The organism is Stenotrophomonas aracearum, from assembly GCF_031834615.1.
Taxonomy (GTDB): Bacteria; Pseudomonadota; Gammaproteobacteria; order Xanthomonadales; family Xanthomonadaceae; genus Stenotrophomonas; species Stenotrophomonas aracearum.
In genome coordinates, this window is the sequence record NZ_CP115543.1 from 3,006,380 (window position 1) to 3,061,377 (window position 54,998).

Below are 54,998 nucleotides of genomic sequence, written 5' to 3' on the forward strand. Positions count from 1 at the left end.
AGCCAGTTGCTGACATGGAATTCGTAGTCGGCCTTGCGACCCACCGACATCAACCCGATCAGCGCCACCGCGTCGCGCGTGGCCGGATCCAGCTGGTTGATCGCCGCCGGCAGTACATCCGCGCCCTGCGAGAAGCCGACCAGCAGCAGGCGCTTGCGCTGCCACTGCCGACCGTAATGCTGCGCGATGCGTTCCAGGTCGCGGGCAAAGCCTTCGGGGGTGCGCGCGGTCCAGAAGTAGCGCAGCGAGTCCACGCCGACTACCGGGATGCCGCCCTCGCTCAGCGCGGCCGCCACGTCCTTGTCCAGACCGGCCCAGCCGCCATCGCCGGAGACGAAGATGGCCAGCGTGTCGCCCGGCGTGCGCGAGGGCACTTCCACCACCGGCAACCCCTTCAGGTCGTCCGGCGGCGGCGCCAGGCTGATGCCCTTCTGCGCACCGATCACCTGCACGGCGGCCTGCAGGCCCGGCAGGTCGGAGCCACTGGCGGTGCGCTGGAACTGACGCCCCATGTCCACGCGGCGCACGAACGCGGCGGCATCGCCGGCCGCGCAGTGGTGGTCGCCGGCGGCGTTCAACCACGGAAAACTCAATTCGGCCGGCTGCAGGCGGCCATGGCTGACACCGGCGCCACAGACCGCGCGTTCGCGCGCCTGGTCCGGGCAGAAGCCGGTGGTGACCAGGCCGGCGAAGATCTGGGTATCGGCCTGCGCGGCCACTGCATAGGCCAGCTCGGCGCCGCTGCCGTCGCCACCGATCAGCGGCAGATGGTAGCCGGGCACATGCAGGTAGGCCTGCACCCAGCGCGAGAAGTTTTCCACGTCGCCCGCACCGAACGCGCAGCTGCCGCCGCTTTCCGCCGCCAGTGCCTTGCGCAGGCGGGCTACATCCACCTGCGCGACCAGCGCGCCCTGCGCACGCAGCGTTTCCAGGCGCTGCTGCGAACGCGCGGCGTCGTGGCCGCCATCGAACCAGATCACCACGCGCTGCGGGTGGCCGTCCGGGGCATGGATCGTGATGTCCTGGAAGCGTCCGTGACTGACCTGCTGCGGTGCCGCCGAGGCCGGCAGCGCGCCCAACAACGAGGCCATGCCCATCACCACGCCCACTGCCCTGCCCACACTGGCTCGCCGCATCGTCACGCATCCTGGAAAAGTGGCCCCACGATACGCCTGTCCCCTGCGTAGGACATGTACACAGACTGGCTGCTGTATCAGTCCCTGCAGGCCGCAGCCACTGCGGTGCGTCGCGCCTGGCGCCACGACTGCAGCGCCGCCACGACCAGCCACAGCACCACCGCGGCGATCACCAGCTTCTGTCCGGCACCGCGCGGCGGTCCGCGCCACAGCACGTGCAGCCACAGCAGCGCGAAGCACAACCAGGCCCACCACCAGGCCGGGCCGGCCCAGCGACGCCACTGCGGATCGGCACGCAGGTACCAGCTCTGCAGCAGCATGGCCACGCTCACGCACAGGAAGGCCGTGTTGGCGGCAAGGCCATGCACCAGCGGCGCCAGCAGCGGCGCCTGCTCCGGCAGCCAGCTGTCGCCGATCGCCACGCCCATCAGGCCCAGTCCGGCCACGCAGAACAGCAGCGGTGCGGCCGCACTGCGGCGGGGCGAGCGGCTGGCCGCGTAAAGCGACCAGGCCAGCAGCATGATCGCCACCGCCAGCACGCAGTAGGCAGTGCGCAGCGCCAGGCCCCACGGCCCGTGCAGGTACAGGCTCAGGGTGGCCTGCACCCAGTCCAGGTCCTGGCGCGCCCATTGCGTCCACAGCGCGATGAGCACGAACCCGGCCAGCGCCAGCAGCGCGAGTTGCGCAACATGGGCATGCAGGGGCAGGCGTAAGCGCGGCGCGTCACTCACGACTCGGCCTCGGGGTGGCGCAGCCGCCACGCGGCCAGGGCGGTGCGGTAGCGCTGCAGTTCGTCGCTGTAGAGGTCGAGCACGCACAGCGGGCAACCGCTGCCGCAGCATTCGTTGGGGCCGGGCTCTTCCGGTGCGATCGGGCGCGGATCCGGGTCGGCGGCGGAGGTAGGCAGGGGCACGGGCATGCGCCCAGTGTAAGCGACCCGCTTCAGCGCCCGAGCCGACGGCGCAGGTTGGCGCGCGCGGCGGCGTCCAGCCGCTGGTGGAAAAAGTCGCTCAGGAAGATCCGCGGGCTGCGCAGCAGGTGGCTCAGGAAACGCCGCCGGTTGAGCCGGAACAGGAAGCCCGGGACATGCCCGGCATATTCCTCGGCGATGCCCCGGTCGTACGCGTCGAACACTTCGGCCGGGGCGCCCAGGATCGCCATGTCGCAGTCCAGGAACAGCGCCGCTTCCGCGTCCACGTCGCTGGCGCCGAGCGTACCGTGCTGCGCGGTCAGCAGGATCAGCTGCTCCACCCGCGGCCCGTCCACGCCCGCGCCGGGCAGCCAGCGTTCGATCTGCGCCAGCGCCAGCGCTGCCGAACGCGCTTCATTGTCCTTGCGCCCGGCATCGTAGATGGCGTCGTGATAGAGCGCGGCCAACTGCACTTCGCGGGGATGCTGCCAGCCGGGCCCATCAGCGACGGCCTGGCAGTGCTCCAGCACGGCGCGCACGTGCGCATACCCGTGATAGGCCCGTGGCGGTGCCGCGTAGGCGGCTTCCAGGTCGGCCTGCATGGCCGCCGGCAGGGAGAGCGGTGCGAAGGTCATGGCCGCATCATTGGCCGGGCCTGGGGCCGATGGCAAGCACGACCATGGGCGCAGCAGCCCGACGAGCGGCGCGCGGAGCGCCGCGACCGGGCCTAGACTGAATCCACGAATGCTCCGTCGCCGCTGCGAGGTGACCGCGATGAACGGCTGGAAATCGCTTGCCCTGCTGGCCCTGCTGGGATCGGCCGCCTGCCCTGCGCCTGCGGCGCCGCCGCCCGCCGCCGTGCCCACCGCCTTGCCCGAGACAGCGGTGCAGCCGGTCCCCTCCCCCGAGCAGATCGTGGCCATTCCGCCCGCATTGCGGGCGCTGCTCCAGCAACGCGTCATCGCTGCGGGCACCTCGCGCGAACAGCGGCTGGAGCGCCTGGTGCACCTGATCTTCGATGAAGACGGCATGCACCTGGAGTACGACCCCTACGCCACCAGCACCATTGCCGAAACCTGGCAGACCGGGCGCGCCAACTGCCTGTCGTTCACCCTGATGTTCGTGACCCTGGCGCGCGCCGCGGGGATCGACGCACGCGTGCAGGAGGTGGCGCAGGTGGTCACCTGGCACCAGGACGAAGGCGTGATCTACAACGTCGGCCACGTCAATGTCGGGCTGACCGTCAACGGGCGCACCGCCGTGGTCGACCTCGACCGCAACGTGCTGTACGACCGCTACGGACCGCGCCCGATCACCGAACAGCGTGCGCTGGCCCACTTCTACAACAATCGCGGGGCCGCGCAGATGGCCGACGGCAACACCGCGCAGGCGCGTGCGTACCTGGATGCCGCGATCGCGATGTCGGACGACTTCCCCGCCGGCTGGAACAACCTGGGCGTCCTCGATACCCGCCTGGGCCGGCTGGACCAGGCACGCCATGACTACGAAAAGGCGCTTGAGCTGCAACCCCGGCACGTGGCCGCGCTGACCAATGCCAGCGCGCTGTACCGGAAGCTGGGCGACACGCGCCGCGCCGACCGCCTGGCCGTGCGCCTGCAGCAGGTACAGAAAACCGACCCGTTCGCGCAGTTCCGGCTGGGCAACGAGGCCGAACAGCGCCATGACTATGCCAACGCCATCGACCACTACCAGCGCGCGATCCGCCTGTACGGCACGGCGCACCAGTTCCACTTCGGGCTGGCGCGCGCCTTGTTCCTGGCCGGCGACAGCCGCCGCGCGTCGCGCGAAATGACCCGCGCCCGCGACCTCTCCGGCGAGAACGCCGACACGCTGCGCGCAACCTACCAGGCCAAGCTGGACAGCCTCCAGCGATGGCGGCAGCGCACCGCCGCCAATTGAAGGTCAGGCCTTTTTCAGGAAGCAGGTCTTCAGGACCAACCCCTTGATCTTGTCCGAGTTGCCTTCGATGTGCTCGGCGTCGTCCTCGACCAGGCGGATGTTGCGGATCACGGTGCCCTGCTTCAGCGGGATCGACGAGCCCTTGACCTTGAGATCCTTGATCACCGTCACTGTGTCGCCAGCTTCCAGCACGTTGCCATTGCTGTCGCGCACCACCAGCACCTGGGTGCCCGCGTCGCCGGCCGCCCACTCGAAGCCGCAGTCGGCGCAGATCCACAGCGCGCCGTCGGCGTAGGTGTTTTCCAGGGTGCATTGCGGGCAGGCGGGTACGGCGGACATGATGAAGCCTTCAGGAACGGAACAGCCGCCATTGTAACCGCCCGGCCCGGACGGGCCTTGCACCGGCGGTCCGCTTGCCGCACAGTGCGCGCCCCCTGACCCTTCGGCCCGGCCCGCATGAAAATCGGCATCGACTTTGGTACCAGCAATTCCGCCGCCGCCGCCGTGGTCGAAGGCCGGGTCGTGCCGATCCGCTTCGGCGAGGCCGAACAGTTCCGCACCACGGTGTACTTCCCCGAGGTAATGCGCGACCCCAACGACTTCGCACTGACCCCGGCGCTGGAGCATGAGCTGGCGCGGTTGATCGACGCGGCCGCGCGGGATGCACGCGCGGCCGGGCAGGAACGCGCACCGGACGCGTTGCGCCGCGAAGCGCTGCGCGTGGTGCGCCGGCAGTGGATGGAGGAACAGATGCGGGCGCCGCTGACCTCGACCAAGCTGCTGCAGAACGCGGTGTACGGCGACGAAGCGCTGGAAGCCTACTTCGAGGAGAACGAAGGCAACCTGGTGCAGAGCCCGAAGTCGATGCTGGGCTACAACCTGCACCCGCGCGCGCGCCAGACCATCACCGGCATCGCCACCCACATCCTCGAACACATCCGGCTGACCGCGTCGCGGCAGCTGGACACCGCGGTGCGCACCGCCACCCTCGGCCGCCCGGTGCAGTTCCGCAGTTCGATCGGCGCGGCGGGCAATGACCAGGCGCTGGAGATCCTGCATACCGCGGCGATCGCCGCCGGTTTCGACAGCGTGGATTTCCTGGAAGAGCCGGCCGCAGCGGCCATGCACTACCACGCCGAGAGCGCGCAGGAACACGACACGGTGGTGGTGGATATCGGCGGTGGTACCACCGACGTGGCGCATGCCCGCGTGGGCGGCACGCAGGCGCCGAAGATCCACCGTGCATGGGGGATCGCGCGCGGCGGTACCGATATCGACCTGGCGCTGAGCCTGGGCGCGTACATGCCGCTGTTCGGCCGTGGCAGCAGCCGCGTGCCGGCGCACCACTATGTGGAAGCGGCGATGGTGCAGGACATGACCCGCCAGCGCGATTTCCGCCAGCACGCCTACCGCGACGTGGACGCGCCGTGGGGCAAGCGCCTGCAGGCGCTGCAGGAGACCGGCAACACTGCGCGCCTGTACCGCGAAGTGGAGCGCTGCAAGATTTCGCTGAGCAGCGAGGCGCAGCACGCCAGCGCACTGGATTTCATCGAGCGCGACCTTGGCGTGGCAGTCGAGCGCGCCCGCCTGGAGGGGGCCGCCGGGCAGTACCTGGGCGAGCTCACCGGCCTGCTGGAACAGGTCCGGGCGGACATCGGCCATGATCCGGCCGCGGTCTTCCTCACCGGCGGCATGTCGCGCGCCGGCTACCTGCAGCAGGCCGTGGCAGCGGCCTTCCCGGGGTCGACCCTGGTGCGGGGCAATCCCTCGTTCGGCGTGGTCCACGGGCTGGCCTGGGCGGCGGCAGGCAACGTCTGAAGCCCTTGCGCGGCAAGGGTTTCCAGCCGTGGAACCGCCGCATTAACAAAACGTTACGCCGAAAGCGCTATCATTTTTCGGCTTCGATGCGCAATGCGCATGTCGTCTCCAGCCTCGTAGAGGCCATCATCCCCGCCGATGTTGGTGCCATGGACCTGTCCGTGGCGTCGGGATCGTCTTTCGCCAGGAGAAACTGGATTGGGCGCATGCGCCGAGCCGGACACCATCGACTGCCGCCGCTGCGACGCGGTGTGCTGTCGGTTGTCGGTAACGGTGATGCCCGACGACGCGGTGCCGGCCTATCTGCTGGATACCGATGAAGCCGGCCGTACCGTGATGGCACGCAACGACGAAGGTTGGTGCGCTGCGATCGACCCCTATCACCTGCGCTGCACGATCTATTCGCAGCGCCCCGCGATCTGCCGCCAGTTTTCGATGGGCGGCGATGACTGCCGCACCGTGCGGCAGGACTACCGTCGACAGCAGCACGAGGCGTCGACGTTTTTTCCCACGTAGTACCCATGACAGGAGCATCCATGGCCCGTTCGCCAAAGACCTCCCCCAAGGCAGGCAACACCGTTCGCGTTGACCGCAAGCAGGGTTCCAACACCGCAATGAGCAGCGCCAGCATCGCCGCCGACCTGGCCGCGTTCCGCAAGAGCGGTGGCAAGATCGAAGTACTGGGCAATACCCTGGCGCTGAAAAAGGCCGGCTGATGCCGCAGCCGTCCGCACCGGCCCTGGGCCGGTGCGGGGGCCGCACTCAGCGGCCGCCGAGCGTGACTTTCACGCTGCCCGAGTGGGCATTGATCGAGATGTCCCCGTCGCCGCCTCCCAGGCGCGCGTCCAGGCTGCGGCCCGGACCGTAACGCGGCCTTTCCACCTGGCCCACGGGTGAGCTGATGCCACCGCTGAAGGTCTTCACCGCCAGGCGCGCCGACACCTGCGCCGGCAGGCTCAGGCTGATCGAACCACTCACCGTTTCCAAGGTCACCTTGCCGCCCGGCGCGAGCCCGGCTGCGCCGACCTTCAGGCTGCCCGACACCGCTTCGGCCGCCAGCCGCTGCACCTTCGCCGCATCCAGCGTGATGTTGCCCGACACGGTGCCTACCGACACGTCGCCTGCGCCGCCACCGGCCTGGATGGAGCCGCTCACCGCGCGCAGTTCAAGCCGCGGGGTCTGCACCTGCGAGCGGATGCTGCCACTCACCGAGGCCAGGTTGGTTTCGCCGCTGCGCCCGCTGGCGGCGACATCGCCGCTGACCGCGTTTGCCTGCAGCCGACGCAGGTCCACCTCGGCCACGTCGATGTCCGCACTGACCGTGCCCAGCTGCACTTCCACCGAACGCGGCACCCGCAGTTCCAGGGTGGCGCCGCCGCTGTTGCCGTTGCGCGGGTAGATCACCTCCCACCGTACCCGGTTGGCGCTCTTGTCCTGCTGCAGGCGCAGGCCGTCGGCCAGGCTGCCGCTGAGGGCCACTTCATTGCGGTCCCAGCCACGCACAGTGACCTTGCCGGCGATATTGCTGAGTTCGACCCGCCCACCGGCGGCCAGCGGGTGGCGTTCGTCGACGCGGGTGGCGGCCTGCGCGGCCAGCGGCAGCAGCAGCGCGAGGGCAACAAGGTAACGCTTGGACAGGGGCATGGGTCTCTCCTTCAGGATGGCAGGCCAGCGGCGTTGACGGCCTGCTGGGTCAGTTCAAGGCGCAGCGCGTAGGTACGCTGCAGCTGGGTCAGCAGGAACCCGGAGCGCGGGTTCTCGGCAAGGGCGGCGCGGATGGTGCCCGCGCTGGAATCAAGTTCGTGCAGCGCCGGCTGCCAGTCCGCGCCGATCCGGTCCGCCGGCAGGGCCGCCATGGCCTGCTGGTACTCGGCGGCCATGACATCGGCCTGGCGCTGCAGCGGCGTGGGGCGCGGGGTCGGCGGCGGCGCGGTCGGCACCACCATCAGCACCGCCAGCGCGGCGGCCAGGCCAAGGCCGATGCGCAGCGGCCAGCGCCGTGCCGGACGCGTGGGCGCTGGCATGGGCACCACGGCCGTGCGGGGCGGCAACCGGGCGGCGATGCGCTGCCAGGTGTGGGCAGGCGGCAATCGTTCGGCCGGCAGCGCGCGCAGGCGCGCCTGCAGGTCGTCATGGAAAGCGTTGTCGTCGTGATCGTTCATGCGGGTTCTCCCAGGCGCGCGCGCAGCAGGCCGCGCGCACGGTGCAGCTGTGCCTTGGAACTGCCGACCGCCATCTGCAGCTGTTCGGCGATTTCATGGTGTTTCCAGCCTTCGATGTCGTGCAGCACCAGCACCGCCCGGGCGCGCGGCGGCAGCGTTTCCAGCGCGCGCTCCAGGTCCAGCGTGGTGCCCGCGCAGCGGTCGAACGAGGGCACTGCGGCCAGCATTGCGCCATCGTCTTCGCCGCTGTCGGCCGCATCGCGCGCCGCATTGGCACGCAGCTCCATCAGCGCGGCGTTGACCCCCAACCGGTGCAGCCAGGTGCCCAGGCTGCTGTCGAAACGGAAGCCCGGCAGTGCGCGCCAGGCCTGCAGGAAGGCTTCCTGCAGTGCATCCTCGGCACGGGCGGCCTGGCCACCGCACAGCCGCCACAGCACCGCATACAGGCGCGGCGCGTGCCGGTGGTAAATGCGCTCGTAGGCAGCCGTGTCGCCGGCCACGGCGGCCCGCACCAGGGCGGACTCGTCGGTGGGGTCGGCGTCGTTGGCGGCGCGGAGGGCGGGCATGGTCGTATCGAGCATATCCCTTGGATGCGGGCGCCATCGAAAAGGTTTAAGCCGGGCCGGTTAAACCTTTTCGCCGGCGGCTGCATCCAATCTCCTGTCCCCGCGAAGGATCGCCCCAGGAGGTCCGCATGTCGCCCACGTGTCTTGCCCTGCTGTTGTCGCTGGCCACCGCCTGTACCCTGCCCGGCAGCCCGGTGACGCTGCGCGTGTCGCCACCGCCGCGTGCCGACCTGTGCGTGCAGTACGAGCAGCGGGCGCCGTTGTGCGTGTCGGGGTTGGTAAACTGGCGGGCATGAAAGAACACCTGCCTGCCTGGACCCATGAATGGCTGCAATACGGCGCGCCCGCACTGCAGATCCTGCTGACCCTGCTGGTCGCGTGGCTCGTTCGCCTCATTGCGCGGCGCCTGCTGCGCCGACTTGGCGAGCACTACACACTGCCGCCGGAGATGGTGATGGGCGCGCGCCGCGTGTTCACCTTCGTGGTGTATTTCGCGGTACTGATGGTGGTGCTGCAGATCATCGGGGTGCAGGCCAGCGTGCTGTGGACGGCGTTCACCGGCTTTGCCGCCGTGGGCGCGGTGGCGTTCTTCGCGGCATGGAGCGTGCTCTCCAACATCTTCTGCACGCTGCTGATCTTCACCACCCGCCCGTTCCGCCTGCACGATTGCATCGAAGTGCTGGAGAACGGCGAGAAGCCAGGCCTCAAGGGCCGGGTGATCGACGTCAACCTGATCTACACCACCCTGCAGGAAAATGCCGGCGGCCATGAAGGCACCGTGCTGCAGATTCCCAACAACATGTTCTTCCAGCGCACCGTGCGCCGCTGGCGCGATCCGTCGCAGGCCCCGGGTGGCATCCAGGGCGATGGCTGATCACCAGATCAGGTCGTCTGGCACCTGGAACTGCGCGTAGTAGGCGTCGTCTTCCGCATTGCCCGTGCTGGGCTCTGCATTGCCCCGGTCCTTGCCGTTGTCGAGCACGATGGCTGACGTGTCGCGTTCGCGGATCTTCTCGGCAGCCGCGCGTGGGACCAGTTCGAAGCCCTCGCCCAGGCGCACGATCACCAGGCTGCCCGCCGCCAGCTGCCGGCGCAGCAGCTCGTTGACCAGCATCGTGCGGATCAGGCTGCCATCATTGAAGCGGTATTCGCTTTCGCCTTCACGCTTGACCCGGTTGCTTTCGATGATCTGCCGGACCTGCGCCTGCAGTTCCTGCTGGCGTCCCTTTTCCTTGCGCTCGGCTTCGATCGCGCGGTCGCGCTCGGCCTTTTCGGCACGCAGGCGGTCGGCTTCGCGCTGGCTTTCGGTGGGCGCCACCGGGGCCTTGCCGTGGCGGGCCTTCACCTGTTCGCGCGCGGCCTGGGAGACCTGGGACTTCTTGACCAGCCCGGCCTTGAGCAGCTGTTCCTGCAGGGGATTTGCCTTCGCCATTGCCTGTACGTCTGTTGTTGCGGGAATCCAGGGGCCATCATACTGCCCTGCATGACCGCCCTGAAATACCTCGCCGGCTACCCCGACGCCCTGCAGCAGCAGGTGCGCGAGCTGATCGCGGCCGACCGCCTGGGGCCGTGGCTGGAGCGCCGTTACGCCGAGCTGCATACGGTGCGCAACGACCGCCAGCTGTACGACTACACCCAGGCGCTGAAGGAGCGCTACCTGCGCCAGTCGGTGCCGCTGTCCAAAGTGCTCTACGACAGCCGCCTGCAGGTGCTCAAGCACGCGCTGGGCACCCACACCACCATTTCACGGGTGCAGGGCAGCCGGCTCAAGGCCAGTCGCGAGATCCGCATCGCCAGCGTGTTCCGCGAGGCCCCGGCGCCGTTCCTGAAGATGATCGTGGTACATGAACTGGCGCATCTGAAGGAAGCGGACCACAACAAGGCCTTCTACCAGCTGTGCACGCACATGGAGGCGGACTACCACCAGCTGGAATTCGACCTGCGGCTATACCTGACCCACCTGGAGCGGCCCGGCGCCTGAACGCGGCGACCGGCCCGAGCCAGTACACTGCCCGCCCCCACCCCGTTTCCTGCTGCCTGCCCCATGACCGACCCGATCCGACTCGACAAACGCCTGACCAGCCTGATCGGCTGCTCCCGTGGCGACGCCCAGCGCTACATCGAGGGCGGCTGGGTCACGGTCAATGGCACCGTGGTCGAACAGCCGCAGGCGATGGTCACCGACGAAGTGATGGTGCTGCGCGACAACGCGGAGGCGACCCGCGCCGAAACCGTGACCATGCTGCTGCACAAGCCGGCCGGCATGCCGGCGGCCGACATGTGCGCGATGGTCACCCCGGACAGCCGCAGCGAACTGGACGCCACCGGCGTGGCCCTGCTGCAGCGGCATTTCCACGGCCTGCAGCTGGCGATGCCGCTGCCGGCCGAAGACAGCGGCCTGGTCGTGGTCAGCCAGGACGGGCGCGTGGTGTCCTACCTGAAGGACCGCGGCGCGACGCTGGAACAGGAATACCTGGTGGAAGTCACCGGCGAGCTGGCCCCCTACGGCATGCGCCGGCTGGCCCATGGCCTGAGCTTCCGCAACTGGCCGCTGCCGCCGTGCAAGGTCAGCTGGCAGAACGAAACCCGCCTGCGCTTTGCGATCAAGCCGGTGCACCCGGGCCAGCTGCGCGACATGTGCGGCCAGGTTGGGCTGGAGGCGGTCAGCGTGCGCCGCCTGCGCGTGGGCCGGGTCGCCCTGGGCAAGCTGGCGCCGGGCCAGTGGCGCTACCTGGCCCCCGACGAGCGCTTCTGATCCCGCCCGGTGCCGTGCACTCGCAGTGCACGCGCGCCCCGCTTAGGATCGGCGCATGACCGAAAAGATGCCGTTGTGGCGCCGGTTGCTGCGCGGCGTGTGCGTGGTGCTGGCGATCCTGATCCTGCTGGTGCTCAGCGGCCTGCTGCTGGGCGACCACCTCACGCCCAAGGCGATGGGGCCACACAGCACGGTGCTGCCCCTGCAGCCGGCCCAGGGCCCGATCGACCGCGAAGTGGTGCGCCTGCAGGCCCAACACCCGGGCCAGTCGGGCGTGGCGTTCCTGTCCGAAGGGCTGGATGCCTATGCCGCGCGCGCGGTGGTCACCCGCCACGCGGCGCGCAGCCTGGACCTGCAGTACTACATGTGGAAGGACGACCTGATCGGCCACCTGATGGCGCAGGAGCTGTACCAGGCCGCCGAGCGCGGCGTGCGCGTGCGCCTGCTGCTGGACGACATGAACGCGCAGGACAAGGACGCGCTGATGATGGCGCTCGATGAGCACCCCAACATCGAGATCCGCCTGTACAACCCGTTCCGCAACCGCGACGGGCTGTGGCGGCTGGTGGAGATGGTGCAGCGCTTCTTCAGCGTCAACCACCGCATGCACAACAAGCAGTGGATCGCCGATGGGCGCGTGGCGATCGTGGGCGGACGCAACATCGGCGAGGAGTACTTCAGCGCGCGCAGCGACGTGAACTTCCGGGACCTGGACCTGCTGGTGGCGGGCAAGGCGGTGCAGCAGGCCAACACCATTTTCGACGCGTACTGGAACAGCGAAGCGGCGGTGCCGGTGGCGGCCCTCGCCTTCCATACCCCGGCCCAGCTGCGCCTGTTGATGCTGGAATCGGCGCACGAGGCCAAGCTCGACGCGGCACAGCCCTACCTGCAGCGGGTGGAGCGTTCGGAGTCAGCGCGCAGGTTTGGGCTCAACGAGGTCAAGCTGCACTGGTCGCCGAATGTGGAGATCATTTCCGACCCGGCCATGAAGCATCGCCGCGACGACCAGGCCAACTGGCTGGTGACCCGGCTGGTGCGCGACCTTGGCGCGACGCGCGACAAGGCGCTGCTGATCTCGCCGTACTTCGTGCCCGGCGACGAAGGCGAGCGCGGTCTGGCGGCGCTGGTGGAGCGCGGTGCGTACGTTGGCGTGGTCACCAACTCGCTGGCGGCCAACGACGTGGCGGCAGTGCACAGCGGCTACATGCACTATCGCCTGCCGCTGCTGCAGGACGGCGTGCACCTGTACGAACTGAAGTCGCGCGGTCCGGGCGGCGGTGGCAGCGGCCCGTTCGGCAGCAGCGGCGCGAGCCTGCATACCAAGGCGTTCCTGATCGATGACAAGCGCGGCTTTGTCGGTTCATTCAATCTTGACCCGCGTTCGGCGTATCTCAACACCGAGATGGGCGTGATGTTCGAGGACCGCGCATTGGCAGCGGAGCTGCGCGAGGAGTATCTGCGCCTGGCCAGCCCGAAGATGAGTTACTGGGTGACGCGCACGCCGGACAATGAGGTGCGGTGGTTGGATTGGGCGGAAACGCCGCCGACGTTGTTGGACCGGGAACCGGATACGTCGTTCAAACAACGGGCCGTGGCACGGGTGATCAGCTGGTTGCCGCTGGAATCGCAGTTGTGAGGGGTTCCGTGGGACACGCGCGGCGTGTCGCTACGCGTCTCCCACCTCATCCCCATCCAACGTCTCTACCCCGCGCCCATGCAGCCGGCGCCAGATCCATTGCAACGCGTGCGCCGGGGTACCCTCCAGCTGCTCCAGCAGCGCGGAGGCCTGGGCCTGGCTGATCCGGCCGTGCCGGCACAACAAGCTGGCCGACGCCGCCGCGCGCGCGAAGCGCAGGCTGGCCGCCAACCCACCGCCACTGGCCTCGCCGTCGCGCAGCAGGGCTTCATGCACCGACGGCGGCAGCTCCCAGGCCGCAGCAATCCGGCTGGCGACCGGCAGGCTCCAGGTGTCCAGCAACGTGCTGGCCAGCGCCTGCGAGGGCACCGCGCCATGCTGCCAGGCGGCGTCCAGCAGCTGCCGCATCACCAATGCCGCGCCCAGGCCCTGGGTCAGGCCCATCCACTGCGCGGCAAAGGCATCTTCGTGGGTCACCAGGCGTGCATGGTCGGCCGCCGCGCGCGAGGCAAGCAACGCGTGTTCCCAGACCACCGTGCCGAACTGCGGGAAGGCGTCGCTGTGCAGCTGCATGACCGGCTGCACCAGCACCGCACTGATGATCTGGCGGATGCCGTCGGTGCCCACCAGGGTCACCGCACGCTGCAGGCTGTCCACCGGCTTGGCCTGCAGCCGATAGACCGGACTGTTGGCGATGCGCAGCAGGTTGCCGGTCAGCACCGCGTCCTGGCCGATGATGGAGGCCATGCTGCGCGCCGAGGCGTCGCTGTCATTCACGGTCTGGATCAGCTGCGGCAACAGCTGCGGACGACGCGGCAGGTGCCGGGCCGACCAGTCCTGCGCCTCCAGCGCCGCCGCCACGGCCGCCTGCAGCGCGGCGTCCTGGGCCCCCGCAGCGCGATCCACCCCGCCGCTGCCGGGCCCCAGGGCCAGCGCATGCAGCCCGGCCTGCAAGGTCCCTGCCGGGTCGCCTGCGGTGGGCACAGCGGCCACTGGCAGGTGTGGATCGGCGGCAGCCGCGCGCCGTGCCACGGGCGCCGCTGCCGGGCGTCGATACAGACCCCAGCCCACGCCCGCGGCCACCAGCAGACCCGCCGCCCCGACCAGAAGCGCGGTCATCGGCCCGGCCCCGTCGGGGCGGGGCTCTTTTTCTGGATTGTTGCCACTGCACCCACGTCTGACCTGTCCTGGCTTGCCGGTACCGCGCACCGTTGCCACGGCATCGGCCCGGAACCCGTCAACTTTAGGGTTGTCCCACGGCGGTCACCGCCCGCTGACAACGTCGTCGGGCGGAATGCACTAGAATGGCGCCGCGCGACCCGTCCTGCCGAACCGACGACGTCGCTTTTTTTGTTTTGCACCCCACCTTTTGCTGGTTCGTTCGCCGCTGTTGGCCGACGTTCGCACCATCGGAGTCGCCATGTTATTTGAAACCCTCGAAACGTCCGGTCACGAACAGGTGGTGTTCTGCCACAGCGGCGATGCCGGCCTGAGGGCGATCATCGCCATCCACAACACCACCCTGGGCCCGGCCCTGGGCGGGGTGCGCATGCGGCCGTATGCCAGCACCGACGAGGCGTTGGCCGATGCACTGCGGCTCAGCCGCACCATGACCTACAAGAACGCGCTGGCCGGCTTGAACGTGGGCGGCGGCAAGGCGGTGATCATCGGCGATCCGCGCAGGGACAAGACCGAAGTGCTGTTCCGCGCGTTCGGACGCTACGTGGATTCGCTGGGCGGGCGTTACATCACCGCCGAGGACGTCGGTACCGACGTCAACGACATGGAAAACATCTACCTGGAAAGCGAGTTCGTTACCGGCGTGCACCAGGTGCATGGCGGCTCGGGCGACCCGGCACCGTTCACCGCCTATGGCGCGCTGCAGGCGCTGATGGCGGCCATGCAGCACAAGCTGGGCCATGAAGAAGTCGGCAAGGTCAGCATCGCGGTGCAGGGCCTGGGCCACATTGGCATGGAACTGGTGAAGCTGCTGCGCGACCGTGGCGCCAAGCTCTTCGTCACCGACCTGGACAGCAGCCTGGTCGAGCGCGCGGTCACCGAATACGGTGCCGAAGCGGTGAAGCCGGACGACATCTACGACGTGAATGCCGACGTGTTCGCGCCGTGCGCACTGGAAGGCGCGATCAACCCTCAGACCCTGCCGCGGCTGAAGTGCAAGATTGTCTGCGGTACCGCCAATAACCAGCTGTCCAGCCTAGAGGTTGGCGACGAGCTGCACGCGCGCGGCATCCTGTATGCGCCCGATTACGCGGTCAACGCTGGTGGCGTGATGAATGTCTCGCTGGAGATCGACGGCTACAACCGCGAACGCGCGATGCGCCTGATCCGCAGCATCTACCACAACCTGGGCCGGATCTTCGCGCTGTCGCAGCAGGAAGGCATCGCACCGCAGCGTGCGGCCGACCGCATTGCGGAAACGCGCATCCAGTCGATCGGCAAGTTGAAGATGCCGCTGGGCCGTGCCGTACCGCGCCTGGGCAAATTGCGCGGCGGCTGAGGTAGAGCCGGCCGCCGGCCGGCTCCACGCACTGCCAACACAAAGACGCCGGGGCATGCCCCGGCGTCTTCATTTCATCAGAACGCTGCCGAATAACGCAGCGCCACCTGGCTCAGATCGCCGCGCGGACCGAAGCGCTGGTCGTAACCGAACGACAGCTGCGAGGTGCGGGTCAGCCACGACTGCACCGACACCCCAAACAGGCCGCCGGAACGCGCCGGCTGCAGGCCGGCCACCGGCGCCCATGCGTCCACGCCGACGAAGCTGGCGTCGAAGCCCAGGCCTTGGCTCGACAGGGTGTGCTGCCACTCGGCATAGCCGCGCAGCGACCAGCCCCCCAGCAGCGTCTCGGCACGCAGGCCGGCCAGCGCCTGGCTGCGGCTGGAGGTGCGGCTGTCGGCACGCAGACCGAAACCGAAGCCCCCGTCTTCGCTGAAGCCGTTGCTGCCCACGCGCGCATAGTCGGCGCCGACGTACGAGGTCAGCGACATCGTCCTGTCGCCGAAGCGGTAGCCCGATTCCGCACTGGCCGTACTGAAGTCACCGCTGTAGCGGGTATTCACCCCGTACTGGGCGGCACCCAGCAGCAGCTGGCGGTCGATCTCGCGGGTGAACTGGCCGGCACCGAGCTGGCCCAGCGTGTACGCATTGCCGTTACTCCAGCCGGCATACATCTGCGCCTGCGACTGGCGGTCGCGACCGCTGTCGCCGCCCCACTCGCGGCTGCTGTTGCTGCGGGTTTCGCCGAACGCGAAGCCGAGCACGCCGTTGCTGCCCAGCGCCATGTCCTGGCCCATCATCCAGCCCTGGGTCTGGAACCCGCTGCCGGCAAAGCTGCCCTGCCCGGCTTCACCCAGCGAGCTCTGCCAGGCGCCACGCAGGCGCGGCGAGGCAGAGACCGTGTCGAAGCGCGACGACAGCGCGCGACGGTTCATGTCCAGGTTGTCAAAGGTCATGCCGGTGGCCAGGCTGTGCGCCTTGCCCGACAGGCTCTCCAGGCTCGCCTGCAGCGCAGGCGCCCCCTCAACACGCTGCAGCTGGCCTGCCGCATCGGCAAAGCCGTCGTCGGCTCCAGCACCCTGGTCCAGCTGCACAAAGGCCTGCTCCACGCGCCCGGCAGACGCAGCGGAAATAATGCCGAGGCCGGCCGTGGCGGCGGTGGCGGAGACATTGGCACGGCGGATGTTGAGCGACGCGCTGGTCGCGTCGTATACGAACGAAGCGTCCAGCAACGTCACCGATCCGCCCCGGCGAGTCGCTCCGAATTGGCCGGTAAGTCCTCCCGCCGCCTGGATGATCGGTTGCACCTGGTTGTCCATCGGCACATAGCCGGACACGGCCTGTTCCACTACCAGGGTGCCGCCCTGCAGCGTGGCCGTCCCCCTCACCTGCAACGGCGACGCGCCCAGTGCCGTGATGAACTCGGCGGTGGAACTCTGCACGTAGTTGCCCTGGATCACCGCCGTTGTATTGGCCGTCACCAGGGCCACGCGTGAATCATTGTTCACGTTACCGCTGATCCGCGTAGTCCCGGCACCGAACTGCAACGTGGACGGCGTAGGCGGATTGATCATGTACCCCCTGCCCACGTCCACGGACGTGGCCAAGGTCGCCCCGTCGCGCAGGGCCAAAGTGCCGCGCACGATTTCCACTTTGCCTGTGAACGTGTTCTTGCCCGCCAGGACGAGGGTGCCGTCGCCGTCCTTGTAGATGCCGCCGGTACCGCTGATGTCGTTGCTCCAGACACTGAGCTCGATGTTTGCAGGCACATCAGGGGAAAGTCCGAACCAGGTGCTGGCAGGGCCGTTGAGCGCCTTGGCGACGTTCAGCAAACCGTGTCCGAAGACAGCGTCCACGCCCGGGGAGCCCAGGTCGGTCGCGGTATCAAGAATGGTCCGCTGGACTTCGATGTTGTTGAAGTAAGGGTACTTCTGCCAGACCAGCGCGGCCGCACCCGAGACCAGCGGCGCCGCGTAGGACGTGCCCCCGCCCCAGTATTGTTTTGCACCGGCCGCCGAGGTGGCGGTGGGATCGACGTAGACCGCTTCGCCGGGCGCTGCAAGGCAGTAATCAGCGGCCACGCCACAGGCGTTGGCGTAGGACGCCAGCTCCGTGGGCTTACTCGAATTCACCGCAGTGACGGCAAGCCACATTTCTGCCAGCTCCCGGGCCGTGGTGCTACCGGCAGGCTCAGGCTGGCTTGGCAGCGCGGCCATGTTGGATGGATTAGGCTTGCTTTCGTTGCCCGTAGCGAACACCACCAGACCGCCGTGCTGGAACGCGAATGGCGCATATTCGGCGGCGATGGCCGCTGTGGTGCTCGCGTCGTTCCAGTACAACCCGCCCCACGAGTTGTTCATGATCTTCACGCCGTCCTTGATCAGGTCCTGGTGGACCGTAGCAAGTCCCAGCGAGCCAGTTACCTGGTTGCCGCTGCCAGTGCCATCGTCGGCGGGTGCCTTGTCCGCGATGATGCGGGCCGACACGATCGACGCACCCGGGGCGACACCGCCGGGCCAGTTGCCCACCGCGGTTCCCGCAGCGAGTGAAGCGACGGTCGTCCCGTGCCCTACGACGTCGTCCACCGCAAGGTTGTTTTTTGCGGGGTCTACGTAATTGCGACTGGAAACGACCCTGCCATTCAAGCTGGGATGGGCCCGATTCACCCCTGAATCGACGACCCCGATGCGGATGCCCGAGCCGGTGAGCCCTTGGCGATCCTTGGCGTTGATGATGGCAAGGTGCGCGTCTATTGCCGGCTGGGTGACACTGCCGTCCGGCGGGGGCGTGACCGGCGGAGTCACGGGCGGCGTGACCGGCGGGGTCACCACCGGCGGCGTCACCGGCGGCACCACGGGCGCCGGTGGCAGATCGCCCCGGGTATTTCCACCGCCACCGCCGCCACACGCGCTCAAAGCCACCGCCAGCGCGACGGCCAGCATGTTCCTGTTGAATACTGCCTGCTTCATCCCTGCTCCCCCGAAACGTAATGGAACCACGTGCGGCGTCCTGCCTTGCCGGCCGACACCGGTGATAACGCTCGACCCCCTATACTGGGTCCCCCCACGCAGTCTGACGGGAAACCGCGCCGTAATCCATGGCATGGGTTCCTATTTCGTAAATCGCTCACGCAACAAACGAGATTGCCATGTCCAATATTGTCATCGCCGCGGCCAAGCGGACCGCCATCGGCTCCTTCCTCGGCCAGTTCAACGGCGTGCCCACCCCGACCCTGGGCGCCACCGCCATCGCGGCCGCCCTGGCCCAGTCCGGCGTGCCGGCAGCGGACGTTTCCGAAGTGATCATGGGCTGCGTGCTGCCGGCCAACCTCGGCCAGGCCCCGGCCCGCCAGGCCGCGGTCGCCGCCGGCATCCCCTATTCCACCGGCGCCACCACCCTCAACAAGGTGTGCGGCTCCGGCATGAAGGCGATCATGCTGGGCCATGACCTGATCAAGGCCGGCACCGCCAGCATCGTGGTCGCCGGCGGCATGGAGTCGATGTCCAATGCGCCGCACCTGCTGCCGAACTCCCGTACCGGCAACCGCTTCGGCAACTTCCAGGCGGTCGACCACATGGCCCACGACGGCCTGGTCAACGCCTACGACGGCAAGGCCATGGGCGAATTCGCCGAGTGCGCGGTGGACAAGTACCAGGTGACCCGCGAGGAGCAGGACGCCTACGCCATCGAATCGGTGCGCCGTGCCCAGGCCGCGCAGGCGGCCGGTGCGTTCGACGACGAGATCGTCGCGGTGAAGGTCGCCGGTCGCAAGGGCGAGGTCGAGTACGCCCAGGATGAGCAGCCGGGCCGCTCGGACATCGCCAAGATCCCGACCCTGCGCCCGGCCTTCAAGAAGGACGGCACGGTCACCGCCGCCAGCTCCTCGAGCATCTCCGACGGCGCCGCCGCCGTGGTCCTGCTGGCTGAAGACGACGCGACCGCGCGTGGTCTGCAGCCGCTGGCCCGGATCGTCGCCCATGCCACCCACTCGCAGGAACCGGAATGGTTCACCACGGCACCGATCGGCGCGATCCACAAAGTGCTGGAAAAAGCCGGCTGGAGCCTGGACCAGGTCGACCTGTTCGAGATCAACGAAGCGTTCGCGGTTGTCGCCATGGCCCCGATCCGCGAACTGGGCATCCCGCATGAAAAGGTCAACGTGCATGGCGGTGCCTGCGCATTGGGCCACCCGATCGGTGCTTCGGGTGCGCGGCTGGTGGTCACCCTGGTCAACGCCTTGCGCAAGCGTGATGCAAAGCGCGGAATTGCTACACTGTGCATCGGCGGCGGTGAGGCAACGGCCATCGCCATCGAATTGATTTGATTGGAATTAACACCCGTTTCGCAAAAATGAATGCGGGATCGCTTGACAGCCCAACGTGGCTTGTCATCATGTTGCCGGGCGCGCAATAGCGCGTTGCCTAATCTAACGACGAGGATTCACACTAATGAGCATCAACAAGCTGCTGATCGCAATGGCCCTGGGCCTGGCTCTGACCGCCTGCTCGAAGCAGGAACAGGCTGCTGACGCCGCCGCTTCGGCCAACGAAGCCGCTGCCGACGCCCAGGTCGCTGCCGACCAGGCCGCTGCTGCTGGGGCCCAGACCGCCGACGCTGCCCAGGCTGCTGCCGACACCGCCACCACCGCTGCTGACGCTTCGGCTGATGCCGCTGCCCAGGCTGCTGGCGCTGCCACCGACGCGACCGCCGACGCTGCTGCCGACGCTGCCAAGGCCGGTGAAGCCACCGCCGAGCAGGCCAAGGACGCTGCTGAAGAAGCCAAGAAGTAATAACTTCTTTCTTCAAGCAAGTCTGAAGAAGCCGCTGGTTCGCCAGCGGCTTTTTCTTTGGGTGCCTTCCGGCACGCACCGCGCCTTCACGGGCCGGTGAATAGGATCGGCCTCCCTTACACGTGACGGAGAGCGCCATGAAGATTCGTTCGATCACCACCCCGCTGATGGCCGCTTCGCTGCTGCTGGCGCTGGTCGCCTGCAAGGGCCCGGAAGCCGAGCAGGCGCGCGCCGATGCCGCGCAGGCTGCAGACAGCACCGGCGAGGCTGCGCGCGCTGCCGTGGACCAGGCGGCCGCCTCCACCCGCAATGCCGCCGACGAAGCCGCTGCTGCGTCCGAACGCGCTGCCGCCGATGTGCAGCCGGCGCTGGACCGTGCGGCGGATGCGACCGCTGCGGCGGCGGCCGATGCCAAGGTGGCTGCGCGCGACGCCGCCGCGCATGCCAGCGACGCTACCGCCAACGCGGCTGAGAAAGTGGCCGACAAGGCACGTGACGTGGCCGACGACGCCCGCCAGAACGCGGACGAAGCGAAGCACTGATGTGTTGCGTGGAGCCGGGCAGAGCCCGGCTCTACGGTCACCGGGTCAGGGCAGCGCCCGCGACATCACCGCCTGAAGGTCGATGCCTTCGGGCAACGTACCAAACGCCATGCCATGTTCGCCGGCCAGCCGCGAACGTACGAACGCCTCAGCCACCGGACTCTGCGCACGCAGCAACACCGCTGCCTGCAGCAACAACGCCAGGCGCTCGGTCACTACCCGCGCCTGGGCCTCTGAAGGTGTCGCCGACAACACCGCGCGCAGCGCCTGCACGGCCGCGTCGTAGTTCGCATCGATCCCGGACACGCTATCCAGCTCCGCCTCCAGCACCGGCAGCGCCTGCGGTTCGCGCGCCAGCGCGCGCAGCACGTCCAGGCACTGGATGTTGCCGCTGCCTTCCCAGATCGAATTCAACGGCGCCTGTCGGTACAGGCGCGGCAGCATCGACTCTTCCACATAACCCGCGCCACCGAGGCACTCCTGCGCTTCGTTGACGAACACCGCCGCGCGCTTGCACACCCAGTACTTGCCCACCGCCGTCGCAATCCGCGCAAAGGCGGCTTCGTGTGCATCGTGCGGCGCCTGGTCGACCGCGCGCGCCACGCGCATCGCAAAGGCGGTCGCAGCTTCGGATTCGATCGCCAGGTCGGCCAGCACGTTGGCCATCAACGGCTGTTCGCTCAGCCGTCGACCGAACGCGCTGCGATGGCGGGTGTGGTGCAGCGCCTGGGCCAGCGCCATGCGCATTTCGGCTGCCGCGCCGAGCATGCAGTCCAGCCGGGTCATCATCACCATGCCGATGATGGTGGCCACGCCCCTGCCCTCCTCGCCGACGCGGCGCGCCCAGGCGCCGCACAGTTCCACCTCGCTGGACGCGTTGGACCAGTCACCCAGCTTGTCCTTCAGGCGCATCACGCGGAACGCATTGCGGTTGCCGTTGGCCAGCCGCCGCGGCATCAGGAAACAGGTCAGCCCGGCCGGCGCCTGTGCCAGCACCAGGAATGCATCGGACATCGGCGCGGAGAAGAACCACTTGTGCCCGACCAGCGCATAGCTGCCGTCTTCGCGCAGCTCGGCACGGGTGGTGTTGCTGCGCACGTCCGAACCGCCCTGCTTTTCGGTCATGCCCATGCCGAGGGTAATGCCGGCCTTGTCGGCCATCGGCACATCGCGTGGGTCGTACACCGGCGCGGCAGCCTTCTCGGCCCAGTCGGCCAGCAGTGGATCCTGGCGCAGCACGGCCACCGCCGCATGGGTCATGGTCAGCGGGCAGCTGGTACCCGCTTCGGCCTGGTGATGCAGGAAACTGAGCGCTGCACGCGCCACGTGCGCGCCGCTTCGTCCGTCCTGCCACGACAGCCCGGCCACGCCGTGGCGTTTGGCCAGGTCCATCAGCTGGTGGTAGGCCGGGTGGAACTCCACCGTATCGATGCGGTGGCCCTGCGCGTCGTGCGTGCGCAGCCGTGGCCGATCCCGATTGGCGTCGAAGCCGAGCCGGTACAGCGTATCGCCCGCGATGCCACCGTACGCCTGCAGCGCACCAATGAATGCGGCGCCGCCTTCGCGCTGCACGGCGTCAGCCAGTGCCACATCGTCGGCCCACAGGTTGCGCCCGCCGAACGGCGGTGGCTGGTTGGTGACCTCGTGGGTTTCAAATGCAGGCAGAGCGGACATCATGGTGCGAGCCTCCTGGCAGAAGCCCTGATTCTGCCGCATCCGCGCGCGGGCCGCCGTTCAGCCGGATTCTCACCTCCTGCACGAGCGCGGCGGCACAGTGCAGGCATGAGCGAACGTGCTGCATCCAACGACCTGGTGGTGCTGCGTCCGGAGGGGCTGTATTGCCCGGCCGGCGATTTCCACATCGACCCATGGCGCCCGGTGCCGCGTGCGGTGATCACCCATGGCCACGGCGACCATGCACGCAGCGGCATGGGGCAGTACTACAGCAGCACCGGCAGCGTGCCGATCCTGCGCTGGCGGTTGGGCGACGTACCGCTGCAGGCGTACGACTACGGTGAACCGTTCACGCTGGGCGACGTCCAGGTCTCGCTGCATTCGGCCGGCCACGTGCTGGGCTCGGCACAGGTGCGCATCGACGATGGCCGCCAGGTGTGGGTGGCCTCGGGCGACTACAAACGCCAGCCCGACCCGACCTGCGCGCCGTTCGAGGTGGTGCCCTGCGACGTGTTCATCACCGAGGCCACCTTCGCCCTCCCGATCTACCGCTGGCAGGACACGCGCGAGGTTGCAGCCGAGATCGTGGCGTGGCGCCGCGAATGCGAACAGCGCGGCGAAGCGGCGATCCTGCTCTGCTATGCACTGGGCAAGGCGCAGCGCGTGCTGGCCGAACTGCTGCCGCTGGACGACCAGCCGGCGTGGCTGCACGGCGCCATCGCCAACGGTGTGGCGGTGTACCGCGAGGCCGGCATCCCGATGCTGGAAACGCATACCGTGGCCGAGCAGGGTCGCGAACCGGACGCGGCCGGCAAGTTGATCCTGGCCCCGCCGTCCGCCGCAGGCACCACTTGGCTGCGTCGCTTCGGCAAGCATCAGCTCGGGTTTGCCTCGGGCTGGATGCGGCTGCGTGGCAACCGTCGCCGGCGCAACTACGACCGCGGCTTCGTGGTGTCCGACCACGCCGACTGGCCGGCGCTGCTGCAGACCATCGAACAGACCGGCGCGCAGCGTGTGATCGCCACCCACGGCAACACCGATGCGCTGATTCCCTTCCTGCGCGAGCGCGGCATTGCCGCCGAAGCGTTCCGCACCGATTTCGGGAGCGAGGAATGAGAGCCTTCGCCGCGCTGTACCAGCGCCTGGATCGCAGCACCGCAACGCTGGACAAGCGCGCGGCGCTGGTCGCGTATTTCCGCGATGCGCGCGCGCACGATGCCGCGTGGGCGCTGTACCTGCTCAGCGGCGGCAAGGTCGGCGGTGCGCGGCGGAAGATTGCCGCCAGCGGCGAACTGCGTGCGTGGATCGCCGAGGCTGCCGATCTGCCGACGTGGCTGGTGGCCGACAGTTACGACCAAGTGGGCGACCTCGCCGAAACCCTGACCCTGCTGCTCGACGATCCGGTGGAGAGCGCACCGGACCGTCCGCTGGCCGACTGGATTGAAACGCACCTGCTTGCCGTGGCCAACCAGCCCGAACCGGTGCGGCGCGCGGCGGTCGAGGCCGGCTGGAACACGTTGCCGGCGTCCGAACGGCTGGTCTTCAACAAGCTGCTGACCGGCGCGTTGCGGGTGGGTGTGTCGCAACGGCTGGTGCAGCAGGCGCTGGCCGAGTTGTCGGGCATCGATATCGCGCGCATCGCGCAGCGCATGCTGGGCGACTGGGTGCCATCTCCCGGCCTGCTTGCCACGCTGCTGAGCGCGGAAGAACTCCCCGAAGACCGCCAGCAGCCTTACCCGTTCTACCTGGCCTCGCCGATTGAAACCGATGTCGCCGGGCTGGGACCGATTGGCGACTGGACGTTGGAATGGAAATGGGACGGCATCCGTCTGCAGCTCCTGCGGCGGAAAGGCGAGGTCGCGCTGTGGTCGCGTGGCGAAGAACGCCTGGACGGACGCTTTCCGGAAATCGAAGCCGCGGCCATGGCGCTGCCCGACGGCACCGTGATCGATGGCGAGCTGCTGGCCTGGCGCGACGGCGAAACGCAGCCGATGCCCTTCACCGCGCTGCAGACCCGCATCCAGCGCCGCAAGCCCGGGCCGAAAACCCTGGCCGATACGCCGGTGCGGGTGCTTGCGTACGACCTGTTGGAATTGAAGGGCGTCGACCTGCGCGAGCAACCGCTCGTCGAACGTCGCGCGCAGCTGGCGGAGGTACTCGCTGCGCTTGGCGATCCGCGCGTGGTGCTTTCACCCACGGTCGATGCGGCCAACTGGGACGACGCGGCAACCCAGCGCACCCAGGCGCGCGAACGCGGGGTGGAAGGCCTGATGCTCAAGCGCAGCAGTTCCACCTATCAGAGTGGGCGCCGGCGCGGCGACTGGTGGAAGTGGAAGATCGAGCCACTCACCATCGATGCGGTAATGATCTACGCGCAGGCCGGTCACGGCCGCCGCAGCACGCTGTACACCGATTACACCTTCGGCGTGTGGGACGGCGAAACGCTGGTGCCGGTGGCCAAGGCGTACTCGGGCCTGGACGACAAGGAGATCCTGGCGCTGGACCGCTGGATCCGCGCCAATACCGTGGAGCGCTTCGGCCCCGTGCGCAGCGTGCGCGGCGAGCAGGTGTTCGAGCTCGGCTTTGAAGCGGTCAACCGCAGCAGCCGGCATAAGTCGGGCATTGCGGTGCGCTTCCCGCGGATCCTGCGCTGGCGCCACGACAAGCCCGCCAGTGAAGCAGATACCCTGGCGCAGCTGCAGGCCCTGGCGCGGTGAGCCGACGCGCGGCGATGGCGCGGATGGCCGCGTGGTTTGCCAGCCGTGGCTGGGCACCGCTGCCATTCCAGAAGACGATGTGGCGGCACTACCTGGCCGGCGACTCGGGGCTGCTGCATACGCCTACCGGCAGCGGCAAGACGCTGGCGATGTTCGGCGGGCCGCTGCTGCAGGCGCTGGCCGACCCCATACCACGCGCGAAACGCGGACGCGGCGGCAAGACCGTGCCGGCACTCCAGGTGCTGTGGATCACCCCGCTGCGCGCACTGGCCAGCGACACCGCACGCGCCCTGCGCGAACCGATTGAAGGATTGGGGCTGGATTGGCAGGTCGGACTCCGCACCGGCGACGCCAGCGCGCGCGACAAACGGCTGGCCCGCGAAGGCCGGGTCGATGTGCTGGTAACCACGCCCGAGTCGCTGGCACTGCTGCTGAGTTACCCGGACACGATGGACAGGCTGCGCCAGCTGCGCTGCGTGGTGGTGGACGAATGGCATGAACTGCTTGGCAACAAGCGTGGCGTGCTGCTGCAGTTGAACCTGCGCCGGCTGCGCGATGCGCTGCCGGCGTTGCAGGTGTGGGGACTTTCGGCAACGCTGGGCAACCTGGACGAAGCGCGCCAGGTCCTGCTGCCCGATCTGCCCGATGCACCGCTGGTGTCCGGCGCGCGACCGCGCCCGGTGGCGGTGGAGACGTTGTTGCCGGCACAGGGCGAACGCTTCCCCTGGGCCGGGCACCTGGGCCTGTCGCAACTGCAGCGCGTGCAGCAGAAACTGTTCGCGGTGCGCACCAGCCTGGTGTTCACCAACACCCGCGCGCAGGCCGAACTGTGGCACCAGGCGCTGGCCGCAGTGTGGCCGGAAGACCCGGCCACGCTGGCGCTGCACCACGGCTCGCTGGACCCGGCGCAACGCCGCATCGTCGAACAGGGCCTGCGTGACGGCGCACTGCGCTGCGTGGTGGCCACCTCCAGCCTGGACCTGGGCGTGGATTTCCCGGCGGTGGACCAGGTGCTGCAGATCGGCAGCCCCAAGGGCATCGCGCGGCTGGTGCAACGTGCCGGACGCGCCCGGCATCGACCGGGCGAATCGGGTCATATCGTCTGCGTGCCTTCGCATGCGCTGGAGCTGGTCGAGTACGCGGCCGCGCGACGCGCGCTGGCCGATGGGGTGATCGAAGCGCGGCGGCCGCTGCAGCTGTCGCTGGATGTGCTGGCCCAGCATTGCGTGAGCTGTGCGCTCAGCGGTGGCTTTGAAGCGGATGCACTGCTCGCGCAGGTACGTCGCACGCACGCCTTCGCCTCCCTCGACGCCGACCACTGGCAGGGCGTACTCGACTTCATTGTGCAGGGCGGCCAGGCGCTCGCGCAGTATCCGGACTTCCACAAGGTCGTGCGCGACGACGACGGTCTCTACCGCGTGCACGACCGCCGCGTGGCGCTGCGCCACCGGCTGTCGATCGGCACCATCACCAGCGACGGCAGCGCCGTGGTGCAGTTCCTGCGTGGCGGCCGGCTGGGCACGGTGGAAGAACAGTTCGTCGGACGGCTGCGGCCGGGCGACCGCTTCCAGTTCGCCGGCCGCCTGCTGGAGCTGGTGCGGCTGGAGAACCTGACCGCGTACGTGAAACTGGCGCGCGGTGGCGACGGCGTGGTGCCGCGCTGGCAGGGCGGCCGCCTGCCGTTGTCCGACGCGCTCGGCCAGGAAATGGAGGCGGTGCTGGGCAGCGCCGCCGACAGCCCGGAAATGCGCTGGCTGGAACCGCTGTTGCGCCTGCAGGCACGCGTGTCGGCGTTGCCCGGTCCTTCGTTGCTGCTGCTGGAAAGCGTGCGGCGGCGCGAAGGACAGTTCGTGTTCGTGTATCCGTTCGCCGGACGCCAGGTCAACGAAGGCATTGCCGCGTTGATGGCGCTGCGCTGGACCCGGCTGCAGGCCAACACCTTCGGCTATGCGGCCAACGATTACGGTTTCGTCCTGGCGCCAGCGCGCGCGGTCGAGGTCGACGCGGGGCGCATCGCCGCGTTGCTGCAGCCCGACGGCCTGTTCGAAGACCTGCGCGACAGCCTCAACCTGGGCGAGCTGGCACGCCGCCAGTTCCGCGACATCGCACGCGTGTCCGGGCTGCTGATTCCGGCGCTGACGGGACGCACGCCGCGCAGCCTGCGCCAGTTGCAGGCCTCGGCCGGACTGCTCTACGACGTGCTGCGCCAGCATGACCCCGATCACATCCTGCTGGGCCTGGCCGAACGCGAAGTGCTGCACGGCCAGCTCGACCTGTCCAGCCTGGCCACCACGCTGCAGCGCTGCCAGGCGCGTACGCTGTGCGTGCAGCAGCCGGCCACGCTGGGGCCGCTCTCGTTCCCGCTGTGGGCCGAGCGCCTGCGCGGCCAGCTCAGCAACGAAGACTGGAAGACCCGCGTGCTGCGCGCCGTCGGCCAGCTGGAGAAACGCCATGCCGAATAAGTGCGTGCTGACCCTTTCCGGCGAGCAGATGCACCTGCTCGGCGACCGTGCGCTGTACTGGCCCGCACGCGAAGCGCTGTTGATCGCCGACCTGCACCTGGGCAAGGCCGACCTGTTCCGGCGCGCCGGCATCGGGCTGCCGGTGGGCGGTACCGGTGATGACCTTGCGCGGCTGACGCGACTGGTCGAGCAGCGACCGGTGCGCACGTTGTGGATCCTGGGCGACGTACTGCACGGGGCGGCGCATCGCGCGGCGTGGTACCGGCAATGGCAGGGCTGGCGCGAACAGCATGCCGCGCTGGAGATCGGCGCGTTGGCCGGCAACCACGACCGCGTGCTGCCCAAGGCCGACCTGGGCATCACGCTGCTGGGCGAACGCGTGCAGGAGGGCCCGTTCCTGCTGCGCCATGACCCGCAGCCGCACCCCACCCTGCACGTGCTGTGCGGCCACCTGCATCCGCTCGTTCGACTGCCGGGCATGCAGCGCCGCTGGCCCGCATTCTGGCTGCGCGATCGCCTGACGGTATTGCCCGCCTATTCGCGATTCACCGCCGGCATCGCGCCGGTGATGCAGGCTGGCGAGCAGCTGGTGGCCTGCGTGGAGGACGCGGCGATCGCGCTGCCCGCGCACACATGATCGTCAACGCGCCGCCATGGCCTCGACGAAACCCGGCGACAGTCCGAGTTTTCCCCACCAGCCGCGCTGGGTCCCGCTGAGCACGCGCAGCATGTGGCCGCGACCACCGGGAAGCGCGCCCATCGGCTTGAACAGCACATCGCGCGCCTGTGCCAGCCGATCGCGCTCGGACTGGAACAGCGGCGTCAACCAGCGGCTCCAGAACTGATAGATGGCCACGTGTGCGCTTCGCTGGGCCTGGTAGGCCTGCAGCGCCGCATCGGCGTTGGCATGCGCGCGCAACGCATCGCGCAGCGCCAGCGCGTCCATCAGCGCCATGTTCACCCCCTGCCCCAGCTGCGGGCTCATCGCATGCGCCGAATCGCCTGCCAGCACCAGCCGCCCGCGGTGCCAGCGCGTCATCACCGCGTCGCGGTAACCCGCGCGGGCCAGTTGCGCGCACTCGCTGACGCCCTGCAGGCGCTGGTGGGCTTCCGGCCACAGCGCTGCAATCTCATCGAGCCAACGTTCCATGCCGTCGCGCTCCCATTGCGCGAACTGCGCGCGCGGCAGGCTCCAGAAGAAACTGAGCCGTGGCTGCGCATCGCCGGGACGGGTGCCGACCGGCAGCAGCCCGATCATCTTGCGCGCAGCGACGTAGCGCTGGCGCAGCTCGTCAGGATGCGGCCAGTCCCTACCGGGCAGCAGGCACCACAACGCGCCCCACGGGTACTCCCGGTCCAGTCGCGTGCCCTGCACCTGCGCACGCAGCGACGACGCCGCGCCATCGGCCGCGATCACCAGGTCGTACGGACCGTGCCAGGTGCCGCGTGCATCGCGGACGCGGCCGGTGTCGGTATCGACCTCGACGATCGGGGTGTCGGCCTGCAGGTTGCCCGGCTCGTTCCACGCCTGCGCCAGCAACGAGAACAGCGCCCCCCGCTGCATGCCCATGCCGTGCAGGTGCGGATGCAGCGCCGTGTAGCGCATGTCCATCACCGCACGCCCGCACGGCGTGTCGCCGTACAGGCGACGCACGCTGGCGCCGTGCTCCAGCACCTGCGGCAACAGACCCATCTGCCAGAGCACGTCCAGCCCGCTGGGTTGCAGCAGGAATCCCGCGCCGACCGGGCCGGGCGTGGGTGCCCGCTCAAAGACGTACACGTTGTGATGGTCGCGTGAAAGAAGGATCGAAAGCGTCTGGCCTGCGGTGCCGTAGCCAATGATCGCGATGCTGCGTTTTTTCATCTGACGTCCTGTCGGGCGCTAAAAAAAACCCCGCCGAAGCGGGGTTTTCAAAGCTCGGCGTGGGGATTACTCGCCGGGCTGGATGTTCGAAGCTTGGGCGCCCTTCGGGCCCTGGGTCACGTCATAGGTGACCTTCTGGCCTTCCTGCAGACTGCGGAAGCCCTTGGAGTTGATCGCGGAGAAGTGCGCGAAGACGTCGGCGCTGCCGTCCTCCGGCGAGATAAAGCCAAATCCCTTGGCGTCGTTGAACCACTTGACGGTACCGTTCGGCATGGTGATGCGAGACCTTCTTCAATGAATGGGTGGTGTACGCTCAACCAGCGCACTGGCGGAGTATGCAAAGCTTGTCATGCAATGACAATCACCCGCGCGCCAATTCGCCAATCAGTTCCGGTAATCCGGCCGATGCCGCGTCGACATTGGCCAGCACTTCGGCCATCGTGATCTCGTCGCCATCGCCACAGCCGGCGGCCCAGTTCGCCACGATCGCCAGGCAGGCGTAGTCCAGCCCCAACTCCCTTGCCAGGCCTGCTTCGGGCATGCCGGTCATGCCGACCAGATCGCAGCCATCGCGGCGCATCCGCGCGATTTCCGCATTGGTCTCCAGCCGCGGCCCCTGGGTGGCGCCGTAGCAGCCACCGTCCTGCAGGCGCACGCCGGTAACCTTGGCCGCGGCCAGGACCTTGCTGCGCAGGATCGGGGTGTACGGATGGCCAAAATCGACATGCAGCACGTCGCTGCCCGGTTCTTCGCTCAGCGTGGAGATCCGGCCCCAGGTGTAGTCGATCAGCTGGTCCGGGCAGGCCAGCACGCGCGGGCCGAAGTGCTCGGTGATGCCGCCCACGGTGTTGAGGGCGAGCACCCGGGTGGCACCGATCTGCTGCAACGCAGCAAGATTGGCCCGGTAGTTGATCTTGTGCGGCGGCAGCGAGTGCCCCTCGCCATGGCGGGCCAGGAACGCCACGCGCTGGCCGAGCAGCGTACCGACCCGGATCGGGCCGGACGGCGTGCCATAGCGGGTTTCCACCGAATGGCTGCTCACATCATCGAGCTGGGCCAGCTTGTACACACCGGTGCCGCCGATCACGGCCAGGGCGATAGGTTCCATGGGTGCTGCTTATTCCTTCATCGCATAGATGGCCGGCACGCCGCGCAGGCCTTCGTTGACGTCCATGCCGAAACCGAACACGTAGCGGTCGGGCAGTTCGATGCCGGCGTAGTCGGCTTTGACGTCGGGCAGCGCGCGGTCGTGCTTCTTCACCGTCAGCGCGGCGATGCGCACGTCGGTGGCGCCCTGCTCCAGGCACCAGGTGCGCACGCCCTGCAGGGTGAAGCCTTCGTCCAGGATGTCGTCGACCAGCAGCACGCGGCGGCCGAACAGCGAGGTGGCCGGCTTGTGCTTCCAGACCAGCTCGCCACCGGTCAGTTCACCGCGGTAGCGGGTGGCATGCAGGTAGTCGAACTGCAGGTCCTGGCCACGTGCGCCCAGTTCCAGCGCGAGCTGGCCGGCGAACGGCAGCGCGCCGTGCATGATCGAAAGGAACAGCGGGACCTCGCCCTTGTAGTCGGCCGCAATGCCATCGGCGATGCTGGCGATGGCCGCATCGATGGTGGGACGGTCGACCAGCAGGTCGGCCTGGGCCAGGGCCTGGGAAATGGTGAGGTTGGGCATCAGACGGTTCTTCCAAGGGATTCGAGCAAACGGGTTTGGGTGCTGCCGTGGCGGGTGTCGGCCAGCAGGCCGTCCCAGCCAAGCCCGCCGCGGCCGATCAGGCCAAGCAGCGCAGCGGTATTGAGGGTGCGGCCCTGCACGGCCTGCAGTGCGTCGTCGACCAGTTCGGGGTGGCAGACCAGCACCACGTCGCAGCCGGCGTCCAGGTGCGCATGCACGCGCGCCGGCACGCCACCGGCGCTGTGCGAGGCGGCCATGCCGATGTCGTCGGAGAACACCACGCCGCGGAAGCCCATCTCCTCGCGCAGGATCTGCTGGATCCAGCGCGGCGAGTAGCCGGCCGGTTCCGGCGCGACCTGCGGGTAGATCACGTGCGCCATCATCACCGCGTCGGCACCGGCGGCAATGCCGGCGGCGAACGGGACCAGGTCCTGCGCGCGCAGTTCGTCCAGCGCGCGCGGGTCGATCGCGGTGTCCACGTGGGTGTCTTCCAGCACGGTGCCGTGGCCGGGGAAATGCTTGAGGGTGGCGCCCATGCCGACCGCGTGCATGCCGCGCACATATGCGGCGGTGAACGCGGCGACGACCTGCGGGTCTTCGTCGAAGGCGCGGTTGCCGATGGCGCGGTTGCCGCGGCCCAGGTCGACCACCGGGGCGAAACTGAGGTCCACGCCGCTGGCGCGCACTTCGCTGGCCATCAGCCAGGCGTGCTGCTCGGCCAGGGCCAGGGCCTGCTCCGGGTCGCGGGCGTACAGCGCGCCGATCTCCTGCAGCGGCGGCAGCGCGCTGAAGCCTTCGCGGAAGCGCTGCACGCGGCCGCCTTCCTGGTCCACGCAGATCAGCTGCGGGCGCGGCGCGGCGGCGCGGATGGCGGCGGTGAGCTCGCCGACCTGCTGGCGCGAATCGAAGTTGCGCTTGAACAGCACCACCCCGGCCACGGCATCGTGCTGCAGCCAGTCGCGTTCCTGGGCGGTCAGTTCGGTGCCGGCAACGCCGATCAGAAGCATGGGTGGATCTCCAGTACGGGGCGCCGCGATGGCGCACTGCGGCATTGTCGCATGATGTACGCAAGCCACGCAGGGCGTGGCTCTACCGGGATTCGTACGGACCGATGGCCCGGGTAGAGCCACGCCCTGCGTGGCTGCGCAGGCCCGGGGATCACCAACGGTTGTACGGCTTGGCGGCCAAGGCCAGGTTGTAATACCGCACCTGGTCCGTGACTTCTTCCCCCACCCATTCAGGCAGGTCGATGGCCTGGTCGGCCGACGCCAGTTCCACTTCGGCCACCACCAGCCCGGCGTTGTCGCCCAGGAATTCGTCCACTTCCCAGAGCAGGCCGCCGTGGCCGACCAGGTGCCGGCGCTTGTCGATCAGGCCGCCCACGCACAGGGCCAGCAGGGCGCGCGCGTCCTCTACCGGGATCGGGTAATCGAACTCCTGCCGGGTGTGGCCGATCTCGCGCGACTTCATGTTCAGGAACGCCTGGTCGCCCTGGATGCGCACGCGCACCGAGGCCTTCTGGGCGCCGCTGTCGATCGAGGCGGTGTCGTTGAGGTAGCCCTGCGCCATCGGGATCACCGCATGCGCGGCGGTCCGCCAGGCATCGCTGGTCACGAGATACTTGCGCTCGATCTCGACGCCCATCTCAGCGCTTCTCGAACACGGCGATGCTTTCCACGTGCGCGGTGTGCGGGAACATGTCCATCGCGCCGGCCGAAACCAGGGTGAAGCCCTGTTCGTTGACCAGGTAGCCGGCATCGCGGGCCAGCGAGCCCGGGTGGCAGCTGACGTAGACGATGCGCTTGAACTGCTTGAGCGGCAGCTGCTGCAGCACTTCGATCGCGCCCGAACGCGGCGGGTCCAGCAGCAGCTTGTCGAAGCCCTGGCGCATCCACGGGGTCTGGCGCTGGTCCTGGGTCAGGTCGGCGGCGAAGAACTGCGCGTTGTCCAGGCCGTTGCGCGCGGCATTCTCCTTCGCACGCGCCACCAGCCCGGCCTCGCCTTCCACGCCGACCACTTCGCGCACGGTGCGCGCCAGCGGCAGGGTGAAGTTGCCCAGCCCGCAGAACAGGTCGAGCACGCGCTCGTCCGGACCGGCATCGAGCAGTTCCAGTGCCAGCGCGATCATCTTCTCGTTGAGCTTGGCGTTGACCTGGATGAAGTCCAGCGGCCGGAACGCCAGCTCCACATTCCACGGGGCCAGCCGGAACGACAGCGGGACCTCGCCCGGCAGCAGCGGGTGCACGGATTCCACGCCGCCCGGCTGCAGGAAGATCGCAAAGCCATGCTCGGCCCCGAAGCCGGCCCACGCGGCCTTGTCGGCGTCGCTGAGCGGCTGCATGTGGCGGATGGTGAGGACGATGGCGTCATCACCGGCAATGAATTCGACCTGCGGGATGTCGCGCTTGCCATCCAGGGTTTCGATGAACGCCGACAGCGCCGCCACCTTCAGCCCGATCTCCGGGATGACGGTCAGGCACTGGGTCAGGTCGGCCACGAAGCGCGGGTCCTGCTCGCGGAAGCCGACCAGGGTCTTGTCCTTCTTTTCGACCCGGCGCACCGAGAAGCGGCCCTTGCGACGGTAGCCCCAGCTGTCGCCGACCAGCGGCGGCAGCACCGTGCCGGGGGTGACGTGGCCGATGCGGGTCAGGTTGTCCAGCAGCACGCGCTGCTTGGCCACGATCTGCTGGTCTTCGTCCAGGTGCTGCAGCACGCAGCCGGCGCAGACGCCGAAATGCGGGCAGCGCGGCGTCACGCGCTGCGGCGAGGCCTGCAGCACTTCCACGGTGCGCGCTTCATCGAAATGGCGATTGCGGGCGGTCGGTTCGGCGCGTACCACCTCGCCCGGCAGCGCGCCGGAAATGAAGGTGACCTTGCCACCCTCGCCTTCACGGCGGGCAACGCCACGGCCGTCATGGCTGAGGTCGAGGATGTCGGTCTGGAACGGGGTACGGTCGAGTCGGGAGCGGGATCGGGCCACGTGGCAACAGGCTGCGGGCAAAAAGGGTGCGTATTGTCGCAGATACGCGGCGTGGCCTGCCGCGTTCAGGCTGCAGGGCTTGCAGGGCGCCATATCGTGTTTAATATGCGCATAGCTGACATGGAGGCAGCCCCAATGCAGATGACCCCGAGGGTTCCCATGCCCCGATTCCTGCTCGTCGAGGACGACACCATCAGTCGCGGCTTTTTCCGGGCCGCGCTGGAAACCCTGCCGGCGCAGGTCGAAACCGCCGATTCGCTGGCCACCGCGCTGGAGCGCGGGCGCCGCAGCGAGCACGACCTCTGGCTGATCGACGTGAACCTGCCCGACGGCAATGGCAGCGAGCTGCTCAAGGCGCTGCGCCAGTCCCATCCAGAGACCCCGGCGTTGGCCCACACGGCCGATGGCGACACCAGCATCCATGCGCGCCTGCGCGAAGCCGGGTTCAGCGAAACCCTGGTCAAGCCGCTGAGCCGCGAGCAGCTGCTGCAGGCGGTGCGCCGGGCGCTGGTCAACAGCCCCGGCCCCAGCGCCCCGGCCGCCACCGGCGAGGGCGCGGGCGTGGGCGAGCGTGAGGACTGGGACGAAATCACCGCGCTGGCCGCCCTGAATGGACAGCGCAACCACCTGATCGCCCTGCGCGAACTGTTCCTGGCCGAGCTGCCCGGGGTCCGCGACGCGGTGGCGCAGGCGGTCCAGCAGCACGATGTGCGGACCTTGCAAGGTCAGCTGCACCGCCTGCAGGCGAGTTGCGGGTTCGTCGGCGCCGCCCGATTGGGCCGCGCCGTGCGGCAGTTGCACCAGGCGCCCGAGTCGAACGGCGCCCACACACAATTCAAAGCGGCGGTCGATTCCCTGTTGCATTAGGCGAAGAGCAGACACGCATGGCGTGTCCCTACGCGGGTGCCGCCAACGTTCGACGGTCGACACATGCAACCCACCGTCAACGTTCGACCCCAATCCCGAGCGACCAAGGATCGTAGTGACACGCCATGCGTGTCAACGCCATGACCCTGCGCACGTAAACCCCTGCGTGGCTGCGGCAACCCGCGAACAACAGCCACGCAGGGCGTGGCTCTACCGGCGTAGGTCCTCCAACATCTCCCACGACTTCAGCCCACGCCCACCCAGGTGGTGCAACAACACTGCGCGCATGCCGCGGCGCAGGCTGGCCAGGTCGTCGGTGCCCGGCATTTCATCTTCGGCCAGCGCCAGCAATGCGCTGCCGGTGGCGGTGCCGCGCCGGGGATCGGCGCCCCGCTCGCTGAGCAGTCGCCGCGGCCCTTCCAGCGGGTCCAGCTCGTAGCGGGCCGCCGGGTCGATCGGTTCGCCATCGCTGCCATGCGACAGGTCGAAACCAAACCCCAACGCTTCCAGCAGATCGCGCTCAAACCGGCGCAGGGTCCAGGCCAGCGATTCCCCGGCACCAAGCCGCTGTCGCATCTGGCCGTAATACGCGTACAGCTCGGGCAGCGGGTCCTGGCGGGGCGCCAGCCGCATCACCAGCTCGTTGACGTAGAAGCCGGCCAGCATCGCATCACCGCTCAATCGCGGCGCGGCGTCGAGCGCTTCGGCACCCCGCAGCTGGGCCAGTTCGCCACGTTGCACCGCGCTGAAGCGGATCCATTGCAGCGGCTGCAGCGCGGCGCGCAGCGCCTGGCTGCGCGGGCTGCTGACGCCGCGCGCCAGCACCCCGATCCGTCCGTGCTGTTCGGTGAGCATCTCGACCAGCAGGCTGGTCTCCCGCCAGGAGCGGGCGTGCAGCACGAACGCCGGTTCGTCTTCGATGCGCATGGCCAGGGGCGTGGCGAGGCAACCCTGCCGGGTTTACTCGTAGCCGAACGCCTTCAGCGCGGCTTCGTCGTCCGACCAGCCTTCACGCACGCGCACCCAGGTCTCCAGGAAGACCTTGGCGCCGAACAGGCGCTCCATCTGCAGGCGCGACTTGGCGCCGATCTCCTTCAGGCGGGTACCGGCCTTTCCGATCACGATCGCCTTCTGGCCTTCGCGCTCGACCCAGATCACCGCGCCGATGCGCAGCAGGTTGCCGTCTTCGACGAAGCGCTCGATCTCCACCGTGGTCGCATACGGCAGCTCTTCACCCAGCTGGCGCATGAGCTGTTCGCGGACCAGTTCGCCGGCCAGGAAACGCTGGCTGCGGTCGGTGATTTCATCCTCGCCGAACATCGGCGGGGCTTCGGGCAGCAGCTTGAGCAGGTCGCGCACCAGCGCTTCCAGGCCGTTGCGCTTCTGCGCGGAAATGGGATGCACGGCGGCGAAGGTGCGGCCTTCGGTGACCTGCTGCAGGAACGGCAGCAGCGCGGCCTTGTCCTTGAGCCGGTCCACCTTGTTCACCACCAGCACCACCGGAATGCCGGCGTCGCTGAGCACGTTGAAGGCCAGGGTGTCTTCCTCGTCCCAGCGACCGGCTTCGATCACCAGCATGCCGGCGTCCACGCCCTCGAGCGAGCCGCGCGCGGCGCGGTTCATCACCCGGTTCATGGCGCGCTTCTGCACGCGGTGCAGGCCGGGGGTGTCGACCAGCACCAGCTGGCCCTCGGGGAAGCTGGCAATGCCCAGCAGCCGGTGCCGCGTGGTCTGCGGCCGGTTGGACACGATGCTGACCTTGGCGCCGACCAGGGCGTTGGTCAGGGTCGACTTGCCGACGTTGGGGCGGCCGATGACGGCCACGCTGCCGCAATGATGGGGGGTTGCTTCGCTCACTTGGAATCCAGTTGCTCGAGGGCGGCGGCAGCCGCCTGTTGTTCGGCCAGCCGTCGCGAGGCACCTTCGCCTTCGGTGCTGACAGCGGGGTCGGCTACGCAGCAGCGTACCCGGAAAGTCTTGGCATGATCGTCGCCCGATTCTGACACCAATTCGTATTGGGGCAGCGCCTTCTGTCGGCCCTGCAGCCATTCCTGCAGGCGGGTCTTCGGGTCCTTGGCGGGCTTGCCGGTGGCCGGCAGCGCCTCCATGGAGGGGGTGAACCAGGGCAGGACCACCGCCTGGCACGCGGCAAAGCCGGCATCCAGGTAGATCGCGGCCACCACGGCTTCCACCGCGTCGGCCAGGATCGAGTCGCGCCGGTGGCCGCCGGATTTCATTTCACCCGGCCCCAGGGTCAGGCGCTCGCCCAGTTCCAGGGTGCGGGCAATGACCGCCAGCGCGCCTTCGCGCACCAGTTCGGCGCGGGCCCGGGTCAGGGCCCCTTCGTCGGCCTTGGGCCAGCGCTGGTACAGCGCGTGGGCCACCATCATGTTGACGATGCTGTCGCCGAGGAATTCCAACCGTTCGTTGTTGGGGGTTCCGGCGCTGCGATGCGTCAGGGCCTGCTGCAGCAGGCCCGGATCGGAGAAGACGTGACCGATGCGGTCACCACGTTGAAAAGTGTTAGTCGGCACCGCTGAGGGTCAGTTCCTGGTGTGCTTCGAATTTTCCAACCACGTCGAGGTTGCCGATCATCGGGCGACGCACTTCGTAGTTGACCTTCATGTTCCAACCACCGCTGACCCGTTCGAACTTCACGTTGGACGGCTTCACGTTGTCGGAGTAATTGATGTACAGGCGGCGGAAGAACATCTCCTGCACCTGGCCCGGCTCCTTGTTGGCAACGCCCGGTTCCTGCGCGACGCCCTTGAGCGCGCTCTTCACTGCGTAAAACTCGGAGTACATCGGGAACAGCTTCATGCCGATGTACAGCCCGAACCCCACCACCGCCAGCACGACCAGGAACGAGGTCAGGGTCATGCCACGCTGCGTCTTCATCATCTTCATTGCGATCTCCCCAGATGCGCTTGTGTGAGTGGATCAGTTGATCCCGGTGCCGATCCGGGACGGTTCGAAGCCGTCCTTGCAGAACCAGCCCGAGCAGTTCAGCCAGATCAGGAACGCCTTGCCGCGGAGGTTTTCTTCCGGCAGCAGGCCCCAGAACCGGCCATCGTCACTGTTGTCGCGGTTGTCGCCCATCACCAGGTACTTGCCCGCCGGTACGGTCCACTGCCCCTCGCCCCGCGGGTAATCGGTCTCCAGGATGGTGTGGGTGCGGCCCGGCAGGTGCTCCACCAGCAGCGAGGCGCCCTCCCCTTGGCCACGGTGCCCAGCATACAACCCCTTGTTCTCGTACTTCAGGGGGGTGCCGTTGAGGATCACCTGGTCGCCCTGGAAGGCGATCTCGTCACCCGGCACGCCGATCACGCGCTTGATGAAGTTCTCGCCCTTGTTCGGGTCGTTGTCCGAATGGCCCGGGAAGTGGAACACCACCACGTCGCCGCGGGCCGGTTCGCCGATCGGGACCACCTTGGCGTTGTTCAGCGGCAGGCGCAGGCCGTAGGCGAACTTGTTGACCAGGATGAAGTCGCCGATGAGCAGGTTGGGCATCATCGAGCTGGACGGGATCTTGTACGGCTCTGCGATGAAACTGCGCACGATCAGCACGATCGCCAGCACCGGGAAGAACGCCCGGGAGTAGTCGACCAGCACCGGCTCGCTGTCGAGCAGGCCGGCCCGCTGGGCGCGGCGCTTTGCGAAGTACAGCTTGTCGGCGAGCAGGATCAGGCCCGACGCCAGGGTCAGTACGACCAGCAGGATCTCAAACAGTTTCATGCAGTGTCCTTGGGAACGGGGGCCTTACTTGTCCATCTGCAGCACGGCCAGGAAGGCTTCCTGCGGAATCTCCACGCGGCCGACCTGCTTCATGCGCTTCTTGCCTTCCTTCTGCTTTTCCAGAAGCTTCTTCTTGCGCGAAACGTCGCCACCATAGCACTTGGCCAGCACGTTCTTGCGCATCGCCTTGACCGTCGTGCGGGAGATGATCTGCGAGCCGACGGCGGCCTGGATGGCCACGTCGAACATCTGCCGCGGGATCAGGTCCTTCATCTTCTCGCACAGCTCGCGGCCGCGCCGGTCGGCATGGCTGCGGTGCACGATCAGCGACAGCGCGTCGACCTTGTCGCCATTGATCAGCACGTCCACGCGGACGAACGGACCGGCATCGAAGCGCACGAAGTGGTAGTCAAGCGAGGCATAGCCACGGCTGACCGACTTGAGCTTGTCGAAGAAGTCCAGCACCACTTCGGCCATCGGCAGCTCGTAGCTGATCTGCACCTGGCTGCCCATGTAGTTGATGCCGATCTGGCTGCCGCGCTTTTCCTCGCACAGCTTGATGATGTTGCCGATGTACTCCTCGGGGGTGAGCACGTTGGCACGGATGATCGGCTCGCGGATCTCGGTCACCATGTTCACCGGCGGCAGCTTGGCCGGGTTGTCCATGTTGATGATCGTGCCGTCGGTCTTGAGCACTTCATAGACCACCGTCGGCGCGGTGCTGATCAGGTCCAGGTTGTACTCGCGCTCCAGGCGCTCCTGCACGATTTCCATGTGCAGCATGCCCAGGAAGCCGCAGCGGAAGCCGAAGCCCATCGCTTCGGAGCTTTCCGGCTCGAAGCGCAGCGCGGCGTCGTTCAGGCGCAGCTTGTCCAGCGCTTCGCGCAGGTCCGGGTAGTCTTCGGCGTCGACCGGGAACAGGCCGGCGAACACGCGCGGCTGCATTTCCTGGAAGCCCGGCAGCGGCTTGGGCGCCGGGTCGGCGGCCAGGGTCAGGGTGTCGCCGACCGGCGCGCCGTGCACGTCCTTGATGCTGGCGGTGACCCAGCCCACCTCGCCCGCGCGCAGGGCCGGCAGCACCTTGCGCTTGGGGGTGAACACGCCGACGTTGTCGACCTGGTGGTTGCGGCCGGTGGACATCACCTGCAGCTTGTCGCCGGCCTTGATCTGGCCCTGCATCACACGCACCAGCGAGACCACGCCCAGGTAGTTGTCGAACCAGGAGTCGATGATCAGCGCCTGCAGCTTGTCGGTGTCGCGCGGCACCGGCGGCGGAATGCGGTGCACGATGGCTTCCAGCACGTCCTGCACGTTCAGGCCGGTCTTGGCGCTGACCGGCACGGCGTCTTCGGCGTCGATGCCGATGACCGCTTCGATCTCGGCCTTGGCGCGTTCGATGTCGGCGGTGGGCAGGTCGATCTTGTTGATCACCGGCACCACTTCCAGGCCCTGCTCCACGGCGGTGTAGCAGTTGGCCACCGACTGCGCCTCCACGCCCTGGGCGGCGTCGACCACCAGCAGCGCGCCTTCGCAGGCGGCCAGCGAGCGGCTGACTTCATAGGAGAAGTCGACGTGGCCGGGGGTGTCGATGAAGTTCAGGTGATAGGTCTGGCCATCTTTGGCCACGTACGGCAGCGACACCGACTGGGCCTTGATGGTGATGCCGCGCTCGCGCTCGATCGGGTTCGAGTCGAGCACCTGCGCCTCCATTTCGCGGGCCTGCAGGCCGCCGCAAAGCTGGATGATGCGATCGGCCAGCGTCGACTTGCCATGGTCGACATGGGCAATGATGGAGAAGTTGCGGATATTCCGCATCGAATCAGAGGACATAGGTGGCGGCGGCGCGGCGCGTCGTCAGGGTAACGGGTGATTATCGCACGGAAACGACCGGGCCCGCCGAAGCGGGCCCGGAAACGCAGCGGTGGCGGGGGCTTACTCCCCGGTGCGGACCGCCACGAAGGCGGTGTTGCCGCTGGCACGGACCAGCAGCATCACCACGTCGCCCTTCTTGTAGGCGGCCAGCGCCTTGTTCAGCGCAGCCACGTTGCCGACCGGGGTACGCCCGACCTGCAGCACCACCATGCCCGGGGACAGGCGGGCGTCACGCGCGGCCTGGCCCTTCACGCCGGTGATGCGCACGCCCTCGCCCGGATCCAGGCCCAGCTGCTGGCGCTGCGGCGCAGTCAGGTCGGCCACGTCCAGGCCCAGCAGGGCGTTGGCACCGGTCTGCGGCGCCGCATCCGGGGCGGTCGGGGCGGCGGCGCCGCGCTCGGCGTCTTCGGCCAGTTCGGTCAGGGTCGCGGTGATCTCCCGCTCGCGGCCGTCGCGCAGCACACCCAAGCGGACCTTGCTGCCCGGCGCCTGGGCGCCGATCAGCGGCGGCAGGTCGCTGAAGGTGTTGATCGGGGTGCCGTTGACCGAGCGGATCACGTCACCGACTTCCAGCCCGGACTTGGCGGCAGCGCTGCCCGGAACCAGCTCGTTGACCAGCGCACCGCGGCTGTCGGGCAGGTTGAAGCCCTGCGCCACGTCGCCGGTGATGGCACCGACCACCGCGCCGAGCTGGCCGCGGCTGACCCGGCCGTTCTTCTTGATCTGCTCGACCGCGCCCATGGCCAGGTCGATCGGGATCGCGAAGCTGATGCCCATGTAGCCGCCCGAGGCGGAGAAGATCTGCGAATTGATGCCGACCACTTCACCGCGGGTGTTCAGCAGCGGACCGCCGGAATTGCCCTGGTTGATCGCCACGTCGGTCTGGATGAACGGCACGTAGCGCTGGTCCTGGCCGCCGGTGCTGCGCCCGACCGCACTGACCACGCCGGCGGTGACCGAGTGGTCCAGGCCAAACGGCGAGCCGATTGCGACAACCCACTGGCCCGGCTTGAGCGTGTTGGAATCGCCCACGCGCACGGTCGGCAGGTTTTTCGCGTCGATCTTGAGCAGGGCCACGTCGTACTGCTGGTCGCTGCCCACCACCTTGGCGGTGAATTCGCGGCGATCGCCCAGCTTGACCTTCACCTCACCGGCGTCGGCCACCACGTGGTGGTTGGTCAGCACGTAGCCGTCGGGCGAAATGATGAAGCCCGAGCCCATGCCACGGCCGCGGATGCTGGGGCCCTGGTCATCGCCGCCACCGGGCTGGCCCGGCATCTGGAAGTCCGGGCCGAAGAAGCGGCGGAAGAATTCCGGCATCTCGTCATCGCTTGGACCTGCAGGGCCACGCGCCTGGCGGTTGCTGCGCACGATGGTGGTTTCGATGTTGACCACGCCGGGGCCGACCTGTTCGACCAGATTGGTGAAATCGGGCAGCCCACTGACCAGCGGCGCGGCCGGCGCACGCGGCGCGGCCGTGGCCTGGGCGGCGGGTGCGGCCGGGGACGGCGACTGCGCGCAGGCCACAAGCGGCAGGGTGATGGCCAGCAGGGCCAGGGCATGCGTACGGATACGGGCGGTCATCAGACTCGAACCTCCGGGTCAGGGGTATCAGGGGGAGAGGGAAGCAACAGGGCGTGCAGCAGGCTCAATCGGCGCCGTCATCCTGCAGGCGCGGTTCAAACGGATAGAACGCGGCCGGCGGCTGCTGGGTGCGGAAGCTGGCGTTGATCGCGCCGTTGTCGCCCAGGGTCGAGCGCGGCCACGGCCGGGCCTGCAGGCTGCTGACGTCGCCAAACGGCAGCGCGCGTGCCGACGCCGCCGGGACGGTCGGCGCCAGCGGCGCCTGGCTGGCCACGGCACGCACCGGCTCGGCGACACGGCTGGCCACGCCACGCGCGGCCTGCTGGGTACGGGTGGCGCTGTTGCGGCGCGCCGTGGCGGCAGCGGCTGGCACGGCCGCTACGGCCAAGGCGGCGTCTGCCACGGCGGCCGGTGCCGAAGGCGCGGCAGGCGCACGCGGCGTGGGCGGCGGCAGCTGGGCCTGGCTGGCGATGATGGTGGTGGGCTGGTCCGGCGCGGCCTGGCCGGGCAGCTGTTCGCGGGTCATGAACAGGGCAATGGCGGCGACCGAGGCGGCCAGTGCGGCACCGCCGCCCAGGCGCAGCCAGCCGCTGCGGCGCGCGCGCGACACCGGCGCCGCCTGCGCAGCCGCCGGTCGCGGCTCGGCGCCCACGGCCGCCTGGATGCGATCGGCGAAATCGGCCGGGGCCGGCGCGCAGGCCTGGCCGCGCAGCACGTCGCCCAGCAGCTGCCAGCGTTCCTGGCAGCGGGAAAGGTCTTCGTCGTGTTCCAGTCGGCGCAGCAGGAAGCGGGCTTCCTCCAGCGGCAGCTCACCGTCGACCAGCGCCGACAGCTGTTGGCGGTGGCGGGCGTCGAATTTGTCTGGCAATTGATTGCTCATGCGCGGCTCTTTTCGCGGGTGGCGCTGCCGATATCCAGCAGCGGCCGAAGTTCAGTGTCGATCGCCTCGCGGGCGCGGAAGATCCGCGAGCGCACGGTGCCGATCGGGCACCCCATCTTCTGCGCGATGTCTTCGTAACTCAGGCCTTCCACCTCGCGCAGGGTGATGGCCGATCGCAGTTCTTCCGGCAGCGCCGCTACCGCCTTCATTACCGTGTTTTCCAACTCCTGGCGCATCAGCTCACGCTCGGGCGTGTCGGTGTCGCGCAGGCGGGTGCCGCTGTCGAACTGCTCGGCGTCACCGATGTCGATGTCATCGGTGGGCGGGCGGCGGTTGTGGGCGGCAAGGTGGTTCTTGGCAGTATTCACGGCGATCCGGTGCAACCAGGTATAGAACTGGGCGTCTCCACGGAAACTGTTGATCGCGCGGTAGGCGCGGACGAACGTGTCCTGGGCGACGTCCTGACATTCACTCCAGTCGGCGATGTAGCGCCCGATCAATGCGACGATCCGATGCTGGTACTTGCGCACCAGCACATCGAACGCCGCACTTTCGCCGCGCTGCACGCGCCGGACCAGCTCCAGGTCCAGCTCCTGTGGTGTTTCGACCTCGGCCATTGGGGGCCGCACTCCTGTCAGCCCAACCGACGTCGGGCAATGAGACTGCCAATCCCGGGAAAAGTTCAGCGCCCATCCGTGAACGCCGCACCAGCTTTTAACTACGGTTCCGTTAAGGTTCCCTCCCTCCCCCCAGCTATAGGGATTTGACGGGGAGGAAACAACCTCTGGATCATAGCCCCCTTCTCCATACACAACCGGATGGAACGTCCCCATGCTCTCAGGCTTCGATGGGCTCCGCTTCTCACATTGGCACCCCGAGATCCGTGACGATGGTGTCGTGGTGCTCAGCCTCGACCGCCAGGACAGCAGCGTCAATGCGATGTCGCAGGACGTCCTGCTGGAACTGGGCGACCTGGTCGAACGCCTGGCGCTGGATCCGCCCAAGGCGGTGGTGGTGCAGTCGGTCAAGCCGGCCGGGTTCATCGCCGGGGCCGACCTGAAGGAATTCCAGGAGTTCGACCGCCGCGGCACCGTCAATGACGCCATCCGCCGTGGCCAGACCACCTACCAGAAGCTGGCCGAGCTGCCCTGCCCGACCGTGGCCGCCATCCATGGCCACTGCCTGGGCGGCGGCACCGAGCTGGCCCTGGCCTGCCGCTACCGCGTCGCCTCCAACGATCCCTCCACCCGGATCGGCCTGCCCGAAACCCAGCTGGGCATCTTCCCGGGCTGGGGCGGCAGCGCGCGCCTGCCGCAGCTGGTCGGCGCCCCGGCGGCGATGGACATGATGCTGACCGGCCGCAACCTGTCGGCATCGGCCGCCCGCAACATCGGCCTGGTCGACAAGGTAGTGGCCCCGGCCGTACTGCTCGACACCGCCGTGGCGCTGGCGCTGGCCGGCACCACCCGCCCGTTCAAGCAGCGCCTGACCGCGTGGGCGACCAACACCTGGCTGGCGCGCAAACTGCTGGCGCCGCAGATGGCCAAGCAGGTCGCGCGCAAGGCGAAGAAAGAGCACTACCCGGCCCCCTACGCGCTGATCAACACCTGGGCGCGCACTGGCGGCAGCGGTATCCAGGCCCGCCTGGACGCGGAGCGCCGCGCCGTGGTCAAGCTGGCCGGCACCCCGACCGCGCGCAACCTGATCCGCATCTTCTTCCTGACCGAACGCCTGAAGGCGCTGGGCGGCAAGGACCATGGCATCCGCCACGTGCACGTGGTCGGCGCCGGCGTGATGGGTGGCGACATTGCGGCCTGGTCGGCCTACAAGGGCTTCGAGGTCACCCTGCAGGACCGCGAGCAGCGCTTCATCGACCCGGCCATGGAACGCGCGCAGGCGCTGTTCGCCAAGAAGGTGCGCGATGAATCCAAGCGTCCGGCGGTGGCGGCACGGCTCAAGGCCGACCTGGCCGGCGACGGCGTGGCCGTGGCCGACCTGGTGATCGAGGCGATCATCGAAGACGCCGAAGCCAAGCGCGGCCTGTACCAGACGCTGGAGCCGAAGATGAAGGCCGACGCGCTGCTGACCACCAACACCTCGTCGATCCCGCTGGTGGAACTGCGCGACCACATCCAGCGTCCTGCGCAGTTCGCCGGCCTGCACTACTTCAACCCGGTCGCGCAGATGCCGCTGGTGGAAATCATCCATCACGACGGCATGGCGCCGGAAACCGAGCGCCGCCTGGCCTCGTTCTGCAAGGCGCTGGGCAAATTCCCGGTACCGGTTGCGGGCACCCCGGGCTTCCTGGTCAACCGCGTGCTGTTCCCGTACATGCTGGAAGCGGCGACCGCGTATGCCGAAGGCATTCCCGGCCCGGTGATCGACAAGGCCGCGGTGAAGTTCGGCATGCCGATGGGTCCGATCGAACTGCTCGATACGGTGGGCCTGGACGTGGCGGCCGGCGTCGGCAAGGAGCTGGCACCGTTCCTCGGCCTGCAGATTCCCGCCGCACTCCAGACCGTCGAACCCGGCAAGCGCGGCAAGAAGGACGGCCAGGGCATCTACAAGTGGGACAACGGCCGCGCGCAGAAGCCGGACGTGCCGGCCAATTACCAAACGCCGGACGACCTGGAAGACCGCCTGATCCTGCCGCTGCTCAACGAAGCGGTGGCCTGCCTGCACGACGGCGTGGTCAGCGACGCCGACCTGCTGGATGCGGGCGTGATCTTCGGCACCGGCTTCGCGCCGTTCCGTGGCGGTCCGATCCAGTACATCCGCGCGACCGGCGCCGATGCGCTGGTGGAACGCCTGAAGGTGCTGCAGCAGCGCCATGGCGACCGCTTCGCACCGCGCCCCGGTTGGGACGCGGCGGTGTTGCGTGAACCGGTGATCTGATTGAAACCACGACAACGCCACCGCACGGTGGCGTTGTTGTTTTCCGGGTACCGCAAACGAAACACCCTGTTACCCGAACGGGCCATGCACCGCGTGGATGCGCGTGCCATCCTTTCCGCCTGTCCCCGCCAGCGAGAAAGCCCGCATGACGACCATCATCGCCCCGCGCGTCCATGACATCGGCGGCCTGGAAGTGCGCCGCGCCGTGCCCAGCATCCAGGCACGCAGCATTGGCCCGTTCGTGTTCGTCGACCAGATGGGCCCAGCGGTGATGGCGCCCGGCACCGGCATCGACGTCCGCCCGCATCCGCATATCGGCCTGGCCACGGTGACCTTCCTCTGGTCCGGCGCCATCGGCCACCGCGACACGCTCGGCTCGGACCAGGTGATCCGCCCCGGCGACGTCAACTGGATGACCGCCGGGCGCGGCATCGCGCACTCCGAACGCACGCCGCCGGTGGAACGCGAACACGACCACCCGGTGCATGGCATGCAGACCTGGGTAGCGCTGCCGAAAAGCCATGAAGAAACCGATCCCGGCTTCTTCCACCACAGTGCCGCCACCCTGCCGCAGCAGCGTCGCAACGGCGCATGGCTACGCGTGATCGCCGGCCGCGCCTACGGTGAAGAATCGCCGGTGAAGGTGTTCACCGACACCCTCAACGTAGCCATCGACCTGGACGCCGGCGCCGAACTCGACCTGGACACCGGCCACCTCGAGCGCGCGCTCTACATCCTCGAAGGCGATGCACAGCTGGATGGTGTCGACCTGCCTGCACAGCACCTGGTCATCCCCGAAAAAAACGCACGTGGCCGGTTGCGTGCCAAGACGCCGTTGAAGGCCATGCTGCTCGGTGGTGAACCCCTGGATGGACCGCGCCACCTCTGGTGGAACTTCGTGTCCAGCTCGAAGGAACGCATCGAACAGGCCAAGCACGACTGGGAATCCGGACGGTTCGGCACCATCCCCGGCGACGACAAGGAATTCATTCCACTGCCGGAGCGTTGAGCGCACGCCGCATTGTCCGATTTCCGCCGTGTTCCCCCTTGGACACTCGTGGAGATTCCCAATGAGCATGGGCAAGCGCGTGGTTGCCGAATTCCTCGGCACGTTCTGGCTGGTGTTGGGCGGCTGTGGAAGCGCCGTCCTCGCCGCGAAATTCGGCGGCGATGGCAACCCGCTCGGCATCGGTTTCGTAGGCGTTGCACTCGCCTTCGGCCTCACTGTCCTGACCGGCGCTTACGCGTTCGGCCATATCTCCGGCGGCCACTTCAACCCGGCGGTGAGTGTCGGGCTGTGGGCCGGCGGCCGCTTCCCCGCCCGCGACCTGCTGCCCTACATCGTGGCCCAGGTGCTGGGCGGCCTGCTCGCCGCCTTCATCCTGCTGCAGATCGCCTCGGGCGCGCCCGGTTTCCAGATCGACGGCAGCCAGGCCGGTGCTTTCGCCAGCAACGGCTACGGCACGCTGTCGCCCGGCGGGTACAGCGTGGCCGCCGCGTTCCTGTGCGAAGTGGTGCTCACCGCGATGTTCCTGGTGGTCATCATGGGCGCGACCCACCCCCGCGCTCCGGCCGGGTTCGGCCCCCTTGCCATCGGCCTGGCCCTGACCCTCATCCACCTCATCAGCATCCCGGTCACCAATACCTCGGTGAATCCGGCCCGCTCCACGGCGGTGGCGGTGTTCGCGGGCAGCGGCGCGCTCGGCCAGCTGTGGCTGTTCTGGGTGGCCCCGTTGCTGGGCGGCCTGATCGGCGGCATCGCGTACAAATGGATCGGAGCCGAGCCCTCACTTCGCTAACCGGCTTCAGATTCATTTGAAACGGTTATTTGAAGATCCAGTCACATTCCGTTAAGGTCAAAATCACCAGGCCGTCACCCGGCGGGGCGTCGTTGCGCCGCCGGGGACGGCTGGTCCAATTCATACGGGGGAACGCATGAAGATCCTGCACGCCTTGGTTGTCCTGGGGTTGTCGCTTGTTGCCAACGTCACGTTGGCGCAGTCGGCGGCCAAATGTCCTGCGCTGCCTGCCGACAGCAACCTGCAATGGCAGGAAACCGCGCAAAGCACGTATGTGCTGTGCAAGGCGGTCGACGCCGGCGGTCGCGAGGTCATGACCCTGATGTTGACCGGACGCGATCCGAGCATTCCGCTGAACCGCTCGCTTCGCGAGGAAAAAGGCGGCTTCGCAGGTGAATCGCTGTACTGGTACAAGCCCGACCTGGGCGGCCAGGAGCCGCCGGGCTACGCCACGCGACGCATGACTGTGGTGAAGTTCGACAAGAACCAGTACGCGCAGATCTCGCTGTACGCCGGCGATGCCAGCGAGCTGCGTTCGCTGCAGCTGATGTCGCAGGGCATGAACCTCAATCCGTCCGCGGTCGCCGCGGAGCGGTGACAACATCGGGGATGCAGCGCGCATCCCCGACGACGCTGTCGAACGGCTTAAAAGCGGCCTTCCTGGAAATCCACGAAGGCCTGCATCAGTTCCTGCTTCGTGTTCATCACGAACGGCCCGTGGCGCATGACCGGTTCGCGCAGCGGACGCCCCGCGACCAGGATCAGGCGCGCACCGCCCGTGCCTGCGCGCAGCTGCAGCCGCTCGCCACCCCCGAGCACGGCCATGTCCTGCCGGCCGACCGGGCGGGCATCGTCGCCCTCGCCCACCACCAGGTCGCCTTCGAACACATAGGCGAACGCGTTGTGGCCTTCGGGCAGCAGGTAGTCCCAGCCGCTGCCGGCGGCAAGCTCAACATCCAGGTACAGCGGGTCGGTGGCCGGCTGCACGATCGGGCCGACGGTGTCGCCGACCTGCCCGGCAATCACCTTGACCTGCACGCCCGGCGCCGGCTGCACCACCGGAATGCGGTCGGGGGCGAATTCCTGGTACGTCGGGTCGGTCATCTTGTCGCGCGCGGGCAGGTTCACCCACAGCTGGAAGCCGCGCATCCGGCCGGATTCCTGCTCGGGCATCTCCGAGTGCACCAGGCCGCGCCCGGCGGTCATCCACTGCACGCTGCCCGGGGTCAGCAGGCCTTCGTTGCCATGGTTGTCCTTGTGGCGCATGCGGCCGTCGAGCATGTAGGTGACGGTCTCGAAGCCACGGTGCGGGTGGCTCGGGAAGCCGGCGATATAGTCCTCGGCACGGTCGGTGCCGAATTCGTCCAGCAGCAGGAACGGGTCCAGGTCGGGCAGCGAGGGGCCGCCGATCACCCGGGTCAGGCGCACGCCGGCGCCGTCGGACGTGGGCATGCCGCGGATGGTGCGCTGCACGCGTGCGGGGGAGGTGCTCATGGTGGCTCCGACAAGAGGATACTGGGTACAAGATGGGCGCAGCGCTGGACGGCGCCAACCGCCACGCCCGCAACCGATTGTTCCAACGGTGGGGATTCGAGTCTACGACCAAAGTACTAGCGGCAAGCCTGCGCGCGCGCATTGACCCGGTCGATGCGAGGGCGGACCCTTAACGAGTTCTTCAGGGAGACGCAATCTCATGAAAGGTTTTTCCAAGCTGGGCTGGGCGGCGCTCGCGCTGCTCGGCGCATTCTGTCTGGGCACCGTCGCGTTGCGACGGGGCGAGTCCATCAACGCGCTGTGGATCGTTGTTGCTGCAGTCTCGATCTATCTGATCGCGTATCGCTTCTACAGCCTATTCATCGCCGACAAGGTGATGCAGCTGGACCCGACCCGGGCGACGCCTGCGGTGCTCAACAACGACGGCCTGGATTACGTCCCGACCAACAAGCACGTGCTGTTCGGCCACCATTTCGCGGCGATCGCAGGCGCAGGTCCGCTGGTCGGCCCGGTGCTGGCGGCACAGATGGGCTACCTGCCCGGCCTGTTGTGGCTGGTGGTCGGCGTGGTGCTGGCCGGTGCGGTGCAGGACTTCATGGTGCTGTTCATTTCCAGCCGCCGCAACGGGCGTTCGCTGGGTGACCTGGTGCGCGAGGAAATGGGCCAGGTGCCCGGGACGATCGCGTTGTTCGGTGCGTTCCTGATCATGATCATCATCCTGGCGGTGCTGGCGATGGTGGTGGTGAAGGCGCTGGCGGAAAGTCCGTGGGGCATGTTCACGGTGATTGCGACGATGCCGATCGCGATCCTGATGGGCGTGTACATGCGCTACATCCGGCCGGGCAAGATCGGTGAGATTTCGGTGGTGGGGTTGATCCTGCTGCTGCTGGCGATCTGGTACGGCGGCCGTGTGGCGGCGGACCCGGTCTGGGGCCCGGCGTTCACGTTCACGGGCGTGCAGATCACGTGGATGCTGATCGGGTACGGGTTCGTGGCGTCGGTGCTGCCGGTGTGGCTGCTGCTGGCACCGCGCGATTACCTGTCGACGTTCCTGAAGATCGGTACGATCGTGGCGCTGGCGATCGGCATCCTGATCGTGATGCCGGAGCTGAAGATGCCGGCGCTGACGCAGTTCGCGGCGAGCGGCGATGGTCCGGTGTGGAAGGGCGGGATGTTCCCGTTCCTGTTCATCACCATTGCGTGTGGTGCGGTGTCGGGCTTCCATGCGCTGATCGCGTCGGGTACGACGCCGAAGCTGCTGGCCAATGAAAGCCACATGCGCTACATCGGCTACGGCGGCATGCTGATGGAGTCGTTCGTGGCGGTGATGGCGCTGGTGGCGGCGTCGATCATCGATCCGGGCATCTACTTTGCGATGAACAGTCCGGCAGCGGTGATCGGTGCCGATGCGGCGTCGGCGGCGCACTACATCACCACGACGTGGGGCTTCACGATCACGCCGGAACAGCTTGAGGCGACGGCGCTTGCCATTGGCGAGCCGACCATCCTGCATCGTGCGGGGGGTGCGCCGACGCTGGCGGTGGGTATCGCGCAGATCCTGCACCAGGCGATTCCGAGCGGCAGCAACGCGATGATGGCGTTCTGGTACCACTTCGCGATCCTGTTCGAGGCGCTGTTCATCCTGACGGCGGTGGACGCGGGTACGCGTGCGGGCCGCTTCATGCTGCAGGACCTGCTGGGCAACTTCATCCCGGCGCTGAAGAAGACGGAGTCGTGGACGGCGAACATCATCGCGACGGCGGGCTGCGTGGCGCTGTGGGGCTACCTGCTGTACACGGGCGTGGTGGATCCGTTCGGTGGCATCCAGACGCTGTGGCCGCTGTTCGGCATCTCGAACCAGATGCTGGCGGGTATCGCGCTGATGCTGGGTACGGTGGTGCTGTTCAAGATGAAGCGTGATCGGTATGCGTGGGTGACGGCGGTGCCGGCGGTGTGGCTGCTGATCTGCACGACGTATGCGGGTCTGATCAAGATCTTCGACAGCAATCCGTCGCAGGGCTTCCTGGCGCAGGCGCACAAGTACCAGGATGCGATTGCGAGCGGGACGATCACGGCGCCGGCGAAGACGGTGGGGCAGATGCAGCAGATCGTGGTGAATGCATACGTGAACACGGGCCTGACGGTGCTGTTCCTGTTCGTGGTGTTCGCGATCCTGGCGTATGCGATCAAGACGATCGTGGTGGCGCGTCGTTCGCCGCAGCGTACGGATCGTGAAACGGAGTACGTGGCGCTGCAGCCGCACCAGATGGCGGACCTGTGATGGGTACGGGTCTGGTTCCGGTCGGGCAGTACCAGGCGCATCGCCGGATCTGGCGGCGCCTGGTGCAGACGGCACGGTTGTGCTGTGGCATTCCCGACTACGACAACTATGTGCGGCACGTGCTGGAGAAGCATCCGGACCGCACGCCGATGGACTACAAGACGTTCTTCCGGGAGCGTCAGGAGGCTCGGTACGGTGGGCGGAATGGCGGTCGTTGTTGCTGACCTGCTGTTCTTGCTGTTCCTGCTGAACGTGTAAAGCGAAAAGGCGGCGCCATTCGGCGCCGCCTTTTCTTTTTCGGCTCTGCGTTGCTATCGGTTTTGGGCGGGGGGGGGGGGGGGGGTGTGGGGGGGGGGGGGGGGGGAAAAAAAAAGCGGGGGACGCCGTAAACCCATCCATGGGGGCTAAGTCGCCGCATCCATGCGGCTCATTCCCCCGCAAACCCATCCCCGCCCCACCCTCGATGGTTGGCTGATGACGGAACGAAGAGCCGTAGAGCCGGGCTCTGCCCGGCTGCTCTTGCTTTGCTTTAGGCGCCCGCCATCCACTTCAAAATCAATCCGGTCACATACGCAAGACCGGTACCCGTTGCGTACCCCACCGTGCCCAACAACACGCCCACGGGCGCAAGGCTTGGGTGGAATGCGGCTGCCACCACCGGCGCCGATGCGGCGGCACCAATGTTCCCCATCGAACCAATGCCGAAGAAGAACAGCGGCGCTCTTACCAGCTTGGCCACCGTCCACAGCACCAGGATATGGGTGAGCATCCAGATCACGCCGAGCAGGAACAGCCAGGGCCGGTCGAGCAGCGAGAGCAGGTTCATCTGCATGCCGATGCAGGCGATCAGGAAGTAGAGGAACACGGTGCCGAGGCGCGAGGCGCCGGCGGATTCCAGCGTGCGTGCGCGGGTGAAACTGAGGCCGAGGCCCAGCAGGGTGGAGAGCAGGACGACCCAGACGAAGGCGCTGTCGAGGCTGAACTGGCTGGCCCAGCTGATGTTGGCTTTGAACCAGGCGCTCAGGGGTGCGGCAATGGCATGGGCCAGCCCTACCCCGCCGAGGGCGACGCCGACGATCAGCATGAGGTCGGTGAGGGTGGGAATGCGGGCGTTCTGGGCCTCGTAGGCGCTGATGCGCGCTTTCATTTCGTCGATGGCGCGGGTGTCGGCGCCGTTGCGGGTGTCGATCTGGGTGGCGCGGTTGGCGAGGAACAGCAGGACGGCCATCCACAGGCTGGCGCAGGCGACGTCGACGACGGCGAACTGGCCGAAGGTGGTGGCGTCGGTGCCGAACACTTCGCGCATGGCGACCATGTTGGCGCCGCCGCCGATCCAGCTGCCCGCCAGGGCGGCCATGCCGGCCCAGGTGTCGCCGGCCACGGTTTCGGGGTGGATCCAGGACATCAGCTGGAAGGAGACCACGGCGCCGAGCATGATGCCGAAGGTGCCGGCGCAGAACACGACGAGCAGTTTGGGGCCCAGCTTGAGCACGCCTTTGAGGTCGATCGACAGGGTCAGCAGCACCAGTGCGGCGGGCAGCAGGACGTCGCGGGCGATGGGGTTGTACAGGGCGGTGTTGTGGCCGTCGATCAGGCCGGCGGTGTTGTAGATGGCCGGGATGAAGTAGCACAGCAGCAGTGCGGGGACCCAGGCGAAGATCTTTTTCAGCAGCGGGGTCGGGCCGCTGGCGGCCCAGAAGATCAGGGCCAGGGTGGCGGCGATGAGGCCAAGGCCAACGATGTCGTTGGTGATGAGGGCGGTACTGGGTTCGGTCGGCATGCGGTCCTCTGTCGATCGAAAAGCAAAAAAAAGCGTCGCAGGGTGCGACGCTTCTGGAGCTTAACATTGTCTTCACCGGACATCAGGGCAGCGAGGCACCCAGGTCGAGGATCACGCGGGTCCCGCGCGGCTGGCTCTGTTCGAGGGTCAGCAGCCAGCCGAGGTGTTCGCACAGGCGTGCGATCAGCTCCAGGCCGATGCCGCTCTGTTCGTTGCGGTCGCCGCGTGCCATGCGTGCGTATACGGCGGCGATCTCTTCCGGGCTCATGCCCTCGCCCGGGTCCTGCAGGATGACCACGCCGCGCTCGGAGACGCTGAGGGTGATGGTGCCGCGGCCGCTGTTTTCGATGGCGTTGCGCAGCAGGTTGCCGATGGCGGCCTGGACCACGCCGAGCGGCGCGACGATGTCCACGCGCGCCAGGTGGCTTACGGTGATCTGCAGGTCCTTGTCGCCCATCAGGTGGCGGTGGTCTTCGATGATCTCCGGGACCAGCTGGTCAAGCGCGATGCGCTCTTTCAGCGCGGCCAGGCGTGCCGGGTCGCGGGCCAGCACCAGCAGCAGCTGGATCAGCTGCTCCACGCCCTGCGCGGTGCGGTGCACGCGCTGCATCTGATGGCGTGCGCGGTCGGGTACGCCGGGTTGTTCGAGCGCCAGTTCGGCCGCGCCGGTGATCACGGCGATGGGCGTTCGCAGTTCGTGGCTGGTGGTGCTGATGAACACCCGTTCGCGTTCGACGAACTGTTCGTTGCGGGCCAGGTAGTCGTTGAGCGCGGCGGCGATCACGTACAGCTCGGAACTGCCGCGCGGGTCGACATCGACGCGCTGCCCCGGCACGCCGGGTTTGAGGCCGTCGATGCGCCGGGCCAGCGAACGCAACGGGCTGACCAGGCGACTGACCCCGAACGAGGCCATGACCACGGTGACGAAGATCATCACCACGCCGGCCAGCATCACCCAGCGCGTGGCGAACTCTTCCAGTTCGTGGAAGTCGTTGATGTCCAGCGCCAGCGCCAGGCGCCCCTGGTTCTCGGTGTCGCGCACCATGACAGCGGCCGAACGGCCGTCGATGTCGATGCCGTCGTGCAGGCCGGGATGCAGGCTGCGCAGGATCGCCGGCACCTCGGGACGGTCGTCGATGGTGAACAGACGCAGGGTGTCCGAATCCTGCCAGCGGTAGTGCGGTTCGTGTTCAATGTGGCTGACGATGCTGTCCAGTTCGGAATTGAGCAGCGCGCGCCAAGCAGCATGCTCGGCATGTTCGTGCACGTAGTTGCCCACGCTGAACACCGCCAGCGAGATCAAGGCCAGGTAGCCCAGCAACCACCACAACAGGCGCCGGTGCAGCGGTGCGGGCTTACGCAGGCTCATCGCGACCTTCAGCAGCCGGTGCACCGAGACGGTAGCCGACCCGTGGCAGGGTGTGGATCAGCTTGCGTGCGAACGGGCCGTCCACGCTGCGGCGCAGTTCATAGATATGCGAGCGCAGCAGGTCGCCGTCGGGCAGTTCGTCGCCCCACAGTGCGAACTCCAGCTGCTGGCGGGTGACCGCCGCCGGGCTGGCACGCATCAGCACTTCCAGCAGCTTGCGGCAGGCCGGGTACAGGTGCAGCGCCTGGCCGGCGCGCTGTGCTTCCAGGGTGGCCAGGTCCAGCACCAGGTCGTCCACCTCCAGCACCTTGCGCGGGTTG

56 protein-coding genes (2 of these 56 running past the window's edge) are annotated in these 54,998 nt (G+C 68.0%); 24 read left to right on the forward strand and 32 right to left on the reverse strand.

From position 1 onward, the window contains the following. The 4 genes from PDM28_RS13730 to PDM28_RS13745 all read right to left on the reverse strand — a co-directional run. A protein-coding gene (locus PDM28_RS13730) for a virulence factor family protein (RefSeq protein WP_311182456.1) crosses the window boundary here: on the reverse strand, nt 1-1,136 show its 5' portion. It extends 250 nt beyond the left edge of the window; the window shows 1,136 of its 1,386 coding nt (coding positions 1-1,136); the start codon lies at nt 1,134-1,136; the stop codon falls past the left edge of the window. A 77-nt stretch (nt 1,137-1,213) separates the two neighbouring features. Next, nucleotides 1,214-1,867 (reverse strand): DUF998 domain-containing protein, encoded by a 654-nt coding sequence (locus tag PDM28_RS13735; RefSeq protein WP_172448058.1) that lies wholly within the window; start codon nt 1,865-1,867, stop codon nt 1,214-1,216. After that, entirely contained in the window at nt 1,864-2,055 is a 192-nt protein-coding gene (locus PDM28_RS13740; RefSeq protein ID WP_311182457.1) for an oxidoreductase-like domain-containing protein, read from the reverse strand. Before PDM28_RS13740 ends, PDM28_RS13735 begins: the two co-directional genes overlap by 4 nt. A 23-nt stretch (nt 2,056-2,078) precedes the next feature. After that, entirely contained in the window at nt 2,079-2,681 is a 603-nt protein-coding gene (locus tag PDM28_RS13745) for an HD domain-containing protein (RefSeq protein ID WP_311182458.1), read from the reverse strand. Between the two features lie 109 nt (nt 2,682-2,790). On the opposite strand from PDM28_RS13745, the gene PDM28_RS13750 reads away from it, so the two are divergent. Then, nucleotides 2,791-3,966: a tetratricopeptide repeat protein gene (locus PDM28_RS13750; RefSeq protein WP_311182460.1), complete on the forward strand. Its 1,176-nt coding sequence runs from the start codon at nt 2,791-2,793 to the stop codon at nt 3,964-3,966. A gap of 3 nt (nt 3,967-3,969) precedes the next feature. Here PDM28_RS13750 and PDM28_RS13755 read toward each other — a convergent pair whose 3' ends face one another. Next, nucleotides 3,970-4,305, reverse strand: coding sequence for a zinc ribbon domain-containing protein YjdM (locus PDM28_RS13755; RefSeq protein WP_102944424.1), 336 nt, complete (start codon nt 4,303-4,305; stop codon nt 3,970-3,972). Nucleotides 4,306-4,422: 117 nt separating this feature from the next. Between PDM28_RS13755 and PDM28_RS13760 the strand changes: the two genes are divergently transcribed. From PDM28_RS13760 to PDM28_RS13770, 3 genes are all read left to right on the forward strand, one after another. After that, nucleotides 4,423-5,784 (forward strand): Hsp70 family protein, encoded by a 1,362-nt coding sequence (locus tag PDM28_RS13760; protein ID WP_311182462.1) that lies wholly within the window; start codon nt 4,423-4,425, stop codon nt 5,782-5,784. Nucleotides 5,785-6,009: 225 nt separating this feature from the next. After that, nucleotides 6,010-6,300, forward strand: coding sequence for a YkgJ family cysteine cluster protein (locus PDM28_RS13765; protein ID WP_102944989.1), 291 nt, complete (start codon nt 6,010-6,012; stop codon nt 6,298-6,300). Nucleotides 6,301-6,320: 20 nt separating this feature from the next. Next, nucleotides 6,321-6,500 carry a hypothetical protein gene (locus tag PDM28_RS13770; protein ID WP_102944422.1) on the forward strand — a complete coding sequence of 60 codons (180 nt, stop codon included), beginning with the start codon at nt 6,321-6,323 and terminating at the stop codon, nt 6,498-6,500. 46 nt (nt 6,501-6,546) lie between these two features. On the opposite strand, the gene PDM28_RS13775 is transcribed toward PDM28_RS13770, so the two are convergent. From PDM28_RS13775 to PDM28_RS13785, 3 genes are read right to left on the reverse strand one after another with little or no spacing between them, the layout of a single operon-like run. Beyond that, nucleotides 6,547-7,428, reverse strand: a complete 882-nt coding sequence (locus PDM28_RS13775) for a DUF4097 family beta strand repeat-containing protein (RefSeq protein ID WP_311182463.1) — start codon at nt 7,426-7,428, stop codon at nt 6,547-6,549. A gap of 11 nt (nt 7,429-7,439) precedes the next feature. Continuing rightward, nucleotides 7,440-7,946: a hypothetical protein gene (locus PDM28_RS13780; protein ID WP_311182464.1), complete on the reverse strand. Its 507-nt coding sequence runs from the start codon at nt 7,944-7,946 to the stop codon at nt 7,440-7,442. After that, a complete protein-coding gene (locus PDM28_RS13785; RefSeq protein ID WP_311182466.1) occupies nt 7,943-8,527 on the reverse strand; it encodes an RNA polymerase sigma factor in 585 nt (194 codons plus the stop codon). The genes PDM28_RS13780 and PDM28_RS13785 overlap by 4 nt, the downstream gene beginning before the upstream one ends. A 113-nt stretch (nt 8,528-8,640) precedes the next feature. On the opposite strand from PDM28_RS13785, the gene PDM28_RS13790 reads away from it, so the two are divergent. Then, nucleotides 8,641-8,808 carry a hypothetical protein gene (locus PDM28_RS13790; RefSeq protein WP_311182467.1) on the forward strand — a complete coding sequence of 56 codons (168 nt, stop codon included), beginning with the start codon at nt 8,641-8,643 and terminating at the stop codon, nt 8,806-8,808. Further along, nucleotides 8,805-9,386, forward strand: coding sequence for a mechanosensitive ion channel family protein (locus PDM28_RS13795; RefSeq protein WP_311182468.1), 582 nt, complete (start codon nt 8,805-8,807; stop codon nt 9,384-9,386). The genes PDM28_RS13790 and PDM28_RS13795 overlap by 4 nt, the downstream gene beginning before the upstream one ends. On the opposite strand, the gene PDM28_RS13800 is transcribed toward PDM28_RS13795, so the two are convergent. Continuing rightward, nucleotides 9,387-9,944, reverse strand: a complete 558-nt coding sequence (locus PDM28_RS13800; RefSeq protein WP_311182470.1) for a DUF2058 domain-containing protein — start codon at nt 9,942-9,944, stop codon at nt 9,387-9,389. 51 nt (nt 9,945-9,995) lie between these two features. On the opposite strand from PDM28_RS13800, the gene PDM28_RS13805 reads away from it, so the two are divergent. From PDM28_RS13805 to PDM28_RS13815, 3 genes are all read left to right on the forward strand, one after another. Then, a complete protein-coding gene (locus PDM28_RS13805) occupies nt 9,996-10,493 on the forward strand; it encodes a M48 family metallopeptidase (protein ID WP_311182471.1) in 498 nt (165 codons plus the stop codon). A 63-nt stretch (nt 10,494-10,556) separates the two neighbouring features. Beyond that, nucleotides 10,557-11,267, forward strand: coding sequence for an rRNA pseudouridine synthase (locus PDM28_RS13810; RefSeq protein WP_311182472.1), 711 nt, complete (start codon nt 10,557-10,559; stop codon nt 11,265-11,267). A 55-nt stretch (nt 11,268-11,322) separates the two neighbouring features. Further along, complete coding sequence (locus PDM28_RS13815; protein WP_311182474.1) at nt 11,323-12,903, forward strand: phospholipase D family protein; 1,581 nt, start codon at nt 11,323-11,325, stop codon at nt 12,901-12,903. Nucleotides 12,904-12,933: 30 nt separating this feature from the next. Here PDM28_RS13815 and PDM28_RS13820 read toward each other — a convergent pair whose 3' ends face one another. Beyond that, nucleotides 12,934-14,022, reverse strand: coding sequence for an HDOD domain-containing protein (locus PDM28_RS13820; RefSeq protein ID WP_311182476.1), 1,089 nt, complete (start codon nt 14,020-14,022; stop codon nt 12,934-12,936). A gap of 301 nt (nt 14,023-14,323) precedes the next feature. On the opposite strand from PDM28_RS13820, the gene PDM28_RS13825 reads away from it, so the two are divergent. Beyond that, entirely contained in the window at nt 14,324-15,421 is a 1,098-nt protein-coding gene (locus tag PDM28_RS13825; protein WP_311182477.1) for a Glu/Leu/Phe/Val dehydrogenase dimerization domain-containing protein, read from the forward strand. 77 nt (nt 15,422-15,498) lie between these two features. Here PDM28_RS13825 and PDM28_RS13830 read toward each other — a convergent pair whose 3' ends face one another. Further along, nucleotides 15,499-18,390: a S8 family serine peptidase gene (locus PDM28_RS13830; RefSeq protein ID WP_311182478.1), complete on the reverse strand. Its 2,892-nt coding sequence runs from the start codon at nt 18,388-18,390 to the stop codon at nt 15,499-15,501. A 179-nt stretch (nt 18,391-18,569) separates the two neighbouring features. Between PDM28_RS13830 and PDM28_RS13835 the strand changes: the two genes are divergently transcribed. The 3 genes from PDM28_RS13835 (at nt 18,570) to PDM28_RS13845 (ending at nt 20,753) form a co-directional block, all read left to right on the forward strand. Beyond that, the gene (locus PDM28_RS13835; protein WP_102944411.1) at nt 18,570-19,745 is read left to right on the forward strand and encodes a thiolase family protein; all 1,176 of its coding nucleotides are present in this window, start codon (nt 18,570-18,572) and stop codon (nt 19,743-19,745) included. Between the two features lie 124 nt (nt 19,746-19,869). Further along, a complete protein-coding gene (locus tag PDM28_RS13840; protein WP_102944410.1) occupies nt 19,870-20,211 on the forward strand; it encodes a hypothetical protein in 342 nt (113 codons plus the stop codon). Nucleotides 20,212-20,348: 137 nt separating this feature from the next. Further along, nucleotides 20,349-20,753, forward strand: coding sequence for a hypothetical protein (locus PDM28_RS13845; protein WP_102944409.1), 405 nt, complete (start codon nt 20,349-20,351; stop codon nt 20,751-20,753). 45 nt (nt 20,754-20,798) lie between these two features. Here PDM28_RS13845 and PDM28_RS13850 read toward each other — a convergent pair whose 3' ends face one another. Continuing rightward, entirely contained in the window at nt 20,799-22,430 is a 1,632-nt protein-coding gene (locus tag PDM28_RS13850) for an isovaleryl-CoA dehydrogenase (RefSeq protein ID WP_311182479.1), read from the reverse strand. A gap of 105 nt (nt 22,431-22,535) precedes the next feature. Here PDM28_RS13850 and PDM28_RS13855 point away from each other — a divergent pair, with 105 nt between their 5' ends. The 4 genes from PDM28_RS13855 to pdeM are packed head-to-tail and all read left to right on the forward strand — an operon-like array spanning nt 22,536 to nt 28,243. Then, a complete protein-coding gene (locus PDM28_RS13855) occupies nt 22,536-23,543 on the forward strand; it encodes a ligase-associated DNA damage response exonuclease (RefSeq protein WP_102944408.1) in 1,008 nt (335 codons plus the stop codon). Then, nucleotides 23,540-25,144 (forward strand): ATP-dependent DNA ligase, encoded by a 1,605-nt coding sequence (locus PDM28_RS13860; RefSeq protein WP_102944407.1) that lies wholly within the window; start codon nt 23,540-23,542, stop codon nt 25,142-25,144. Before PDM28_RS13855 ends, PDM28_RS13860 begins: the two co-directional genes overlap by 4 nt. A 14-nt stretch (nt 25,145-25,158) precedes the next feature. Further along, a complete protein-coding gene (locus tag PDM28_RS13865) occupies nt 25,159-27,606 on the forward strand; it encodes a ligase-associated DNA damage response DEXH box helicase (RefSeq protein WP_311184696.1) in 2,448 nt (815 codons plus the stop codon). Beyond that, on the forward strand, nt 27,596-28,243 hold the full coding sequence (pdeM, locus tag PDM28_RS13870; protein ID WP_311182480.1) for a ligase-associated DNA damage response endonuclease PdeM: 648 nt from the start codon (nt 27,596-27,598) through the stop codon (nt 28,241-28,243). The genes PDM28_RS13865 and pdeM overlap by 11 nt, the downstream gene beginning before the upstream one ends. Nucleotides 28,244-28,246: 3 nt before the next feature. Here the strand turns inward: pdeM and PDM28_RS13875 are convergent, their stop codons facing one another. From PDM28_RS13875 to rlmD, 7 genes are all read right to left on the reverse strand, one after another. Then, complete coding sequence (locus PDM28_RS13875) at nt 28,247-29,470, reverse strand: FAD-dependent oxidoreductase (protein ID WP_311182481.1); 1,224 nt, start codon at nt 29,468-29,470, stop codon at nt 28,247-28,249. A gap of 66 nt (nt 29,471-29,536) precedes the next feature. Further along, nucleotides 29,537-29,743, reverse strand: coding sequence for a cold-shock protein (locus PDM28_RS13880; protein ID WP_102944403.1), 207 nt, complete (start codon nt 29,741-29,743; stop codon nt 29,537-29,539). An 88-nt stretch (nt 29,744-29,831) separates the two neighbouring features. After that, the gene (locus tag PDM28_RS13885) at nt 29,832-30,578 is read right to left on the reverse strand and encodes an S-methyl-5'-thioinosine phosphorylase (protein ID WP_102944402.1); all 747 of its coding nucleotides are present in this window, start codon (nt 30,576-30,578) and stop codon (nt 29,832-29,834) included. Between the two features lie 9 nt (nt 30,579-30,587). Then, nucleotides 30,588-31,142, reverse strand: a complete 555-nt coding sequence (locus PDM28_RS13890) for a hypoxanthine-guanine phosphoribosyltransferase (RefSeq protein ID WP_102944401.1) — start codon at nt 31,140-31,142, stop codon at nt 30,588-30,590. Continuing rightward, entirely contained in the window at nt 31,142-32,149 is a 1,008-nt protein-coding gene (gene nagZ / locus PDM28_RS13895; RefSeq protein WP_070209555.1) for a beta-N-acetylhexosaminidase, read from the reverse strand. The genes PDM28_RS13890 and nagZ overlap by 1 nt, the downstream gene beginning before the upstream one ends. Nucleotides 32,150-32,300: 151 nt before the next feature. Then, nucleotides 32,301-32,786 carry a CYTH domain-containing protein gene (locus PDM28_RS13900; protein WP_311182482.1) on the reverse strand — a complete coding sequence of 162 codons (486 nt, stop codon included), beginning with the start codon at nt 32,784-32,786 and terminating at the stop codon, nt 32,301-32,303. A 1-nt stretch (nt 32,787) separates the two neighbouring features. After that, complete coding sequence (gene rlmD / locus PDM28_RS13905; protein WP_311182483.1) at nt 32,788-34,122, reverse strand: 23S rRNA (uracil(1939)-C(5))-methyltransferase RlmD; 1,335 nt, start codon at nt 34,120-34,122, stop codon at nt 32,788-32,790. A 135-nt stretch (nt 34,123-34,257) separates the two neighbouring features. Here rlmD and PDM28_RS13910 point away from each other — a divergent pair, with 135 nt between their 5' ends. Next, nucleotides 34,258-34,989 (forward strand): response regulator, encoded by a 732-nt coding sequence (locus tag PDM28_RS13910; protein ID WP_311182484.1) that lies wholly within the window; start codon nt 34,258-34,260, stop codon nt 34,987-34,989. 210 nt (nt 34,990-35,199) lie between these two features. Here the strand turns inward: PDM28_RS13910 and recO are convergent, their stop codons facing one another. The 9 genes from recO to rpoE all read right to left on the reverse strand — a co-directional run bounded on the left by recO (nt 35,200) and on the right by rpoE (nt 43,677). Beyond that, on the reverse strand, nt 35,200-35,916 hold the full coding sequence (recO, locus tag PDM28_RS13915) for a DNA repair protein RecO (protein ID WP_311182485.1): 717 nt from the start codon (nt 35,914-35,916) through the stop codon (nt 35,200-35,202). Nucleotides 35,917-35,949: 33 nt separating this feature from the next. Further along, nucleotides 35,950-36,846, reverse strand: coding sequence for a GTPase Era (gene era, locus PDM28_RS13920; RefSeq protein WP_311182486.1), 897 nt, complete (start codon nt 36,844-36,846; stop codon nt 35,950-35,952). Then, on the reverse strand, nt 36,843-37,523 hold the full coding sequence (rnc, locus tag PDM28_RS13925; protein ID WP_102944394.1) for a ribonuclease III: 681 nt from the start codon (nt 37,521-37,523) through the stop codon (nt 36,843-36,845). The genes era and rnc overlap by 4 nt, the downstream gene beginning before the upstream one ends. Beyond that, nucleotides 37,513-37,890: a DUF4845 domain-containing protein gene (locus PDM28_RS13930; RefSeq protein WP_070207873.1), complete on the reverse strand. Its 378-nt coding sequence runs from the start codon at nt 37,888-37,890 to the stop codon at nt 37,513-37,515. Before PDM28_RS13930 ends, rnc begins: the two co-directional genes overlap by 11 nt. Before the next feature lie 39 nt (nt 37,891-37,929). Further along, entirely contained in the window at nt 37,930-38,724 is a 795-nt protein-coding gene (lepB, locus tag PDM28_RS13935) for a signal peptidase I (protein ID WP_070207850.1), read from the reverse strand. A gap of 24 nt (nt 38,725-38,748) precedes the next feature. Then, entirely contained in the window at nt 38,749-40,539 is a 1,791-nt protein-coding gene (gene lepA / locus PDM28_RS13940; RefSeq protein ID WP_172448059.1) for a translation elongation factor 4, read from the reverse strand. 117 nt (nt 40,540-40,656) lie between these two features. Continuing rightward, a complete protein-coding gene (locus PDM28_RS13945; protein WP_311182487.1) occupies nt 40,657-42,180 on the reverse strand; it encodes a DegQ family serine endoprotease in 1,524 nt (507 codons plus the stop codon). A 64-nt stretch (nt 42,181-42,244) separates the two neighbouring features. After that, a complete protein-coding gene (locus PDM28_RS13950) occupies nt 42,245-43,060 on the reverse strand; it encodes a sigma-E factor negative regulatory protein (protein ID WP_311182488.1) in 816 nt (271 codons plus the stop codon). After that, nucleotides 43,057-43,677, reverse strand: a complete 621-nt coding sequence (rpoE, locus tag PDM28_RS13955; RefSeq protein ID WP_102945429.1) for an RNA polymerase sigma factor RpoE — start codon at nt 43,675-43,677, stop codon at nt 43,057-43,059. Before rpoE ends, PDM28_RS13950 begins: the two co-directional genes overlap by 4 nt. A 214-nt stretch (nt 43,678-43,891) precedes the next feature. On the opposite strand from rpoE, the gene PDM28_RS13960 reads away from it, so the two are divergent. The 4 genes from PDM28_RS13960 to PDM28_RS13975 all read left to right on the forward strand — a co-directional run bounded on the left by PDM28_RS13960 (nt 43,892) and on the right by PDM28_RS13975 (nt 48,352). Then, nucleotides 43,892-45,955 (forward strand): 3-hydroxyacyl-CoA dehydrogenase NAD-binding domain-containing protein, encoded by a 2,064-nt coding sequence (locus tag PDM28_RS13960; protein WP_102945428.1) that lies wholly within the window; start codon nt 43,892-43,894, stop codon nt 45,953-45,955. Nucleotides 45,956-46,100: 145 nt separating this feature from the next. Beyond that, nucleotides 46,101-46,964: a pirin family protein gene (locus PDM28_RS13965; RefSeq protein ID WP_311182489.1), complete on the forward strand. Its 864-nt coding sequence runs from the start codon at nt 46,101-46,103 to the stop codon at nt 46,962-46,964. Between the two features lie 61 nt (nt 46,965-47,025). Further along, nucleotides 47,026-47,754 carry an aquaporin Z gene (aqpZ, locus tag PDM28_RS13970; RefSeq protein WP_311182490.1) on the forward strand — a complete coding sequence of 243 codons (729 nt, stop codon included), beginning with the start codon at nt 47,026-47,028 and terminating at the stop codon, nt 47,752-47,754. A 142-nt stretch (nt 47,755-47,896) separates the two neighbouring features. Continuing rightward, complete coding sequence (locus PDM28_RS13975) at nt 47,897-48,352, forward strand: hypothetical protein (protein ID WP_425507669.1); 456 nt, start codon at nt 47,897-47,899, stop codon at nt 48,350-48,352. 47 nt (nt 48,353-48,399) lie between these two features. On the opposite strand, the gene PDM28_RS13980 is transcribed toward PDM28_RS13975, so the two are convergent. Beyond that, the gene (locus PDM28_RS13980) at nt 48,400-49,248 is read right to left on the reverse strand and encodes a pirin family protein (RefSeq protein ID WP_102945424.1); all 849 of its coding nucleotides are present in this window, start codon (nt 49,246-49,248) and stop codon (nt 48,400-48,402) included. Between the two features lie 199 nt (nt 49,249-49,447). Between PDM28_RS13980 and PDM28_RS13985 the strand changes: the two genes are divergently transcribed. Both PDM28_RS13985 and PDM28_RS13990 read left to right on the forward strand, forming a co-directional pair. Next, nucleotides 49,448-51,529: a carbon starvation CstA family protein gene (locus tag PDM28_RS13985; RefSeq protein ID WP_102945423.1), complete on the forward strand. Its 2,082-nt coding sequence runs from the start codon at nt 49,448-49,450 to the stop codon at nt 51,527-51,529. After that, on the forward strand, nt 51,529-51,753 hold the full coding sequence (locus tag PDM28_RS13990; protein ID WP_311182493.1) for a YbdD/YjiX family protein: 225 nt from the start codon (nt 51,529-51,531) through the stop codon (nt 51,751-51,753). The genes PDM28_RS13985 and PDM28_RS13990 overlap by 1 nt, the downstream gene beginning before the upstream one ends. 305 nt (nt 51,754-52,058) lie before the next feature. Here the strand turns inward: PDM28_RS13990 and PDM28_RS13995 are convergent, their stop codons facing one another. The 3 genes from PDM28_RS13995 to PDM28_RS14005 all read right to left on the reverse strand — a co-directional run. Beyond that, nucleotides 52,059-53,309, reverse strand: coding sequence for a DUF819 family protein (locus tag PDM28_RS13995; RefSeq protein ID WP_311182494.1), 1,251 nt, complete (start codon nt 53,307-53,309; stop codon nt 52,059-52,061). 82 nt (nt 53,310-53,391) lie between these two features. Further along, entirely contained in the window at nt 53,392-54,678 is a 1,287-nt protein-coding gene (locus tag PDM28_RS14000; protein ID WP_311182495.1) for a sensor histidine kinase, read from the reverse strand. Then, nucleotides 54,665-54,998, reverse strand: the end of a protein-coding gene (locus PDM28_RS14005) for a response regulator transcription factor (protein ID WP_311182496.1). It continues 368 nt past the right edge of the window; the window shows 334 of its 702 coding nt (coding positions 369-702); the start codon falls outside the window, past its right edge; it ends in the stop codon at nt 54,665-54,667. The genes PDM28_RS14000 and PDM28_RS14005 overlap by 14 nt, the downstream gene beginning before the upstream one ends.

What these genes read in the sequence shown, in the direction of transcription:
- PDM28_RS13790 (WP_311182467.1), top strand. Translation starts at nt 8,641, where the DNA reads ATGTCGCCCACGTGTCTTGCCCTGCTGTTGTCGCTGGCCACCGCCTGT.
- PDM28_RS13770 (WP_102944422.1), top strand. Translation starts at nt 6,321, where the DNA reads ATGGCCCGTTCGCCAAAGACCTCCCCCAAGGCAGGCAACACCGTTCGC.
- PDM28_RS13910 (WP_311182484.1), top strand. Translation starts at nt 34,258, where the DNA reads ATGCAGATGACCCCGAGGGTTCCCATGCCCCGATTCCTGCTCGTCGAG.
- PDM28_RS13825 (WP_311182477.1), top strand. Translation starts at nt 14,324, where the DNA reads ATGTTATTTGAAACCCTCGAAACGTCCGGTCACGAACAGGTGGTGTTC.
- lepA (WP_172448059.1), bottom strand. Translation starts at nt 40,539, where the DNA reads ATGCGGAATATCCGCAACTTCTCCATCATTGCCCATGTCGACCATGGC.
- PDM28_RS13750 (WP_311182460.1), top strand. Translation starts at nt 2,791, where the DNA reads ATGCTCCGTCGCCGCTGCGAGGTGACCGCGATGAACGGCTGGAAATCG.
- rpoE (WP_102945429.1), bottom strand. Translation starts at nt 43,677, where the DNA reads ATGGCCGAGGTCGAAACACCACAGGAGCTGGACCTGGAGCTGGTCCGG.
- lepB (WP_070207850.1), bottom strand. Translation starts at nt 38,724, where the DNA reads ATGAAACTGTTTGAGATCCTGCTGGTCGTACTGACCCTGGCGTCGGGC.
- PDM28_RS13740 (WP_311182457.1), bottom strand. Translation starts at nt 2,055, where the DNA reads ATGCCCGTGCCCCTGCCTACCTCCGCCGCCGACCCGGATCCGCGCCCG.
- PDM28_RS13900 (WP_311182482.1), bottom strand. Translation starts at nt 32,786, where the DNA reads ATGGGCGTCGAGATCGAGCGCAAGTATCTCGTGACCAGCGATGCCTGG.
- PDM28_RS13875 (WP_311182481.1), bottom strand. Translation starts at nt 29,470, where the DNA reads ATGAAAAAACGCAGCATCGCGATCATTGGCTACGGCACCGCAGGCCAG.
- PDM28_RS13830 (WP_311182478.1), bottom strand. Translation starts at nt 18,390, where the DNA reads ATGAAGCAGGCAGTATTCAACAGGAACATGCTGGCCGTCGCGCTGGCG.
- PDM28_RS13865 (WP_311184696.1), top strand. Translation starts at nt 25,159, where the DNA reads ATGGCGCGGATGGCCGCGTGGTTTGCCAGCCGTGGCTGGGCACCGCTG.
- PDM28_RS13810 (WP_311182472.1), top strand. Translation starts at nt 10,557, where the DNA reads ATGACCGACCCGATCCGACTCGACAAACGCCTGACCAGCCTGATCGGC.
- PDM28_RS13745 (WP_311182458.1), bottom strand. Translation starts at nt 2,681, where the DNA reads ATGACCTTCGCACCGCTCTCCCTGCCGGCGGCCATGCAGGCCGACCTG.
- PDM28_RS13835 (WP_102944411.1), top strand. Translation starts at nt 18,570, where the DNA reads ATGTCCAATATTGTCATCGCCGCGGCCAAGCGGACCGCCATCGGCTCC.
- aqpZ (WP_311182490.1), top strand. Translation starts at nt 47,026, where the DNA reads ATGAGCATGGGCAAGCGCGTGGTTGCCGAATTCCTCGGCACGTTCTGG.
- PDM28_RS13945 (WP_311182487.1), bottom strand. Translation starts at nt 42,180, where the DNA reads ATGACCGCCCGTATCCGTACGCATGCCCTGGCCCTGCTGGCCATCACC.
- nagZ (WP_070209555.1), bottom strand. Translation starts at nt 32,149, where the DNA reads ATGCTTCTGATCGGCGTTGCCGGCACCGAACTGACCGCCCAGGAACGC.
- PDM28_RS13995 (WP_311182494.1), bottom strand. Translation starts at nt 53,309, where the DNA reads ATGCCGACCGAACCCAGTACCGCCCTCATCACCAACGACATCGTTGGC.
- PDM28_RS13795 (WP_311182468.1), top strand. Translation starts at nt 8,805, where the DNA reads ATGAAAGAACACCTGCCTGCCTGGACCCATGAATGGCTGCAATACGGC.
- PDM28_RS13840 (WP_102944410.1), top strand. Translation starts at nt 19,870, where the DNA reads ATGAGCATCAACAAGCTGCTGATCGCAATGGCCCTGGGCCTGGCTCTG.
- recO (WP_311182485.1), bottom strand. Translation starts at nt 35,916, where the DNA reads ATGCGCATCGAAGACGAACCGGCGTTCGTGCTGCACGCCCGCTCCTGG.
- PDM28_RS13890 (WP_102944401.1), bottom strand. Translation starts at nt 31,142, where the DNA reads ATGCCCAACCTCACCATTTCCCAGGCCCTGGCCCAGGCCGACCTGCTG.
- PDM28_RS13880 (WP_102944403.1), bottom strand. Translation starts at nt 29,743, where the DNA reads ATGCCGAACGGTACCGTCAAGTGGTTCAACGACGCCAAGGGATTTGGC.
- PDM28_RS13780 (WP_311182464.1), bottom strand. Translation starts at nt 7,946, where the DNA reads ATGAACGATCACGACGACAACGCTTTCCATGACGACCTGCAGGCGCGC.
- PDM28_RS13950 (WP_311182488.1), bottom strand. Translation starts at nt 43,060, where the DNA reads ATGAGCAATCAATTGCCAGACAAATTCGACGCCCGCCACCGCCAACAG.
- PDM28_RS13755 (WP_102944424.1), bottom strand. Translation starts at nt 4,305, where the DNA reads ATGTCCGCCGTACCCGCCTGCCCGCAATGCACCCTGGAAAACACCTAC.
- PDM28_RS13845 (WP_102944409.1), top strand. Translation starts at nt 20,349, where the DNA reads ATGAAGATTCGTTCGATCACCACCCCGCTGATGGCCGCTTCGCTGCTG.
- PDM28_RS13800 (WP_311182470.1), bottom strand. Translation starts at nt 9,944, where the DNA reads ATGGCGAAGGCAAATCCCCTGCAGGAACAGCTGCTCAAGGCCGGGCTG.
- PDM28_RS13775 (WP_311182463.1), bottom strand. Translation starts at nt 7,428, where the DNA reads ATGCCCCTGTCCAAGCGTTACCTTGTTGCCCTCGCGCTGCTGCTGCCG.
- PDM28_RS13860 (WP_102944407.1), top strand. Translation starts at nt 23,540, where the DNA reads ATGAGAGCCTTCGCCGCGCTGTACCAGCGCCTGGATCGCAGCACCGCA.
- PDM28_RS13980 (WP_102945424.1), bottom strand. Translation starts at nt 49,248, where the DNA reads ATGAGCACCTCCCCCGCACGCGTGCAGCGCACCATCCGCGGCATGCCC.
- PDM28_RS13885 (WP_102944402.1), bottom strand. Translation starts at nt 30,578, where the DNA reads ATGGAACCTATCGCCCTGGCCGTGATCGGCGGCACCGGTGTGTACAAG.
- PDM28_RS13985 (WP_102945423.1), top strand. Translation starts at nt 49,448, where the DNA reads ATGAAAGGTTTTTCCAAGCTGGGCTGGGCGGCGCTCGCGCTGCTCGGC.
- PDM28_RS13855 (WP_102944408.1), top strand. Translation starts at nt 22,536, where the DNA reads ATGAGCGAACGTGCTGCATCCAACGACCTGGTGGTGCTGCGTCCGGAG.
- pdeM (WP_311182480.1), top strand. Translation starts at nt 27,596, where the DNA reads ATGCCGAATAAGTGCGTGCTGACCCTTTCCGGCGAGCAGATGCACCTG.
- PDM28_RS13805 (WP_311182471.1), top strand. Translation starts at nt 9,996, where the DNA reads ATGACCGCCCTGAAATACCTCGCCGGCTACCCCGACGCCCTGCAGCAG.
- PDM28_RS13930 (WP_070207873.1), bottom strand. Translation starts at nt 37,890, where the DNA reads ATGATGAAGACGCAGCGTGGCATGACCCTGACCTCGTTCCTGGTCGTG.
- PDM28_RS13990 (WP_311182493.1), top strand. Translation starts at nt 51,529, where the DNA reads ATGGGTACGGGTCTGGTTCCGGTCGGGCAGTACCAGGCGCATCGCCGG.
- PDM28_RS14000 (WP_311182495.1), bottom strand. Translation starts at nt 54,678, where the DNA reads ATGAGCCTGCGTAAGCCCGCACCGCTGCACCGGCGCCTGTTGTGGTGG.
- PDM28_RS13760 (WP_311182462.1), top strand. Translation starts at nt 4,423, where the DNA reads ATGAAAATCGGCATCGACTTTGGTACCAGCAATTCCGCCGCCGCCGCC.
- PDM28_RS13820 (WP_311182476.1), bottom strand. Translation starts at nt 14,022, where the DNA reads ATGACCGCGCTTCTGGTCGGGGCGGCGGGTCTGCTGGTGGCCGCGGGC.
- PDM28_RS13815 (WP_311182474.1), top strand. Translation starts at nt 11,323, where the DNA reads ATGACCGAAAAGATGCCGTTGTGGCGCCGGTTGCTGCGCGGCGTGTGC.
- PDM28_RS13785 (WP_311182466.1), bottom strand. Translation starts at nt 8,527, where the DNA reads ATGCTCGATACGACCATGCCCGCCCTCCGCGCCGCCAACGACGCCGAC.
- PDM28_RS13850 (WP_311182479.1), bottom strand. Translation starts at nt 22,430, where the DNA reads ATGATGTCCGCTCTGCCTGCATTTGAAACCCACGAGGTCACCAACCAG.
- PDM28_RS13965 (WP_311182489.1), top strand. Translation starts at nt 46,101, where the DNA reads ATGACGACCATCATCGCCCCGCGCGTCCATGACATCGGCGGCCTGGAA.
- PDM28_RS13960 (WP_102945428.1), top strand. Translation starts at nt 43,892, where the DNA reads ATGCTCTCAGGCTTCGATGGGCTCCGCTTCTCACATTGGCACCCCGAG.